Below are 56,080 nucleotides of genomic sequence, written 5' to 3' on the forward strand. Positions count from 1 at the left end.
CGCCGTGCGCGAGAACGGCGCCACGAGCGAGAACGGCGCCGAGGCCCGCGACAAGGGGGCCGACGCCGTCGACCTCGAGAAGAGCCGGACCGCCGCGGACGCGCCCGCCGGTCCCCGGCCCTGCGCCGACGACGATCCGCACGCCGAGCAGGTGGAGGGTGACGAACCGCTGCTCCCCGCGCGCGTGCACCGCCCCTCCGACCTCATGCGGCTCCTGGTGGGCGTCCTGGCCATCGTGGTGCTGCTCGCCATCGCCGCGTTCGCGCACGGCACCACCTCGGGCCTCGAGCAGGACATCAACAAGGGCACCGGACAGGCCCCGGACCTGCTCATCAAGATCGCGGGGCTGGCGTCCAGCATCGCGATCCTGCTGGTACCTGTCGCCTTCGCGATCGAACGGCTGATCAAACGGGACGGCCTGCGCATCGCCGACGGCGTCCTCGCGGCCGTCCTCGCCCACGGAGTGACGCTCGCCACCGACCTGTGGGTCGCCCGCGCCGCCCCGGACTCGATCCAGGAGGCCCTGACCCAGCCGTCACCCGGCGACATCCACGCGCTGACCGACCCGGTCCACGGGTACCTGGCGCCCGTCATCGCCTACATGACGGCCGTCGGCATGTCCCGCAGACCCAGATGGCGCGCCGTGCTGTGGATCGTCCTGCTGCTCGACGCCTTCTCGATGCTGGTCACCGGCTACACGACCCCCTTCTCGATCATCCTGACGGTCCTGATCGGCTGGACCATCGCCTACGGCACCCTGTACACGGTCGGCTCCCCCAACGTCCGGCCCACCGGGCGGACGCTGATGGCGGGCCTCAGGCACGTCGGCTTCCGTCCCGTCAGCACGGCCCGCGAGGAGGCCGTCGAGACGGAGAACGGCGACCGGGGCCGGCGCTACTTCGTCACCCTGGAGGACGGCCCGCCGCTGGACGTCACGGTCGTCGACCGGGAACAGCAGGCACAGGGCTTCTTCTACCGGGCGTGGCGAAATCTGACCCTGCGCGGCTTCGCCACCCGTTCCAGCCTCCAGTCGCTGCGCCAGGCCCTGGAGCAGGAGGCGCTGCTGGCCTACGCGGCGATCGCGGCGGGGGCCAACGCGCCCAAGCTGATCGCCACCGCCGAACTCGGCCCCGACGCGGTCATGCTCGTCTACGAGCACACCGGCGGCCGCACGCTGGACTCGCTGGCCGACGAGGAGATCACCGACGAACTGCTGCGCAACACCTGGCACCAGGTGCAGGCGCTTCAGTCGCGGCGCATCGCACACCGCAGGCTGGCCGGTGACGCCATTCTGGTGGATCGTTCCGGCAGGGTGATCCTGACCGAACTCCGCGGCGGCGAGATCGCGGCCGGCGAGCTGCTGCTGCGCATGGACATCGCCCAGCTGGTCACCACACTCGGGCTGCGGGTCGGCGCCGAACGTGCGGTGGCGTCGGCGGTCGGGGTGCTCGGTCCGGACGCGGTCGCCGACTGTCTGCCGATGCTCCAGCCGATCGCGCTGACGCGCTCCACGCGCGCGACGCTGCGCCGGCTGGCCCGGGAACGCGCACAGCGCGAGCGTGACGCGGTGCTCGAGGCCTCCCGGCAGGCCAAGCTGGCCCGCGCGGAGGACACGGCCGGGACGGCCCGGCCCGAGCCCGGCGAGAAGGCCGAGAAGAAAGCCGACAAGAAGGCTGACAAGAAGGCCGTCCGCGCCGAGCAGCGCGCGGAGAGACGGGCCATCGACGAAGCCCTCGAAGAGGCTCGCGAAGAGGACCTGCTCACCCAGATCCGGCACGAGGTACTGCGGATCAGGCCACAGGCACCCGTGGAGCCGGCCCGCCTGGAGCGGGTGCGGCCGCGGACGCTGATCAGCTTCATCGCCGGCGCTATCGGTGCGTACTACCTGCTGACGCAGCTCACCCACATCGAGTTCGGCACGCTGTTCGCGCAGGCCCAGTGGGGCTGGGTGGCGGCGGCAGTGCTGTTCTCGGCGCTCAGTTACGTGGCCGCCGCGATGGCGCTGCTGGGGTTCGTGCCGGAGCGGGTGCCCTTCCTGAGGACGGTGGCGGCGCAGGTCGCCGGATCCTTCGTGAAGATCGTGGCTCCGGCCGCGGTCGGCGGCGTGGCCCTCAACACGCGGTTCCTGCAGCGCACCGGCGTACGCCCGGGCCTCGCGGTGGCGAGCGTCGGCGCGTCGCAGCTGTTCGGGCTCGGCTGCCACATCCTGATGCTGCTGTCGTTCGGGTACCTGACCGGCACCGAGAAGACACCGTCGCTGTCGCCGTCCCGCACCGTCATCGCGGGCCTGCTGACCGTGGCGGTGCTGGTCCTCGTGGTGACGTCCGTGCCGTTCCTGCGGAAATTCGTCGCCACGCGTGTGAGGTCGCTGTTCGCCGGTGTCGTGCCGCGCATGCTGGACGTGCTCCAGCGGCCGCAGAAGCTCATCACCGGCATCGGCGGCATGCTCCTGCTGACCGCCTGCTTCGTGATGTGCCTGGACGCGTCCGTCCGGGCATTCGGCGACGGCACGGCCTCACTGAGCATCGCCAGCGTCGCCGTCGTCTTCCTCGCCGGCAACGCGCTCGGTTCCGCGGCACCCACCCCGGGCGGCGTCGGCGCCGTGGAGGCGAGTCTCACGCTCGGTCTGATCGCCTTCGGCCTGCCCAAGGAAGTGGCCGCCCCGGCCGTACTGCTCTTCCGGCTGCTGACGCTGTGGCTGCCGGTGCTGCCGGGCTGGCTGGCGTTCAACCACCTCACCCGCAAGGGAGCCCTGTAGGGGCCCTGTCCAGAGCCCCGTAGGGGCCTTGTCCAAGGGAGCCCTGCAGGGGCCATGCGCACGGGAACCCCGCAGGGGCCATGCGCAAGGGAGCCCTGCAGGGCCTCGTCCCAGTGAGCGGTACGGACTGCGGAATCCCGTCGCTCGAGAGGCCCGTGTGATTCCAGAGAATGCCGTGACTGGAGGGAACCCGGCGGGCAGTCCGTGCGGTACCTCGGACGGCCCGCGTCCCGCGCGCCCCGGCGTGCACGCCCGCACGATGGGTGTATGGCGAACTCCTCCCGGCTGCGCGCCGCCGCGCTGACCACCGCTGCGGTGCTGTTCTCCGCCGTACTGGCCGGATGCGGCGGCAGCACCGAGCACGGGGACCTCACGGCGCAGAAGCTGGACTGGAAGAGCTGCCCGGCGCCGTCGGAGGCGGAGGGCGGCGGCAGCGCTCCGTCACCGCTGCCGGGGGGCACCGAGTGGGAGTGCGCCACCATGCAGGCGCCCCTGGACTGGAGCAGACCCAAGGGCGACACGATCGGCATCGCCCTGATCCGTGCCAAGGCCAGCGGCCCGGCGGACAAGCGGATCGGCTCGCTCGTGTTCAACTTCGGCGGCCCCGGCGGCAGCGGCGTCACCACGCTGCCCGCGTTCGCCGAGGACTACGGCGCCCTGCGCACCCGCTACGACCTGGTCAGCTTCGACCCGCGCGGGGTCGGCCGCAGCCGGCCGGTGGAGTGCGAGAGCGACGCCCAACTGGACAACTACTTCCAACAGGACGCCACCCCGGACGACAGCGCCGAACGCGACCAGTTCCTGACGCGCACCAAACAGTTCAACGCGGCTTGCGAGAAGAACTCCAAGGAGGTCCTGCCGCACGTGCGCACCACGGACGCGGCCCGCGACATGGACCTGATGCGCCAGGTGCTCGGCGACGACAAGCTGTACTACTTCGGCATCTCCTACGGCACCGAACTCGGCGGCGTCTACGCCCACCTGTTCCCCAAGAACGTCGGCCGGGCCGTCTTCGACGCCGTCGTGGACCCCACGCAGACGTCCGAGCAGAGCGCACTCGGCCAGGCCAAGGGCTTCCAGCTCGCTCTCGACAACTTCGCGGAGGACTGCACGTCGAAGGAGACGGACTGTCCGATCGGTGACACCCCGCAGCAGGTGAAGGACCGCATCGCGAAGCTGCTCGCCGACCTGGAGAAGAAGCCGATCCCCGGCATCTTCCCCCGGCAGCTGACCCAGACCGCCGCCACCAACGGCATCGCGCAGTCGCTGTACTCCAAGGATTTCTGGGAGTACCTCACGGAGGGTCTGGAGCAGGCGTACGACGGCGACGGCAAGATCCTCATGCTGCTCTCCGACTCGATGAACGGCCGCAGCGAGAACGGCGAGTACAGCAACATCACCGCGGCCAACACCGCCATCAACTGCGCGGACGACAAACCCCGGTACACCACGGACTTCGTCCGGCAGAGGCTGCCCGAGTTCCACGCCGCCTCCCCGTTCTTCGGGGACTACATGGCCTGGGGCATGGTCGGCTGCACCGACTGGGCGGTGCCGGGCGCGGCCGACCATCCCGACGTCAGTGCACCGGGATCGGCGCCCATCCTCGTCGTCGGCAACACCGGCGACCCGGCCACCCCGTACGAGGGTGCCCGGAAGATGGTGGAGGCCCTCGGCAAGGGTGTCGGGGTCGAGTTGACGTACAAGGGCCAGGGGCACGGTGCGTACGACAGCAAGAACAAGTGCGTGCAGAGCGCGGTGAACGGCTACCTCCTGGACGGAAAAGTGCCGAAGGCCGACACCGTCTGCTCCTGAGCACGCCAGGAGACTTCGAGAATCCGCAGGCCAGAGGGTTATCCACAGGCTGTCACGGGCCGGGTGCGGGCCACCTACCATGGCCTGGACGCCCGGCGCGGCACGGCGCGGGGCCTGTGAGGGGGGTGCACACATGAGGCGATTGCTGCGATGGACGGCCGCGGTGGCCGCAACGCTGCTGATGGCCGGCTGCGGCGGTTCGTCCGACGGGAGCGGCAGCGGTGACGAGGGCAAGGGGCCCGGTTCGGCTCCCCCGTCGGCACCGCGGTCCTCCGGCTCCCCCGCCACGGACCTTCCCTCCTCGCTCACACAGCAGCACCTGGACTGGCGCCGCTGCAAGGCCACCGGGAGCGCCTCCGCACCGGGCGACGACTGGCGGTGCGCGACGCTGAAGGTGCCGCTGGACTGGTCCGAGCCGGACGGCAGGACGATCGGCCTCGCCCTCATCCGCGCGCAGGCGACCGGCGGCGACCGCATCGGCTCGCTGCTGTTCAACTTCGGCGGCCCCGGCGGCTCCGGCGTCTCGACGATCCCGTACTTCTCGGCCACCGTCTCCGCCCTCCGCGAGCGCTACGACCTGGTGAGCTGGGACCCGCGCGGGGTCGCCGGGAGCGAAGGCGTCCGGTGCCGCGGTGACCGGGAGATCCAGGCCGCCGAAACCGTCGACGCCACTCCGGACACCCCCGCCGAGGAGAAGGCGTACTTCCAGGACGCCGCCGACTTCGGCAAGGGCTGCCAGAAGGCCGCCGGCCGGCTGATGGCCCACGTGTCGACCACTGACACCGCCCGCGACATGGACCTGATGCGCCAAGTCCTCGGTGACGACGAACTGCACTACTTCGGCCTGTCCTACGGCACCGAACTCGGCGGTGTGTACGCCCATCTGTTCCCCCGGCGGGTGGGACGGCTGGTGCTGGACGGCGTGGTCGACCCGGCCGCGGACACGGCCGGCCACGCGCAGAACCAGGCCCGCGGCTTCCAGCGGGCCCTGGACGACTACCTCAAGTCCACCGGCCAGGACCCCGAGCAGGGCTCGCGGCACATAGCGGACCTGCTGAAGCGGCTCGACGCGAAGCCGCTGCCGACGTCCTCCGGGCGCAAGCTGACCCAGACGCTCGCGACCACCGGAATCATCCTGCCCCTCTACAGCGAAACCGGCTGGCCGAGGCTGACCAACGCCCTCAAGTCGGCTCAGCGGGGCGACGGTTCGGAGCTGCTGGCGCTTGCCGACGAGTACAACGACCGGGACTCCTCGGGCCATTACGGCACGATGTCCCACTCCCAGCGGGTCATATCGTGCCTGGACGAGAGGCAGCGGCCGACGCCGGCCGAGACGAAGCGGCGACTGGCGGAGTTCGAGCGGATTTCGCCCGTGTTCGGGGACTTCCTCGGCTGGGACACGGCCGGCTGGTGCCACGACTGGCCGGTGCCGGGCCAGTTCGACACCCCGGAGGTCAGCGCGCCCGGGGCGGCACCGATCCTGCTGGTCGGCAACACCGGCGACCCGGCGACCCCGTTCGAGGGCACTCGCAGGATGGTCGGGGAACTGGGCAAGGGCGTCGGCGTCCAGCTCACCTGGAAGGGCGAGGGACACACGGCGTACGGCAACGGCAGCGACTGCGTCGACTCGACGGTGAACGCCTACCTGCTGAACGGAACGCTGCCGAAGGACGGCAAGGTCTGCTCCTGAGCAGCCCGCGGTCAGCACTCCCCCGTATTCCAGAGCCGTGGGCAGTCGCCCGGGAAGCCGGGTGGGTGACACTGCCGCCGCCGGCAGTGCACCGGTGGGCGGGCGCGGGCACCCGGCCCAGCCGACGCCGACCGGCAACGCCAGAAGCCCACGGCATCCGACCAGGTCAGTGCCGTGGGCTTCGTCAGCCTCGCTCGACGGCGAGGGCAGTGATCAGTAGACCGGCTTGTTCGGTTCGATCTGGTTGACCCAGCCGATGACGCCGCCGCCGACGTGGACCGCGTCGGCGAAGCCCGCGGACTTCAGGACCGCGAGGACTTCCGCACTGCGGACACCCGTCTTGCAATGCAGGACGATCTTCTTGTCCTGCGGGAGGCCCTCGAGGGCGCTGCCCATGAGGAACTCGTTCTTCGGGATCAGCCTGGCACCCGGGATGGAGACGATCTCGTACTCGTTCGGCTCCCGGACGTCGATGATCTCGATGTTCTCGCCGTCGTCGATCCACTCCTTGAGCTGCTTCGGAGTGATCGTGGAGTCGGCCGCCGCCGCCTGGGCCTCCTCGGAGACGACGCCGCAGAAGGCCTCGTAGTCGATCAGCTCGGTGACGGTCGGGTTCTCGCCGCAGACCGCGCAGTTGGGGTCCTTGCGGACCTTGACCTGGCGGTACTGCATCTCCAGGGCGTCGTAGATCATCAGCCGGCCGACCAGCGGCTCGCCGATGCCCGCGAGGAGCTTGATCGCCTCGTTGACCTGGATGGAGCCGATGGACGCGCACAGCACGCCCAGGACGCCGCCCTCGGCGCAGGAGGGGACCATGCCGGGGGGCGGGGGCTCCGGGTACAGGCAGCGGTAGCAGGGGCCGTGCTCGGACCAGAAGACCGAGGCCTGGCCGTCGAAGCGGTAGATCGAACCCCACACGTACGGCTTGTTCAGCAGCACGCACGCGTCGTTGACCAGGTAGCGGGTCGCGAAGTTGTCGGTGCCGTCGACGATCAGGTCGTACTGGCTGAAGATGTCCATCACGTTTTCGGCCTCGAGCCGCTCCTCGTGAAGGATCACGTTCACGTACGGGTTGATGCCCTTGACGCTGTCACGGGCGGACTCGGCCTTGGAGCGGCCGATGTCGGCCTGGCTGTGGATGATCTGGCGCTGCAGGTTCGACTCGTCGACCTCGTCGAACTCCACGATGCCGAGGGTGCCCACGCCCGCGGCGGCCAGGTACATCAGCGCCGGCGAGCCCAGGCCGCCGGCGCCCACACAGAGCACCTTGGCGTTCTTCAGCCGCTTCTGCCCGTCCATGCCCACGTCGGGGATGATCAGGTGGCGGGAGTACCTGCGAACCTCGTCTACGGTGAGCTCGGAAGCCGGCTCGACCAGGGGTGGCAACGACACGGGGACTCCGTTGGTCGGTCGATCACTACAGTTGTTCTCCTGGTAACACTGCCACGGCCTTCTTCATTCCGAGACACCTGTTCCGACACGCGAGACGATTTCGTCCCAGTAGCCGGGCATCGTCTCCCAGGGATCGGCGCGCCCGCCCCCGTCGGTGCGGTCCGTGAAGTAGATCGTCGCCGCTCCCTGCCAGCGGGCGATGCGCAGCGCCTCGTCCAGATGGCCGCGGGGCACGCCGTGCACGACGTGGCAGAACCGCTCGGGCGGGTAGTCGGCGGTCCACTCGGCGACCTGCGACCAGCGGTAGTCGGACCAGGGACCGGAGAAGGTCACCAGCTGGTCGGCGTTCTCGGCGTAGCCGGGGTGCGGATGGCTGCCGTGGCCGAGGACGATGTGGGCGGAGTCGTGGATCGCCCGGAGCGTGGTGACCGCGCGGCGGACCTCGGGGAGAGCGGTGCGGTCGGTGGGGCACCGGTCGAGCAGGAAGCCGTCGACCCGGTACCAGTCGAGATGACGGTGCGCGTCCGAGAGCAGGTCACCGAAGGGCCGGCCACCGTAGGTGAGGTCGAGGTGGCCCAGGACGCGGACGCCCGCGTCGTGCAGCCGGGCCACCGCCGCCAGGCAGTGCGGGTCGGGGCGGGTGCCGGGGCCGGCGGCCACGTTCAGGGCCACCCAGTCCAGCGGGGTGCCCGGGCGGGCGAGTTCGGCCCACTGCGCAGGGGCGACGAGCGGGTGGGCGTAACCGGGGACGCCCAGGGCGGTGCGGACGCCGGTGCCGGTGCCGGTGCCGGTGGTGCTCGGGGTGGTGCTGGTCAGATGCGGCATGCCGCCTCCATCCAGATGTCGGCCAGGGATTCTTCGAGGTTGATGCGGGGCCGCCAGCCGAGCCGGTCCCGCGCGGTGCGCACATCGGCCTGCTGCCAGCTGCCGCAACCGTCCGGGTACGGGTACGCGACCGGGGCCGGGTGCTCGGAGTCCGCGCGTGGGTGCCCGATGGCGCTGCGCAGCGGCACGGGAGGGGCGTCGAGTTCGTGGAGCGCCCCGCCGTATCCGGCCACGCGCGCGAGGACGGCGGCGGCGTCCCGGAGGCGGACGGAGCGGCCGGAGCCGATGTTGATCACGCCCTGGGCGGCGGAGAGCGAGGCGGCGTGCACGGCCCGCGCGACGTCCCGTACGTCGACGAAGTCGCGCTGGACGCCGAGTCCGCCGAGCTTGAGTTCGCCGTCGCCGGACTGCATCGCCCGGCGCATGGCCTCCGCCAGCCGGCCCAGCGGGGAGCCGGCCGGGGTGCCGGGGCCGGCCGGGGAGAAGACGCGCAGCACGACGGCGTCCAGCCCGGAGCCGAGGACCAGCTCGGTCGCGGCGAGCTTGCTGACACCGTAGGGGCCGCCGGGACGCGGCACGGCGTCCTCGGCCGTGGAGGAGCCGGGCTGGCTCGGGCCGTACTCGGAGCCGCAGCCGATCTGGACCAGGCGGGCACCGCAGCCGCTGCGCCGCAGGGCCTCGCAGACGGTGGCCACGGCGACGGTGTTGTGCCGGGTGAGTTCGCGGGCGCCGCCGCGGGTCGCGCCCGCGCAGTTGACGACGACCCCGGGATGGACCGCGTCCAGGAAGCGGGTGAGCGCGCCCGGGCTGCCGGTGGCGAGGTCGAAGCGGACGTCGGCGTCGTCGCCGCGACCGAGCGCGGTGAGCTGGACGGCCGGGTCGGCGAGCAGGCGGTCGGCGACGAAGCGGCCGATGAATCCGTTGGCTCCGATCAGCAGGACCCTCATCGTGCGGCTCCCGGGGTGTGCGTGCCGGTGGCACCGGCCGTGTCGAAGGCTCCGGCGGCTGCTCCGGACGCTCCGGCGGTTCCGGTGGTACCGGTCGCTCCGGCGGTTCCGGCGGTGCCGGACGCTCCGGATCGGGAGGTGGTCATCTGGTCTTCTCCTTCACAGGCGTGGTGCGGGTGCCTCCGGCGGCGGGTCGGGCCGGGGGCGGAAGCTTCACTCGGATGCTCCGGTGGGAGCGTGGGCCGAGGCCCGGGTGAGGGTGCGGGCCGCGTGCAGCAGCAGGGACAGCGCCGCGGTGCCACAGGCGAGGGCCGGTACGGCTGCCTCACCGCCGGCGCTGACGAGGGCCTCCACGGGGGAGGCAAGGAAGGCGCAGCCGGGCAGCCGGCCGGCCAGGGGCAGCGCCAGGGCCACCGCTTCCGCGGCCGTCGCGGCGCCGAGCACCAGGGCCGGGGCGCGCCGGTGCCGGTGCGCGGTGAGCAGGCGGGCGAGCAGCAGCAGGGCGCCGAGGGTGAGGGCCTGCGGCCAGGCCGCGGGTTCGTGCAGGGCGGTGGAGCACAGGGCGAGGAGTGCGGCGAGCGCGCCGAGGAACAGGGCGAACGCGCCGAGCAGGAGCGGCTTCGCGGCGGCTGTGAAGTCCTCCAGGCCCCGGCTGCCGACCAGCCTGCGACGGGCGCCGGCGGTGAGGAGATGAGCGCACCAGGCCGCCGGGGCGCAGGCCAGCAGGAGAGCCAGGACGGGCGCGGTGGCCGTGGGCCAGGGGCCGTCGGGGGTGCCGGTGGGCGGACCGTCGGGGCCGCCCGCCACGACGGCGCGCAGGAGGCCGTCGCCGGCGAGGGCGTATCCGAGGAGCCAGAGGGTCCACACGTACGTACCGCCTGCCGTCGGCCACGCGCGCGCGGGTGCCGGGCCGGCGAGCGGACCGTGATGCAGGGCCGCGCGGGTGGCGAGCGCGGCGGCGAGCAGGCCGCCGAGGGCCACCAGCAGACGGGGGTTGCCGTGGGTGAGGCGCAGTCCGGCCACGGTGGCCGCGCCGAGTGCGCCCGGCAGGAGGGTGAGCAGGACCCAGCCGGCGCGGATGCGGGGCGCGGGCAGCGGCCGGCGCGTGGGGCGCGGGTCACCGTCGCGGGGCACGCGCGCGTACAGCTCCTCGGCGAGCGAGAAGACGTCGCGGTGCCGGAAGCGGGCGGCCGTCCGGTCGGTGACTCCGTGCGCCTCCAGCCCGGCGGCGATCTCCAGCGGGTCGACGGCACGCTCACACAGGGTGCGGTGCCGGTGCAGCAGCGCTTTCACCGGGTCCACGGAACCGCGCCGCGCCACCCCGGCGGCACGCGTCCGGTCCGCCGTCTCGTCCCCTACGACGCGGGGGCCGGCCGGGAGTGGGGTGTGCGCGGTGTGGGCGGCGCCCCCCGCACCACCCGAACCGGCACCATCCGATCCGAGGCCGCTCCATCCGACACCACCCGAACCGACACCGCCCGAACCGACGCCACCCGATCCGGGGCCACCTGAGGTGACCCCGCTCAAGCCGACACCGTCCGCACCGGCACCGTCCGCACCGGCACCACCCGCACCCGTCCTGCTGTCCAAGTCGGTCATCGCGCCCCCTCCGCGGCCGCGAGCGGCGTGGCCCGTGCCGGTGTGCTCGTGGCCCGTACCGGTGTGCTCGTGGCCCAGCCGGGGATGCCTCGGGGCAGGGCGCGGATCGTCGGGCCGGTCCAGCGGCCGGGGACGTGGGACTCGGCGGGCGTGGCGAACGGTAAGGGCTCGCCGGACTCGTCCAGGACCACCCGGCGGACCGGGCAGTGCGCGACGATCTCCAGGTAAATGCCGTGAAATGCCGCGATGTTCTGCTCGACGGTGAACAGTTCGAGCGCCCGGGCGCGCGCGGCCGCACCGAGCCGCTCACGGCGCTCGGGGTCGCGCAACAACGCCACGCACGCCTCGGCGAGCGCCCTGGGGTTGCGCGGCGGCACGACGAGCCCCGTACCGCCGATGACCTCCACGACCGCGCCGACGTCCGTGGACACCGTCGCGCGACCGCAGAACATGGCCTCGACGAGGCTGATCGGGAAGCCCTCCACGACGCTGGAGAGGACGACAACCGCGCCGGCGGCGTACGCGTCGGGCAGCGTCGGGGCCTCCGGACCGCCGATCCCCTCGAAGGAGACGGGATTGTCGCCGACGGCGTGCACGCCCTCCGCCTCGTCCGGGAAGAGCTGCGCGGCGAGCGCCCGGCAGTGGCCGAGGTAGGCCACACCCTCGGCGCCGGAGGGCGCGCCGACGATGCGCAGGCGGGCTCGCGGCTGCTCCCTGCGGATCTCGGCGAAGGCGTGCAGCAGCGCGACCAGGTCCTTGGCGGGTTCGACCCGGCCGACCCAGACCAGGGTGTGCGGGTCGGCGTGGTCGGGAGACTCGCCGACCTCCGTGAAGCGTGCGGCCTCCATGCCCGGGTACACCGTGCGGATCCGGGCCCGGTCGGCGCCGCACCGTTCCTGCCAGCGGCGCGCGTGGGCGTTGCCCGGGGTGAGGATCTCGGCCCTGCGGTACACCTCGGCGGCGAGCCGGCCCTGGAAGGCGCCGAGCAGAGCGCGCACGGCGGGGGCGGCGGTGTCGGGGCCGAGGGTCAGGTAGTGCGAGCGGAGCTGGACGCCGTACTCGGTGACGAGCAGGGGTACGTCGCAGAAGTGCCGGGTGAGCAGTCCGGCGAGGGCGGCGGGGCCGCCGGCGGTGGCGTGGCAGAGGTCGGCCGCGCCGAGCCCGTGGTCGTCGTACCAGTCGAGCGAGAGGGGGCGCAGGGCGCGTTCGAGGTGCGCGGCGACGGCGAGCAGGTCGGGCACGCGCGCCTCGCGCGCCGTGCGCAGCGCGCGGGATGCGCGGCAGGCGCGTTCCAGGGTGCGTACGGCGGCGTCGGAGCGCAGTGCGCCGACGAGTCCGCCCTCCGGTCCGCCCTCCGCGCGGGCGAGTTCTGCGAGTCCGTAGAGCGCGCTGCTGAAACGGTCCGCCTGATCATCGGACGCTCCGTAAGCCGCGGAGCCCCCGGTTCCGGCAGCGCCGGCCCGGGCGGCCACGACCCCGGCGAGCGCGCGCCCTCCGGCCTCGGTCCCGGCACCTTCCGTCCCGGTGGCCGCGCCCTCTCCTGCCTCGGTCCCGGCGACCTCGCCGCCTCTGGCCTCGCTGCCTCTGGCCTCGATCCCACGGGCCTCGCTTCCGGCGCACACGGCGGCCACCAGTTCCCCGTAGTACTCGGTGAAGCGCCGGCGCGCGCGCCGTCCGAGGGCGGCCCCTTCGCTCCCGGCGGTCCACAGCGGTGCCGTACGCACCCGGGTGACCTGCGGCGGGAGTGGGACCCAGCCCTCGTCCTCCTGGCGCCGGCTGCGACTGAGCGCGTAGATGTCGAACTCGTGCTGCCCGAGCCCGCGCACGAGCCGTTCGCACCAGAGCCCGGCGTCACCGCTCACATATGGATAGCCACCCTCGGTCAGCAGGCCTATGCGCACGTGTGCACCCCCGATCTCCCATCTGGGGAGCCGCCGTGGTGCCGGCGGCTCGCAGCGGGATGAACGTAAGCGGACAAGGCGGTGGTACGACGGACGGTTGTCCGTCGCACCACCAAAAGGGGTGAACGGTCGTAACTTTCGCGTGCGGGTCGCGTTCCGTCGCGCTAAGGGATCAGAGAGTCATCGTCCGAGCGCGAAACGTTACGCCACGCGAGACGGGGCCCGGCCGGCGCGGCGAGGCCGACAGGGCAAGGCGGTGCGGCACGGCGGTGCGGCACGGCGGTGCGGTCAAAGCCGGTGCGGGGGGATCAGGGGGCGTCAACGCGTGGGGTACGGCCACGGGTTGGGGCGGCAGTGGATTCCGTCGTGGTCGAGGAACTTGGTCTGCTGTTGCATGACGGGCGCCAGCTCCCCGTCCTTCTGACAGCTGACGTGCCCGTTGCCGAGCCGGTGGCCGACCTCATGGTTGATCAGCATCTGCCGGTAGGCGTGAATGATCTTGTCGCCGTACGTCTTGCTGCCCTGCGCCCACCGGTACGCGTTGATCATGACCCGCTCGGTGGCGGCCGAATCGCAGGAGACGTTGTCCTCCGTGGTGTCCAGGCCCGACTTGGCGCACCACGTGGCGGTGGTGCCGGGACTGGCCAGCGTGATCACGAAGTCGGGCTTGCCGGAGGAGATGCGCTCGAAGGTACGGGCGCCTCCGTGGGCCCAACTCCGCTTGTCGTTCAGGGTCTTCTGCACGGCCTCGGCGAACAGCCCGCCGTCCAGCCCCATCCCCTGCTCGATGTCCACGCGGTACCGGTACTTCTGGCCCGTGCCGGGCGCCTTGTCGGACCCGGGCACGGCGTCGAACTTGCCCGGCCCCTTGAGCGTGGCGCTGAGCGGATAGGTCGCGCCCATCTTCTGGTCGTACGTCAGCGGTGTCGCGCTCGGCTCGACGGAGGGCGCCGGCCCGGCGGGGGCCTGCGCGTCGGGTGCGTGGCCGGTGGCGGACTGCGACTGTGCGGCGCCGTCGTCGTCCCCCTCGGTCACCTGCCCGGCGACGATGACCGCGAGCACGGTGGTGACGGCGGCCGCCGCGATGCCGGTGAAGGCACGCCCCTTGTTCCCCTGACGCTGGCCGGATACGGCGTCGCCGTCGCCGCGCTGCGCTGGCACGGTGGCGCCGTCGGCCGCGGAGGCGAGTGGCTGCTCCTGCGGGGCAGGCCGCTGCCGGCCACCGCGTACCCGGCCCGTGCGGGAGGCGAAGACGTCGAGGTCCTCGACGGCCCCGCTGCCTTCGTCGGCCCCCTCGAACGCGTCGAGGTACTCCTGCCGCGGACCTTTACCGCGCCTCGGACCGTCCGGCCCCGCCTGTCGCTGCCGCGGCAGCACCACACCGGGACGACCGGCACCGGCCCGGCCGGCCGAGTCACCCCAGCCGCCCCCGGCTTCCCGCTGCTCGGGGTGCCCACCGCGCACGGGTGCGCCCTCACGGAGACGGGGCACACCTCGCGCGGGCGTGCCATCGGGAAACACCGGCACGCCGTGCGCGGGCGTACCGTCCGGAAGCCGTGGCACGCCGTGCGCGGGCGTACCGTCCGGCAGCCTCGGCATGCCCTGCGCACTCGGCGTGCCGTGCGCGGGCGTGCCGTCGGGGAACCCCGGTGCGTTCTGTCCCGGCGTGCCTCCGGCCACCCCCGGCCCGCTCCCCTGCGCACGCGCCTCCCGGCGGGCGTCCTCGGAGCGCGTGCCGCGCTGGTCCCTGCGCCTTGCGTCTATATCCGCGGGGTCACCCTTCGGGGCCGGTCCGCGGCGGCTGTGGCGTCCCACTGCGGCCCTCAGCTCCCTGCGCCGGTGACGGTGACGCCGTCCGCCGGCGAGGTGGCCTCGCCGGAGCCGTCCGCCTCGGCCAGGATCTCCCGGAAGGCGCCGGCGACCACGTCCGGGTACTCCATCATCGCCACGTGCCCGGCCTCCGGCAGGGTCAGCAGCCGGGAGTCGCGGAAGGCACGGGCCGCCCTGCGGGCCATGCGGAAGCCGACCAGCTGGTCCCGGCCGCCGTAGATCAGCAGGGTGGGAGCGAGTACACGCTCGGCCTGGCGCCACAGTCCGTGCTGGCCGCCGAGCGTGTACGCGTTCACGATCCCGCGCGCGGAGCGGGTCATCGCGTCCCAGAAGTACGGCAGCTGCAGCCGCCGCTCCAGCTCCTCGACGGCGTGCTGGAACGCCTCCGGCGAGACCCGGCCGGGGTCGCCGTAGCAGAGCGCCATCACCCCGCGGACCCGCTGCTCCGCCGTCCACTGCCTGGTGATCCGGGTGAAGAGGCCGGCGACGCCGGGCACACCGAGCAGTCCCGTCGGCAGGGCGGTGCGCTGCACGCGCAGCTCGGGCAGGGCCGGCGAGACGAGGGTGAGCGTGCGGACCAGGTCGGGACGGACTGCGGCCACGCGCGTGGCGACCGCGCCGCCGAGCGAGTTGCCGAAGAGGTGGACCGGACCGCGTTCGGCCGCGTCGAGATAGCGGATCACCGCGCGCGCGTGCCCGGTGACGGAGTAGTCGCCGTCGTCCGGGGGCGGGGAGTCACCGAAGCCGGGCAGGTCGACCGCCTCGCCGGCGACGTCGCCCTCCAGCTCGGCCATGAGCGACGACCAGTTCTGCGAGGAGCCACCGAGTCCGTGGACGTACAGCGCGGACGGCAGCCCCTCACGCGCGGGGGGCCGGGAGCGGATCGACAGGGTGACGCCGGGCAGACTCACGGACCGCAGCCGCTCGCCCTCGCCGACCCTGACGGGCGCCACCCTCGGAAGCACACTGGCGGCCGGCACGGACGGCGACTCGGTCGAAGACATGCGGCAATGTTACGAGGTGATCACGCCCAGGTTTGTGTGTCGGCCGTCACAGCATGGAGCGGGCGGCACCGGAGAACCGGTCGGCGAACGGACCCGGACGGCATGGCGTCCGGATCAGCTGTCTCCTAGGCTCGTACACAGGGCACCCGCATGTGGCCCCTGCTGTTTCCAGGGACGTTCGTAGGAAGGGAGCCCACCATGGCCTATGACCCCACCGAGCCCGACGCGATCGAGGACCTCGAGGACCTTGAGGACCTGGAGGCCGGCCCGGACGCGGAGATCGACGTAGAGGCGCCCGAGGTGGACGCCGCCGAGCAGCACGCCGACATGAAGCCGGAGCGGGACGACCCACTGACGGGCGTGGACCCGGACCGGGGGAACGAGGCCGATCTCATCGAACAGGCGCGGGTGGTCTCGATCGACGAGGACGACTACCGCTGACCTCTGACCTCGCCGTATCCCGCAGCGCTCGGGGGTCGCGGAAGGCCGCGAACGCGGGCTGCACCGCTTCCGCCGGCGTCCGGTACGTGAAATTCTGCGCTCGCAGCGCGCACACCACTGTTACCGAAAAGTACGATGGCCGCGCGGCCGACACCGCATGTGGACGACTTAGGGAGGCGGCGTGACAGCCATCGAGCAAACTGAGGCGGCACGCCCGCGTGGCACCCGCCTGCCGCGCCGAGCCCGACGGAACCAGCTGCTGGGCGCCGCCCAGGAGGTTTTCGTCGCGCAGGGGTACCACGCTGCGGCGATGGACGACATCGCCGAGCGGGCCGGCGTGAGCAAGCCGGTGCTCTACCAGCACTTCCCGGGCAAGCTCGACCTCTACCTCGCCCTGCTGGACCAGCACTGCGAGTCGCTGATCCAGGCGGTGCGCGGCGCACTGGCGTCGACGACGGACAACAAGCAGCGCGTGCGGGCGACGATGGACGCCTACTTCGCGTACGTGGAGGACGACGGCGGCGCGTTCCGGCTGGTCTTCGAGTCGGACCTGACGAACGAGCCCGCGGTGCGCGAGCGGGTCGACAAGGTGACCGTCGAGTGCGCCGAGGCCATCTGCGACGTCATCGCCGAGGACACGGGCCTGTCGCGCGCGGAGTCGATGCTGCTGGCCTCCGGTCTGGGCGGACTGGCCCAGGTGGTGGCCCGTTCCTGGCTGCACAGCGACCGCAGCGTCCCGCGCGAGGAGGCGGTGCAGCTGCTGACCTCGCTGGCCTGGCGGGGCATCGCCGGTTTCCCGCTGCACGGCACCGATCACAACTGACGGCCGTTTGTTCCCGCCGGGTGTTCGCTCCTGGCGTTCCGGCCCGCAGCGTGTACGTCCCCTCACCGGGCTAATGTGTGCTGGGTACGGCGCGGATGATCGCGCACATCACTGACCGTCGGAGGGACATAGCCGTGGAGGTCAAGATCGGCGTGCAGTACGCGCCCCGCGAGATCGTTCTGGAGAGCGGTCTGAGCGTCGAGGAGGTGGAGCGTCTCGTGAGCGACGCCCTGTCCGGGAAGACGCAGCTGCTGAGCCTCCAGGACGAGAAGGGCCGCAAGGTCCTCGTGCCGACGGACCGTCTGGCGTACGTGGAGATCGGCGAGCCCACCGTGCGCAAGGTCGGATTCGGCGCGCTGTAGGCCGAAGTCGTGAAAGGGGCCCGGCGGCCGTGTGCCGCCGGGCCCCTGCGCATGCGGGGCGCACACGGACGGAGCACAAGTCCTCCACGGCGCAGGATTGCAATCCGCAGGTCACGGGTATGACGGGCTACGACCGTCGAGCCAGACCGGCCGTGGGAGGGACCCCCGACATGATCCTGGAAGCACTCGGCGCCGCCGTGCTCGGTCTGATCCTCGCCTGGGCGGCGGCACACCGCCTCGGACACCGTCTGCCGGCCCGCCCCCTGGTGTACTCCACGGGCATCGCCGGCGCCCTCTTCGGTGACTTCGTCACCCACACCGCGCTGGGCCCCGGCCTGGCCCTGCTGAGCCTCCTGGGCTCCGCGGCCATGGCGGTGGCGTCCCTGTCCCTGCTCCTCCGTCCGACGGGCCGCCTGCGCCGACGATCGGCGACGGCGTAGCCCGTCGGTTGCGCGAGGTCCCCGCAGAGCGCTACGCGGCCAGTCCCAGCGCGGCCATCCGCTTGGTGTGCGCCTCCGTGATCCGCGAGAACATCTTTCCGACCTCGGCGAGATCGAACCCGTCGGCGACACCTCCCACGAGCATCGTGGACAGTGCGTCCCGGTCGGCGACGACCCGCTGGGACTGCGACAGCGCCTCGCCCATCAGCCGCCGCGCCCAGAGCGCGAGCCGGCCGCCCACGCGCGGGTCGGCGTCGATGGCGGCACGCACCTTCTCCACCGCGAACCCGGCGTGGCCCGTGTCGTCGAGCACGGCGAGCACCAGCTCGCGCGTGTCGGAGTCGAGGCGGGCGGCGACCTCCCGGTAGAAGTCGCTCGCGATCGAGTCGCCGACGTATGCCTTGACCAGGCCTTCCAGCCAGTCCGACGGCGCGGTCTGCTTGTGGAAGCCGTCGAGGGCGGCGACGAACGGGTCCATGGCGGCCGTCGGCTCCTCGCCGATCTCGGTCAGCCGGTCCCGCAGCCGCTCGAAGTGGTGGAACTCGGCCGAGGCCATCTTCGCCAGCTCGGCCTTGTCCGCGAGGGTCGGCGCCAGCTTGGCGTCCTCCGCGAGTCGCTCGAACGCCGCAAGCTCTCCGTACGCGAGGGCGCCGAGCAGGTCCACGACCGCGGCGCGGTACTGCGGGTCGGCGGACGCCTGCGTCCAGTCCTGGGCGGCGACACCGGTGGCTTCGGCGGGTTCGGCGGACGCGTTCTCAGGCTTGTCAGAGCTAGTCATGAGCCGCACAATAGCCCGCTCGGAACACCTTCAGAGTCCCTGGTCAACCTCTGTGACCACGACTACGTGACCAATTCGGCCATCACATGTGCGCGATTCCGGGGTATGGTGGTAATGCGCCTGCTGAGTGCGTCGACGGTGTTCGACGTGTCCCGACGGGCTGCATGCATGAGGATGCCCGGTCGGTGGCCCGATCGGCTCCGACCCGACAGCCCTCCCCGGCCGTACGGCTCATTGCGTACGACGACCGGAGGGACACCCTCAGCGGTACGAGCGCTAGAGCGTCGGCAGAGGTCCCGTGCTTTACGGCTGGCCCGAGTGGTTCGCCCGTATGGCAGCCGACGTCCCCGGCACGGTCCGTCAAAGACCCCCGCGCTCGCCTCGCACCGCGCCACACAGAAGAGGCATAACCCTGACTACGACGTTTCGAGACCTCGGAATTCTGCCCGAGACCGCCGAGGCCCTGGAGGCCGTCGGCATCATCAACCCCTTCCCCATCCAGGAGATGACGCTCCCCGTCGCCCTTTCCGGCACGGACGTCATCGGCCAGGCGAAGACCGGCACCGGCAAGACGCTGGGCTTCGGTCTGCCGCTCCTGGAGCGCGTCACCGTTCCCGCCGACGTCGAGGCCGGACGCGCCGCCCCCGAAGCCCTCACCGACGCCCCGCAGGCGCTCGTCGTCGTACCCACGCGCGAGCTGTGCACCCAGGTCACCAACGACCTGCTCACGGCCGGCAAGGTGCGTAACGTGCGCGTGCTGGCGATCTACGGCGGCCGGGCCTACGAGCCCCAGGTCGAGGCCCTGAAGAAGGGCGTCGACGTGGTCGTCGGCACCCCGGGCCGGCTGCTGGACCTCGCGGGCCAGAAGAAGCTGAACCTCAACCACATCAAGAGCCTGGTCCTGGACGAGGCCGACGAGATGCTCGACCTGGGCTTCCTGCCCGACGTCGAGAAGATCATCAACCTGCTGCCGGCCAGGCGCCAGACCATGCTGTTCTCGGCCACCATGCCGGGCGCGGTCATCGGCCTCGCGCGCCGGTACATGTCGCAGCCCACGCACATCCGCGCCACCGCGCCGGACGACGAGGGCGTGACGGTCGCGAACATCAAGCAGTTCGTCTACCGCGCCCACTCCATGGACAAGCCGGAGATGGTCGCCCGCATCCTGCAGGCCGAGGGCCGCGGGCTGGCGATGATCTTCTGCCGCACCAAGCGCACCGCGGCCGACATCGCCGAGCAGCTCCAGCGCCGCGGCTTCGCCTCCGGCGCCGTCCACGGCGACCTCGGCCAGGGCGCCCGCGAGCAGGCGCTGCGCGCCTTCCGCAACGGCAAGGTCGACGTCCTCGTCTGCACCGACGTCGCCGCGCGCGGCATCGACGTCGAGGGCGTGACCCACGTCATCAACTACCAGTCCCCCGAGGACGAGAAGACGTACCTGCACCGCGTCGGCCGCACCGGCCGGGCGGGCGCCAAGGGTACGGCGATCACGTTCGTCGACTGGGACGACATCCCGCGCTGGCAGCTGATCAACAAGGCGCTGGAGCTGGACTTCAACGACCCGGCCGAGACGTACTCGAGTTCTCCGCACCTGTTCTCCGACCTCGGCATCCCCGAGGGCACGAAGGGCATACTGCCTCGTTCCGAGCGGACCCGTGCCGGTCTGGGCGCGGAGGAGCTGGAGGACCTGGGCGAGACCGGCGGGCGTGGCGCGCGCGGCCGTGGTGGCCGTGGTGGCCGGGCCGAGTCGGCCCCGGCCGAGCGTGAGCGTCCGGCCCGTACGCCGCGTCGTCGCCGCCGCACCCGCGGTGGTGCCGCGCTGGACGCCTCCCCCGCCGCGTCGGCGCCTGCCGCCGAGACCGCCGGTACGGAGGAGGCTCCCGCCGGGACCCGCACGCCGCGCCGCCGTCGCCGTACGCGCGGCGGAGCGACGTCGGAGCCGGTGACGGCCGCCGCGGCGCCCGTGACGACCGACGAGGCCGCCGTCGAGACGGTGACCACGGCGGAAGGTCCCGCCGTGGTGGACTCCCCGGACAAGCCGCGTCGCCGCCGGACCCGCAAGGCCGCCGCGGCGGAGACCGCGGTCACGTCCGCGCCGGTGACGGAGCCGACGGTGACCCCGGCCCCTGCGGCCGAGCCCGTGATCGCGGACGGCCCGGTGGCGGAGCCCACGCCCGAGGCCGCTCCGGCGGCGGAGGCCAAGCCGCGTCGCCGCACCCGCAAGACGGCCGAGCCGGCCGCCCAGGCGGAAGCGGCGCTGGACACGGCGGAGGCCGCCGAGACGAAGCCGCGCCGCACCCGCAAGACCGCGGCCGCCGCCGAAGCCGCCGTGGACACCGCGGAAGCCACCGAGGCCAAGCCGCGCCGCACCCGCAAGGCAACGGCAACGGTCACCGAGGCCCCCGAGGCCGAGGCCAAGCCCCGCCGCACCCGCAAGACCGCCGCCACCGCACCGGAGGCCCCCGAGGCCGAGGCCGAGGCCAAGCCCCGCCGCACCCGCAAGACCGCCGCTGCCGCCGAAGCCGCCGTGGACACCGCGGAAGCCACCGAGGCCAAGCCGCGCCGCACCCGCAAGGCAACGGCAACGGTCACCGAGGCCCCCGAGGCCAAGCCCCGCCGCACCCGCAAGACCGCCGCTGCCGCCGAAGCCGCCGTGGACACCGCGGAAGCCACTGAGGCCAAGCCGCGCCGCACCCGCAAGGCAACGGCAACGGTCACCGAGGCCCCCGAGGCCGAGGCCAAGCCCCGCCGCACCCGCAAGACCGCGGCCGCCGCCGAAGCCGCCGTGGACACCGCCGAGGCGACCGAGGCCAAGCCGCGCCGCACGCGGAAGACCGCCGCCACCGCACCGGAGGCCCCCGAGGCCGAGGCCGAGGCCAAGCCCCGCCGCACCCGCAAGACCGCGGCCGCCGCCGAAGCCACGGTCGACGGGGAAGCGGTCGCCGCTCCGAAGGCGCGGCGCACCCGTAAGGCCGTTGCCGAGGCCGCCGCTCCGGGGATTCCGGCGCAGGCGACCGAGGAGCCCGAGGTCAAGCCGCGGCGCCGGACCCGCAAGACCGCGGCGTCCGCTGCCGAGGCGGCCGGTGAGGGCACCGAGTCGGCGCCCAAGCCGCGCCGCGCTCGTAAGGCGACGGCTGCCGTGGAGGCCCCGGACGCCTGATCCGGCGCCGCGCGCACCGCGGCAGAGCAGGCCGGTCCGATGGCCGGTCCCACACCAGTGGGCCCGGCCATCGGCGTCTCCACCCACACCAAGGCACCCCGGTGCCAGTCAGCCCTAAGGCCGGGCCCACCCAGCGGACAGTGCCGGTCAGCCCCCAGCTCGGGCCCAGCCCCAGCGGGCCCGCCATCCGCGTCTCCACCCACGCCAAGGCGCTCCGGTGCCGGTCAGCCTCGAGCCCAGGCCCACCCTCACCGGACCCGTCATCCGCGTCTCTCCCCCCACGTCAGGGCACCCCGGTGATGGTCCTCGTCGCATGGTCGGGTGCCCCAGGTCCGGGCGCTTGGTTCCCGCTCGTCTCCGTCCGCCCCGGCATTCCGTCGTCCCCCACCCGGAACCCACCCCCCGTCCCCGCCAGATAGCCTCTCTCCATGAGCAGGCCTCCCACCTTCGTTCCGCCGCCCGGTGCCCGTGTGTACTCCCTTGCCACGGCTCGGGGTGACTTCGCCGTGGTCGACGCTCCCGTGGCCGTCGGTGTCGAGCCGAAGGGTGTCGCGCTGCTGCTGCCGGGCTTCACCGGGAGCAAGGAGGACTTCAACCCGCTGCACGTGCCGCTCGCCGAGCGCGGGTACCGGACCGTGGCGGTGGACGGGCGTGGCCAGTTCGAGTCGGACGGGCCCGTGACCGACGAAGCCGCCTACGCCCAGGAGGAGCTGGCGCTGGACGTGCTGGCCCAAGCCGAGGCGATCGGCGGTCCGGTGCATCTGCTGGGGCACTCGCTCGGCGGCCAGATCTCGCGGGCGGCCGTTCTGGTGGACCACTCGCCGTTCCGGTCGCTCACCCTGATGGCGTCGGGACCGGCGCAGATCTCGCCGCCCCAGCAGGAGCGGGTGAAGCTGCTGCAGGACGCGCTCGCGGTGCTGAGCATGGCGGAGGTCTGGGAGACGATCCAGGCGATGGAGCCGCCGGAGGAGACCGAGACGCCCTCGCTCGACGGCGGTCTCGACGACCGGGACGACCTGCGGCGCCGCTGGCTGGGCACCAAGCCTGCCCAACTCCTGTCCACCGGTCACCAGTTGTGCACCGAACCGGACCGGGTCGCCGAACTGGCGGCCCTGCCGCTGCCGTTCCACGTCCTGTCGGGCTCGCGGGACGACACCTGGCCGGTGCCGTTGCTCGACGACATGGCGGTGCGGCTGAAGGCGTGGCGTACGGTCGTCCAGGGTGCCGAGCACTCCCCCAACACCGACCGCCCGCTGGAGACGGCTCGCGCGATCGCCGACTTCTGGGACACCACCCCGAACGGCACCCGCTAGCCCGGGCCGCCACCGAACGGCACCCACCAGCCCAGGCCGACACCGAACGGCACCCGCAGCCGGCGCGCTAGTACTGCGCCTGGAGGTGCTCCCAGAAGCCGTCCCGGAGGGCGCGGCGGAGGTCGGCCTGGCCGCGCATGGAGTACTGGAGCAGGTCCTCGGCCTCGACCAGCAGGTCCTGGTCGACAGAGCCGGGCAGGTAGGGATGGCCGGGCAGCAGTTCGACGAGTGCTTCGCGGCCCCGGGAGGCGAGCCACTTCGCGGCGATCTGGGCGCCGACGAAGCGGACGTCCTCGCGACTGGGCCGGGCGCCGGCGGTGGCCTCGTACGCGGCGGCCGTACGCCGGGAGACATACGGCTTGAAGAACTCCAGGTCGAACGTGCGCTGGCTGTCGACCTCCCAGAGCAGCGGCTCGGCCTGGTTGCGGCCCTCGGGGGCCTCGATGCCCCAGAGGTGCACGCGGGCGCCGTACCCCTGGGCCGCCTCGACCGCCGAGACGAGGTCCTCGTCGCCGCCGAGGAGGGCCGCGTCACTGATCGCGCGGTGCCGGGCGAGGGACTCCAGGTCCGAGCGGATCAGCGAGTCGACGCCCTTCTGCTGGTTGTTGGCGTTGAGGTTGCCGAGGCGGACCTTCACGTCGGGCAGTTCGGCGATGGACTGCTGCTCGGCGGTGTGGATGCGGCGGCGGGCTCCGTCGTACCAGTACACGCGCAGCAGCCGGCTGTCCGCGAAGATGGTGCGGGCCCTGTCGATCAGCGCGTCGATGAGCCCTTCGGCGTCGAGGTCGAAGGCCCGGCGGTCCTCGGTTCCGGCGACCAGCCGCCCGGCGGCTGCGTACAGATAACCCGCGTCGACGAAGATCGCGTGGGTCGAGGGCGTCTTCGCCACCTCGGCGAGCATGCGTTCCAGCAGCTCGTTCGTGTGGTCGATGCGGGCGCCCAGGGCGGCCAGGTCGTCGTTCATCTCCTCCATTGTCCCGGGGGTCACGCTGCGAACACAACCGGTCCCCGTCGGTCCGGAACCCACTGCTTACCGGTCAGTAGTTAGACGTTCGAAAAATTTCTTTAGCGTAGGGAATGTTTGTAACAAGCAGCACGTTGACTACCTACGTCACCGGATACCCATCCGGTGCACTCGAGTAGTTCTCCGCAGGAGGATGACCAGACGAAGGGAGAAGCCCATGCGCTTCGAAATCATGCGACTCGACGAGGTCGACGGCACCCCCGTGGACAGCACCGTCGTGGACGCCGCCTCCGTCAACCGGATCGTTCAGCAGGCCGCCGCCATCGGACAGCGCCTGTGGATCCGCCCGGCCGAGACCACGGTCTCGTAACCCGCACGCACGGGCGTTCGCCACTCAAGCTTTCCGGGGGAGCCGAGCCCACGAGGGCTCAGCTCCCCCGGATCACCTGAGTGACCCCGTTGATGATCTGCTGCACGGCGATCGCGGAGAGCATCATGCCCGCGAGCCGCGTCACCAGGACGACACCGCCGTCCTTGATGACCCGGATGATGAGCAGCGAATAGCGCATCACCAGCCACAGGACGACGTGGATCGCGAGGATCGCCGACCACACCGAGACCTGCATGGCGACACTGTCGGCCTTCTGCACGGCGAGGATCACGGACACGATGGCGCCGGGACCCGCCAGCAGCGGCATGCCCAGCGGTACGAGGGCGACGTTCACGTCCTTGGTCTGCTTCGGCTCGTCGGTCTTGCCGGTGAGCAGGTCGAGCGCGATCAGCAGGAGCAGCAGCCCGCCCGCGATCATCAGCGCGGGCACGGACACGTGCAGGTAGTCGAGGATCTGGTGGCCCAGGACGCCGAAGACGGCGATGACCCCGCCCGCCACACAGACGGCCTGGAAGGCCATCCGCTTCTGCACCTTGGCCGGCCGGCCGGCGGTCAGGGCGAGGAAGATCGGGGTGATCCCCGGGGGATCCATGATGACGAAAAGGGTCAGGAACAGAGAGCCGAAGATGGCGACGTCGAACATGGTGTTGCTACAGGCCTTGCTGGGAGAGACGAACTGATACGGACGGGAGGGCGGCGCGAGCCGACGCGGAACGTGAGCCGGCGCGGACAGTGAGCTGAGCCGGAACCGGACGACCAGGCAGAGCGTGAGCCGACGCGGAACGGGATGCCGACGCAGAGCGAGCCGACGCGTCGCGGGGACCGACGTGGACCGGGAGGCGACGTGGAGCGGCCCCTGGGGGCTCAGGCTCCGCCGGTGCCGGGGACCGGGAACGCCCCGGTGGCCCGCCGCGTGATCTCCCCGTACACCTCGGGGTCGGTCGTGTACGCGCCCAGGGCCACCGTCTTGCGGCTGCCGTGGTAGTCGGAGGAGCCCGTGACCAGCAGCCCCAGTTCCTTCGCGAGGCCGCGCAGCCGGGCCCGGGCGTCGGGGTCGTGGTCCATGTGGTCGACCTCGAGGCCGTCGAGACCGGCCTCGGCCAGCTCAGCGATGCGGAACTCCGGCACGGTCCGGCCGCGCTTGGCGGCGGCCGGGTGCGCGAACACGCAGACCCCGCCCGCGGCCTTGACCAGCCGGAGCGCCTCGAAGGGGTCGGTCTCGTGCTTCTCCACGAAGGCCCGTCCGCCGTCGGCCAGCCAGTCCTCGGTGAACGCGTCGCTCACGGTGGGTACGACGCCCAGCTCGACCAGCGCGGTCGCCACATGGGGCCGCCCGACGGAGCCGCCGGCGGCGATCCGCTCGACCTGCTCCCAGGTGACCGGGACATCCAGCGCGTTCAGCTTGGCGACCATGCCCTTGGCCCGCGGCACCCGGTCGTCCCGGACCAGCTCCCGCTCGGCGAGCAGGGCGGGCTCCTCGGGATCGAAGAGGTAGGCCAGCATGTGCATCGAGACGCCGTCGATCCGGCACGACAGCTCGGCACCGGTGACCAGCGTGACCCCTTCGGGCAGCGCGGCGATCGCCTCGGCGTACCCACGGGTGGTGTCGTGGTCGGTCAGCGCCATGACGTCCAGGCCCGCCGCGGCGGCGTTGCGCACCAGCTCGGCGGGGGTGTCCGTACCGTCGGAGGCCGTGGAGTGGCAGTGCAGGTCGATGCGCACGACGACTCCAGACGGTGACGGAAGGAACGGGGACACCTAAGGATAGCGGTGTTTTCCACCCCGGCTGTCACAGCCGAAACCGCCTGGCGCCCTTTACACCCGGCACCGCGACGGATGTCACGGCTGCAGCAGGCGCGGGGACAGCGCGCCGCACGGCACCAGGTCTATCTCCGCCCCCGCGTCCCGCAGGTCGGTCAGCACCAGCTCGTCGTACATCAGCAGCCCGGACTGCTCGGGCCACATCACCGCCCACAGCCACATACCGAGCGCCTCGCCGGCGAAGACGGCCCGGTCGTCGGGGGTGCGGGAGACGTGCCAGAGCGGGGTCGGCCGGCCGGCGGCCAGCACCTTGGCCTGCGGCGGCTTCTCCACGTTCATGTAGGGGCCCGGGTCCGGGCCGTCGATGCCGGCGTACTGCGCCCCGAGGCCGACACCCAGTTCCTCGGCGATCAGGATCAGCTCACCGGGGCCGCCGAGCGGGCCGGGACCCGAGCAGGCCACCGCGGTCGCACGGCCGCCGCTGCGGTCGTCGCCGGCGTACGCCACACCGGTGAACAGCCATCCGACCGGCAGCGGCCACGGCATCCACACCGGCACCTGCGTGCGGTGCACCACCACGGTGAGCGCCTCGACGCTGGGCGGGATCACGGGCTGCAGCGGATAGACCGTGCCGTGCACGTCGCACTGCCACGAATCGGCGAAGAGACCGGGAGCCCTGACCCGGCCACCGCACCTCGGGCAACTGGGTTCGCCCCTCATAGGGCTCCACGGTCCTACCCCTGCCCGCCCACGTCAAGGACGATCACCCGTCCGGACGGAACGCCCCGCCGGACCCGACTGGATGCCCTGTGCATTGAACAGCTCGGCTCACGATGTCCATGCATGGGCCAACTACCTACGTGAGGCGGGAGAAAGCGCAAGGCCCCCTCGGTGAGGGAGCCGGCGGCATGCTGCGGCAGCCCGGGGCCGAGGTCCTCGCGCTCGGCCACGGCCACCACGCTGCCGTACGGCGCCGGGCCCCACGCACGACGCGGGTGGGACCGGAGCAGGAGCACGCCGCCGGGGGCGGCGTCAGCTCCTTCGCCAACTGGCCGGATCTCGCCTTGCGTTGGTGAGATCGGTCACCCAGGTGTCAGTCCAGCGGGACGGACCTGCGGGCGGGGTCGCGCAGGTCCGTCCCGTTCGCCAGCCAGCGCTCCTGGAGGGCCTGGGCGCCGTGCACCCGCTTCCAGGCAGCCTCGTTCGGGGTCATCGGCAGCAGCGGCAGGAACCGTACGGGGTCCATCGGGGCGTCCAGCTCCAGGTCCTCGACGAGACCGCCGGGCTCACCCACCAGGACGGAGGTGAAGGGGGCGTCGGGCCACAGCGGGCCGCCCACGTCCAAGGAGGCGCCAGGGGCCACCACCAGACCCTCCACCTGCGGGGAAGCGGCCAGGACGGCGAGCGGGCGGAGCACCTTGTCGGTGTCGGCGAGGCCCGCCCGGACCGACAGGACCAGCTCCGCGCGGGGACCCTCGACGGGGTCGGCGACCATCGCGGTGGGGTCCGTCATGGGGTGCGCGGACATGCCGAGGGTGGCGTACCGGACGACGTCCCCCTCACCGAAGCGGAGCACCTCGATGCGGTCCGCACCGAGGAACGTGACCGCGGCGCGCGCGTCCGGTTCACCCAGCGCGGTGTTCAACCGAGCCTCGACCAGAGGAAGAACATCAACCATGCGGTGAGCATAGAACTCGTCAGTAGCGGGCAAAGCGGCGCCTTGACACAACGGGCGGCTGCTACGCTGAGCCGGTGGTTCGGGACAGCACGCAGAGCGCGCCGTCAAGTCCCGACGCCGATGAGACTCCCTTACGAGGGACCGGCCGGAGGAGGTGGGGCTGTCATGGATCGAAGTCGACCGTGCAGTACCACTCGCTCTTCCTGCCGCTGATGTAGTTACTGGCTGGCTGCCGCCTTCCCCGTGCGCGTCACCGTTCGGAAGAGCACTTCGTCTCGCTTTGCCTGATCCGTCTGATCATCCGATCCGCCCGATCGAATCAGTCCTGCATCAGTAGCGAAGTCGCCACCGCGACGGTGCGGTGCTCCCCGCTTTGTGGACGTGCCAAACATGCACAGGCACACGTCCCCATTCCGGGTAGTTCCACCCGACGCCGGCGCACTTTCGCTGCCCGCCCGCGAAGGAGCCTGCCCATGTCGATGATCCGCGACCTGCGCGCCGTGGTCCGTCCGTCGTCCCGTGTGTCACTGCGCAAGGTCACCGGCGCCCCGTACGACAGCGGTGCCTCGTACGACACCACCCGCGACCCGGCCACGCCCTCGGCCGTCGTGGACTGTGCCGTCTACCGCGACGGCGCACGCGTGGCGAGCGACAAGCCGCTGAGCCCGCACGAGGCGATGCGCCTGGTACGCCGTGACGGCGGCTTCGTCTGGATCGGGCTGCACGAGCCCACCGAGGCCGAATTCGCCGGTATCGCGCGCGAGTTCGGGCTGCACCCGCTGGCCGTCGAGGACGCGGTGCAGGCCCATCAGCGCCCGAAGCTGGAGCGCTACGACGACTCCCTCTTCACGGTCTTCAAGACCATCCACTACGTCGAGCACGACCGGCTCACCGCCAACAGCGAGGTCGTGGAGACCGGCGAGGTCATGTGCTTCACCGGCCGGGACTTCTTCATCACCGTCCGGCACGGCGGGCAGGGCTCGCTGCGAGCGCTGCGGCACCGGCTCCAGGACGACCCCGAACTGCTCGCCAAGGGCCCCTCGGCCGTGCTGCACGCCATCGCCGACCACGTCGTCGACGGCTACATCGCGGTCGCCGACGCCGTGCAGGACGACATCGACGAGGTGGAGACCGAGGTCTTCTCACCCGGCCGCAAGGGCGGGGTCTCGCGCGGTGTGGACTCGGCCCGCATCTACCAACTCAAGCGTGAGGTACTGGAGTTCAAGCGCGCGGTCGCACCCCTGCTGCGGCCCATGCAGCTGCTGAGCGAGCGGCCGATGCGACTGATCGACCCGGACATCCAGAAGTACTTCCGGGACGTCGCCGACCACCTGGCCCGGGTCCAGGAGCAGGTGCTGGGCTTCGACGAACTCCTCAACTCCATCCTCCAGGCCAACCTCGCGCAGGCGTCCGTCGCGCAGAACGAGGACATGCGCAAGATCACGTCCTGGGCGGCGATCATCGCCGTGCCGACAATGGTGTGCGGGGTGTACGGCATGAACTTCGACTACATGCCGGAGACGCACTGGCGGTTCGGCTACCCGGTGATCATGGCCATCACCGGGGTCATCTGCCTCGGCATCCACCGCACCCTGAAGCGCAACGGCTGGCTGTGAGCGGGGCCGGACCGCCTGGATAGGCTGGGGCCCATGACAAGCGAGCTGCTCGACCGGGCCCTCATCGAGGAGGCCTCGAAGAAGTCCGGCCTGATCTGGGTCAGGGGTGCGGGTGCCCCGGCCGCGCGTGCGCTGTGGCACGTGTGGCACGAGGGCGCCGTGTGCGTGGTCGGCGACGGCCCCGGTGAGCAGCCGCTGGAAGGGCTCACCGCCGGAGGCTCGGCCGAGGTGAGCGTGCGCAGCAAGGACAAGGGCGGCCGGCTGGTGACGTTCCCGGCGACCGTGGCCGAGCTGGCGGCCGGCTCCGAGGAGTGGGACGCGGTCGTCGCCGAGCTGAAGGGCAAGCGGCTGAACGCGCCCGACGGCGAGGAGATGCCGGCCCGCTGGGCCCGCGAGTGCCGGGTGCTCCGCCTGGTGCCGACGGGATCCGTGACACCGGTACCGCCCGACAGCCTCGCCGAGCGCCCCGTGCCCACACCGGCCACGACCCGCCGCCCGGTCCCGGCGGCCCTGCCAAAGCTGCTGCTCAAGCGCCGCAAGGCCAAGTGAACGGCGCCGGCTGAGCGCGCCGGCGCTGTACCCCGCGGTGTCGGGAGTCACCGGCGGGCGCCGACGGCACCGCCGGAGCGCGCCCCTTGCCGGCACTACGACGTCGGCAGTTGCCTGCCGTAGTCCACCGTCTCCGTCCTGGCCGGCTGGGTGACGGTGAAGTCCTTGCCCCAGTCCGAGAAGCGGAGCGTCCCGGCGCCGCCGGCGCGGACCAGGCGGAGGGGGTACGGCTTGCCCTCCAGGGAGACGTCCAGCGTGCCGCCGGAACCCTTGTCACCGGTGATGCGGATCGTACGGGTACCCGACTGATCGGCATGGTGGCCGTCGGCCGCCAGCGAGCCGTGCAGCGTGAGCAGGCCCTCGAGGAGGACGGCCTTGTCCGTGAAGCCGCTGAACTTCTTGTACGCGGGATCCCCCTGGGGCACCTTCACGTACTTGCCGTCCAGCTTGCCCGTCGCGCCGTCGTTGCCGTCGGCGTGGTTCCAGAAGTCCGCGTCGGCCTTGAGATACAGCTGCTCCCCGATCCGCAGCAGTTTGAAGGTGGCCCCCTGCGAGGTCACGGACCCGGTCCCACCGTCGGCCTTCAACTGCATGTCCAGCCGGTAGGTACGGCCACTGGTGACGACGGTCCCGGACAGCCGTACGGCGGACGCCGCGTCCGCCGCGGACCGCGTCTTCGCCTGGATCTGGGCGGCGGGCAGCTTGCCCACACCGTTCGTCCCGGCGTCCGGATCGTCGTCGCCACCGCACCCCGACAGCACCATCGCTCCCGTCAAGGCCAGTGCGCAGCTCGCGGTCACCAGCACGGACCGGCGGGTACGGCCCTGGGGAATCGCAGTCACAGGTGGGGTCGCCTTTCTGACGGTTCCTGAGCGGCGTACCGCAGCGTACCGGTGCCCCGGCCACCCGGCGGAGCCGGTCCGTCCGGACTGCCCACCAGGGCGTATCCGACCGGTACGGGCTAGCCTGAAGCGCACGCGAGCGGGCACATGCGAGCAGACCCCACGCAACAGCAGTCCCCGCGATTCCCAGGCAAAGGAAGCAGAGCCATGGCAGCCGGCGCCCCCCGGATCTTCGTCTCGCACATCGCCGGGGTTCCCGTCTTCGATCCGACCGGTGACCAGGTCGGCCGCGTACGCGACCTGGTCGTGATGCTGCGCGTGGGCCGCAGACCTCCGCGCGTCCTCGGCCTGGTCGTGGAGCTGTCCAACCGGCGCCGCATCTTCCTGCCCATGACCCGGGTCACCGGCATCGAGTCCGGCCAGGTCATCACCACCGGCGTGGTGAACGTGCGGCGCTTCGAACAGCGGCCCACCGAGCGGCTGGTCTTCGGCGAGCTGCTGGACCGGCGCGTGACGCTGGTGGAGACCGGCGAGGAGGTCACCGTCCTCGACGTGTCCGTGCAGCAGTTGCCCGCCCGCCGGGACTGGGAGGTCGACCGGGTCTTCCTGCGCAAGGGGAAGAAGGGCGGCGCCTTCCGCCGGGCCAAGGGCGAGACCCTGACCGCCGAGTGGTCCGCCGTCACCGGCTTCTCGCTGGAGGAGCACGGGCAGGGCGCCGAGAGCCTGCTCGCCACCTTCGAGCAGTTGCGCCCCGCCGACCTCGCCAACGTCCTGCACCACCTCTCCCCGAAGCGGCGCGCCGAGGTCGCGGCGGCCCTGGACGACGACCGGCTCGCCGACGTGCTGGAGGAACTGCCGGAGGACGACCAGATCGAGATCCTCGGCAAGCTGAAGGAGGAACGCGCGGCGGACGTGCTGGAGGCGATGGACCCGGACGACGCGGCCGACCTGCTGTCCGAACTGCCCGAGGAGGACAAGGAGCGGCTGCTGAGCCTGATGCAGCCGGCCGACGCGGCCGACATGCGGCGCCTGATGTCGTACGAGGAGCACACGGCCGGCGGCCTGATGACGACGGAGCCGATCGTGCTGCGGCCCGACGCCACCGTCGCCGACGCGCTCGCCCGGGTCCGCAACCAGGACCTGTCCCCCGCCCTCGCGGCCCAGGTGTACGTCTGCCGGCCGCCGGACGAGACCCCGACCGGCAAGTACCTGGGCACGGTCCACTTCCAGCGGCTGCTGCGCGACCCGCCGTACACCTTGGTCAGCTCGCTGGTCGACGACGATCTGCAGCCCCTGGACCCGGACGCCACCCTGCCGCTCATCGCCGGTTTCTTCGCCACCTACGACATGGTGGCCGCGCCGGTGGTGGACGAGTCCGGCTCCCTGCTCGGCGCGGTGACCGTGGACGACGTACTGGACCACATGCTGCCCGACGACTGGCGGGAGACCGAGTTCCACCTCGACGAATCGGGAGAGGAGGCGCCCGCTCATGACTCCTGAGCGCGAGACCGCGACCCGCGACCGTCATCCGTCGGGCGCCACGGCCGCCACCCGGCCCCGGGTGCTGCGGCTGGACCAGCCGCGCCCGCCCCGCCGGCGGTTCCTGCCCGAGTGGGACCCGGAGGCCTTCGGCCGGCTCTCGGAGCGGATCGCCCGCTTCCTGGGCACCGGGCGCTTCATCGTCTGGATGACGGTCGTCATCATCCTGTGGGTGCTGTGGAACGTCGCCGCGCCGGTGGCGCTGCGCTTCGACCAGTACCCGTTCATCTTCCTGACCCTGATGCTCTCCCTCCAGGCCTCCTACGCGGCCCCGCTGATCCTGCTCGCGCAGAACAGGCAGGACGACCGCGACCGGGTCAACCTGGAGCAGGACCGCAAGCAGAACGAGCGGTCCATCGCCGACACCGAGTACCTCACCCGCGAGGTCGCCGCGCTGCGCACGGGCCTGGGCGAGGTGGCCACCCGCGACTGGATCCGCTCCGAGTTGCAGGACCTGCTCAAGGAGCTGGAGGAGCGCCGCCGCCACGACGGGCACGCGGGTCACGTCGTATTCCCGGCGGAACGGGCAGAACGTCCGCCAGGACGTGACACAGACGACCGTTGAGGGGCATCCCGGACGCCCGGCGGAGCGCCGTACCATCGTCCTTATGGCTACGGAAGACGCGGTGCGCGAGGCACTGGCGACGGTGAACGACCCCGAGATCAACCGACCCATCACCGAACTGGGGATGGTCAAATCGGTGGAGATCGGCGCGGACGGAGCGGTCGCGGTCACCGTGTACCTGACCGTGTCCGGCTGTCCGATGCGCGACACGATCACACAGCGCGTCACCGAGGCGGTCTCCCGGGTCGAGGGCGTCACCCGCGTCGACGTCACCCTCGACGTGATGAGCGACGAGCAGCGCAAGGAGCTGGCGGCGGCCCTGCGCGGCGGCCAGGCCGAGCGCGAGGTGCCCTTCGCCAAGCCGGGCAACCTCACCCGGGTCTACGCGGTCGCCTCCGGCAAGGGCGGCGTCGGCAAGTCCTCGGTGACGGTCAACCTCGCCGCGGCGATGGCGGCCGACGGTCTGAAGGTCGGTGTCGTGGACGCCGACATCTACGGCCACAGCGTGCCGCGCATGCTCGGCGCCGACGGCCGTCCCACCCAGGTCGAGAACATGATCATGCCGCCTTCCGCGAACGGCGTGAAGGTCATCTCCATCGGCATGTTCACCCCGGGCAACGCCCCGGTCGTCTGGCGTGGCCCGATGCTGCACCGCGCCCTCCAGCAGTTCCTCGCGGACGTGTACTGGGGCGACCTCGACGTCCTCCTGCTGGACCTCCCGCCCGGCACCGGTGACATCGCGATCTCCGTGGCCCAGCTGATCCCGAACGCCGAGATCCTGGTCGTGACCACCCCGCAGCAGGCGGCTGCCGAGGTGGCCGAGCGCGCCGGCTCCATCGCCGTACAGACCCACCAGAAGATCGTCGGCGTGGTCGAGAACATGTCGGGCCTGCCCTGCCCGCACTGCGGCGAGATGGTCGACGTCTTCGGCACGGGCGGCGGCCAGCTGGTCGCCGACGGCCTCACCCGCACCACGGGCACGACCGTCCCGGTCCTCGGCAACATCCCCATCGACGTCCGCCTGCGCGAGGGCGGCGACGAGGGCAAGCCGGTCGTCCTGACCGACCCGGACTCCCCCGCGGGCTCGGCCCTGCGCGCCATCGCCGGCAAACTCGGTGGCCGCCAGCGTGGTCTGTCGGGCCTGTCCCTGGGCATCACCCCGAAGAACAAGTTCTGACATCGCGCGCCCGCGCTCTGCGGCTCCGCCCTCGGTCGCTCCTCTGACCAGCGGCGGAGCCGTCGACGTTTCCCGGCGTCGGTCGACGTCGAGCGCTCCCGCCCTGCACGGCACGCCGCTCGTCGTGTCGCCCCGCATCGGTCCAACGGCCGTCCGTTAGGCTCGCGTCGCCCACGAACGCCCCGATCCTCAGGGAAGGCAGGACGACGGAGATCAACCGAGAGCGCCTCGTCAGAGCGCTGACGTTCTGGCTCCGGCCCGCGTTCGCGCTGCGGGTCATCAACCGGTTCCAGAAGATCGCGGGTTTCGACCGCTCGATGGCCCTGGCGTCCAGCGCCTTGACAACCTTGGTCCCGTTGTCCATCCTCCTCGGCACTGTCTTCGCGCACTACGACGCCGCAGAGCGGATCATCAAACGCTACGACCTCACCGGAGCAGGCGCCACGGCGGTCCGCTCGCTGTTCTCCTCCACCGAAGGGACCAGCGCGACCTTCGGCATCGTCGGCGTCGTGTTCCTGATGATTTCGGTGCTGAGCTTCACGCGCGCCGCGCAACGGCTCTTCGAACAGGCCTGGGAACTCAAACCGCTCAGTGTGCGCAACACGCGCAACGGCTCGTGGTGGATCCTCGCCTTCGGTGGCTACGCCGTGGTCATCGCACTGCTCTCCGCGCTCCCGGGCGGGTACGCGCTGGACCTGGTGGCCCTGGTGAGCAAAGCGGTGGTGACCGCGGCGTTCCTCGTCCTCAGCGGCTGGATCCTGTCGGCGAAGCGGATCGGATGGCCGGCCCTTCTTCCTTTCGGCGTCACCGGCGCCGCCCTGACGGCGGCCTATTCAGTGGGCGCGACCCTTTACCTGCCGCATCTGTTCAACTCCTCCGCCACACGCTACGGGGTGGTCGGTGCGGTCTTCGCAATGATCTCCGCCCTCTTCGCGGTCATGCTCGCCCTGGTTGCATCGGCGGCCCTGGGACGAGAGGTGCGGGACGAACTCAGCCGGATCCGTGACGGCCGCCGCCCCGGCGACCGTGAGGTCCGCCGGCAGTGGGCCAACGTGGTCGAGCAGACTCGGTCACGGTGGCGCACTGCACGGGAAGAGATCTCCCATCATCAGATCAAGGGGTCGGACCGGTGACCCCCCGCCCTCACGCGTAGGCGGAGACGTCCTTCACCACGGCGAACCCGAGCCCGTACGCGCTCATGCCCCGCCCGTACGCCCCCAGGTGGACCCCCGCCTCGGTCGTGCCGGCCAGGACCCAGCCGAACTCCGACTCCCGGTAGTGGAACGACGCCGACACCCCGTCCACCGGAAGAGAGAGCCGGGACCACTCCGGCCCCTCCAGATCGTCGGCCAGGGCCCACGCCGTCTCCGTCTGCTGCTCCAGCCAGTCGTCCCGGAGACTGTGATCCATCTGCCCGGGCCAGGTGAACGACAGCAGCCCCACCCCGGCGAGCCACGCGGCGGAGGAGACCGAGGTGGCCTCCAGCAGCCCCGTACCGTCGGCGCTCCTCCGGGACGGCTGCGCGGCGACGGTGACGACGACCGCGAACTTCTCCCGCGGCTCACCGGCGGAGCCCGCTTCTCCCCGTACGGAGGGCTCGTCCCCGTGCCCGATCGAACCGTGCTCTACGGCGCCGTCGGCCGCCGTGCCGACCTGCATCAGCCAGCGCGGCCCCGTGAAGGCCTCGTCGAGGCCGTACCACGGGAAGGGCGCCTGCAGGTAACCGTCGACCGTACGCCGGGCGGAGGGCAGCTGCTGCCCGCCCTCCGCGACCGGCGCCTGCGCGCCCACCCGACTCGTCGTCTCCATCTGCCTGGACGCCTCCTCGTTCTCGTCGGACCGGGGCGGCCCGCCCCCCTTCGGGCGTACTCGTCCGGTCCGCACAACAACTCGGCAGCATATCCACACCGGTGAGACCCGCAGGGCAGGCGCTGGATGCGTGGGTCGCGCGAACGGCCTGTTCAGGCCGTGCGCGACGGGTGTGCGTTATGAAACGCGTCACGTGCGCGGCGTGCGCCCGCCTGCGCGTGTCGGCGGGGAGGACCGGGAACGAGCCGGCGGAACGTGGGCCCGCCGGTGGTGGAGGTCCCGCGTGCCGGCACCCGGGGGGCAGTCCCGCTAGGTGGCGTCCGCGTCGAAGGGCGGCCGCGCGCCGTCGGGCGTCTCGGGCTTCTTCGTCATGTCGATGCGCCCGCCGGAGGACGGGGAAGCAGAGGCGGGGGTTCCGTTGTCGCGGCTGTTGACCGCGTCCGTGACCTCTGCCATCTCCTTCTTCAGGTCGAAGCCGTTGCGGATCTCCTTCAGCCCCAGGTCGTCGTTGTCCAGCTGCTTGCGGAGGAACGTCTTGGGGTTGAGGTCCTCGAACTCGAAGTCCTTGAACTCCGGACCCAGTTCGGTGCGGATGTCCTGCTTGGCGCTCTCCGAGAACTCGCGGATCTTCCGGACCGTGCGCATCACGTCCTGGATCACCTTCGGGAGCTTGTCCGGACCGAAGACGAGCACGGCGAGCACGACGATCGTCACCAGCTCCAGTGGTCCTATGTCATTGAACACCTGACGCTCCTTGCGATGTCCTCGGTCGCTCAACGGTACCCGGCGTTCCCGTCCGACCGGTACCGTCCCATGGTGAGACTTCTGTCAGTTCTGCTCCGAGGCGCCCAGCACGAGTGAGATCTCCCGCTCGGTCCCCCCGCGCTCGACCGTGAGGCGGAGCCGGTCGCCGGGACGGTGGGCGCGGATCTTGACGATCAGCTCCTCGCCGGAGTGGACGCGCTCGCCGTCGACCTCGGTGATGACGTCCCCCTCGGCCATGCCGGCCCGGTCCGCGGGGCCGTCCTCGGCGAGCACGGGGTGCCCGTCCCGGCCCTTGGTGTCGATACGGGCACCGTCGCCGGTGTAGCCCATGTCGAGCCGGACGCCGATCACGGGGTGGCTCGCCCGGCCCTTGTCGATCAGTTCCTCGGCGACCCGCTTGGCCTGGTTGACCGGTATGGCGAAGCCGAGGCCGATGGAGCCGGCCTGTCCGCTCCCGGAGGCGGAGCCGCTGTCGGCCGAGCGGATGGCGGAGTTGATCCCGATGACCCGGGCCCGGGAGTCGAGCAGGGGACCGCCGGAGTTGCCCGGGTTGATGGGGGCGTCGGTCTGGAGCGCGTCGACGTACGACATGTCGCTCCCGTCGCTCTTCTCGCCGCCCGCCGTGATGGGCCGCTCCTTGGCGCTGATGATGCCCGAGGTGACGGTGTTGGCCAGGTCGAAGGGGGCACCGATGGCGACCACGGGGTCGCCGACCCGGACGTCGTCGGAGTTGCCCAGGGGCAGCGGGGTGAGGCCGTGGACGCCGTGCACCTCGACGACGGCGAGGTCGTAACCGCTGTCCCGGCCGACGACCTTGGCCCGCACCGTGTCGCCGCTGCTGAACGTCACGGTTATCTCGCCGCTCGACCCGGCGGGCTGGATGACGTGGTTGTTGGTGAGGATGTGCCCCTGGCCGTCGAGGACGAAGCCGGTGCCGGTGCCCGCCTCGTCGGTTCCCCGTACGTGCAGGGTGACGACGCTGGGCAGGGCGCGGGCCGCGATGCCGGCGACGCTGTCCGGCGCCCGGTCGGCGGGCACGCCCCCGGCTTGCGGCAGCTGTATCCCGTCGTCGGCGCCCTCGCGTTCGACGTAGGCGCCGACGGCTCCGCCGATGCCCGCGGAGACGAGGGCGACGACGACGGTCCACGCGAGCAGGAAGCGCATCCCGCGGCGTCTGCGCTGCTCACGCGTCAGCACTCCGGCGCCGGTCTGCTGCAAGGGCCCCCGGGCCAGCGCCTGCTCCTTGGCGGACCCGGCGGCCCACGGGTCGTAACGCCCCCAGGGGTCGGCGGACGGCGCAGCGGAGTCCCCGGCCGGGCCGCCGGGGGCGGGAGCGGGAGAGGGCACGGGAACGGGCGCCGGAGCGGGAGCGGGAGCCTGCGCGGTCGCCGCCGCCGGCGCCGGCGGCGTGACCGCCGGGGGCATGGGTGTTGTGTGCATGGGGGCGGTGGGCATGGACGCCGCGGGCATGGGGGCTGGGGGCATGGGCGCCGCGGGCATGGGGGCTGTGGGCGTGGGGGCTGTGGGCGTGGGGGCCGGAGGGGCCGCCTGTGCGGGTACGTCCGTGCCGTGTGCCGGGGTGGCCGCCGGGTGCAGGACCGGCGGGGCGGGTGCCCAGGGGCCGGGCTCGCCGTACGGCGGTGTGCTGTACGGGTCGGGGTCGTGCAGCGGCTTCGGCCGCTCGGCGGGGGCCGCCCAGGAGGCACCCTCCGCCTGCCCAGGCTCCGCCCGTACGACCTCGGCGTCCCCGGCATCCGTCACTCCGGCGCCCGGCACCTCGGTATCCACCGCTTCGGCGTCCGCCGGCCCCGCATCAGGAACCGGGGCCGGCCTGGCCAGTTCGAAGTCGCCGTCGGTGCCTTCCGCGGGCGCCGGTGCGGCCACCGGTGCCCTCTGCGCGGGGACGGACGGCGACTGCTCGGTTCCGGTGAGGTCCGGTGCGGCACTCCCGATGCGACCGGCGCGGCCGGCACTCCCGACACGGTCCGAACTCTCGACGCGGTCGGCGCGCTCGACACGGTCCGCACTCCCGACGCGGTCGGCACGCTCGACACGCTCCGCACTGTCGACGCGGTCGGCGCCATCCGCGCGGTCGGGCGGTGTCTCCCCCGCCGCTCCCGCCGGTTCGTCCACCGGCGGGACACGGTTCGCCTCGTTCATGCTCTCCCCACGGCCGGCCGCGACAGCGCGCTGCCGCGGCCACGGAACATCGTCTGCGCGCCCGGGTCGTCGCCGCGGGCACGGCTCTCACGGGATTCAACCAGGTTCGCGAGCCGGGGCGCAGTGGCCGGTCAGGGCGACTGGGGCGACTGCTGAGAGGCGGCGGAGGCGGAGGGAGCGGGAGTGGTGTCGGGGACGGGGGCGGACAGCAGTCCGGAGCCAGTGACTCCGGGCGTGGTGGAGCCGTCGGCGAGCGGCAGGGCCATCGTCTCGTCCAGCGGACGTATCAGCGGGGACACGGCTGCCGCACCGGCCAGCACCGGCGTGGTGACGCCCCGCACCGCATCGGTCCGGCCCTGTCCGCCGAGCGGGGCGGGTATCCCGGGCACCAGCGGCGCCGAGAGGGAGGTCGGCGTGTCGGGTGTCTGGCCGAGCAGCGCGCCACCCTGGGCGAGCAGCGGGCCCACCGGCCGGCGGCGCTGGCCGTCCGGGGTGGCCGAGCCCGCACCGGTGCCCGTCGGGGTGACGTTGCTGCCGGTGCCGGAGCCGCCGCGGGCCTCCGCGGTCAGGTCGCCGGGGACGGCACCGGTCACGCCGCCGAGGGCGACCGCGGCCAGCGACACCGCACCGGCGGCGGCGAACGCGAAGCGCAGCCCTCGCGATGCGGAACGGCCGTCGTCCGGGCGGCCGACGGGATGGATACGGAAGCCGCGGTCCTCGGGAGCGGCACTCTGCGGGCGGGCGGCGGCATAGCCGTGCACACCGGCCGGTACGTACCCGAACGGGAGGCGCTCGTCGCGCCCGACGCCGAAGGCTCCGGCGCCGGGGTCGCGGCCGAACAGCCCGCTGCCGGGTGAAGGGGTGCCGCCGTCCGGGTCGCCTCCCCCGGGGAGGCCCTGCAGGCGGGCCAGGAAGCTCGCCGAGGGCGGCGGCGGGGCCGCCTCCGCGAACACGTTCTTCAGGGCGCGCTGGGCGTCCGCCTCGGCTTTGCACCGGGCGCAGGTGGCCAGGTGCGCGAGGACCCGCTCCCGCGTCTCATGACCCAGCTCCCCGTCCACCAGGGCGGAGAGCCGGTCTCCCAGGTGCTGCTCCGCGAGGTGCGCCTCCCGGACAGGTTTCGGTCGTGATCCGGTCACGCGGTCGCGCCCCCTCCCCCCAGAGCGGGGACACGGGTCAGGAAGGAGCGCCGCTCGGCGGCACGGGCTTCCGGGGAGCGGTGTGCGAGCGCCTTGCGGAGCTGGGACCGGCCGCGGTGGATACGGGAGCGGACCGTGCCGAGCTTCACGCCGAGGGTCGCGGCGATCTCCTCGTACGACAGTCCTTCGATGTCGCACAGGACGACGGCGGCGCGGAACTCGGGCGCGAGGGTGTCCAGCGCCTGCTGTACGTCGGCGTCGAAGTGGGCGTCGTTGAACAGCTGCTGCGGGGTGGGCTCGCGGCTGGCCAGGCGGTCGGCCGCGTCCTCGCCGAGGGCGTCGAAGCGGATGCGCTGCTTGCGCCGGACCATGTCCAGGAAGAGGTTCGTCGTGATGCGGTGCAGCCAGCCCTCGAAGGTGCCCGGCGAGTACGTCGACAAGGAGCGGAAGACACGGACGAAGACCTCCTGGGTGAGGTCCTCGGCGTCGTGCTGGTTGCCCGTCAGGCGGTACGCGAGGCGGTAGACGCGGCCACTGTGCATGCTGACGATCTCGTCCCACGTGGGCGGAGTCCACGCCTGCCCGTCCGCGTCGGTGGCGAAGGTCGCGGTCTGGGTCTCGCCTGCGGCGGAACCGGTGGCGTGGTGGTCAGCTGCGGTGTCGGTCACGGATTTCGGCCTGCCCGCCGACCCGAGGAAGCGCCGCAGCACTCCGCCCCGGTCTCCGGGCGCAGCCGCACCTCCCCTGTCGGCTCTGGTGGTGTCCAGTGGAGCCCCTACCATAGCCACCTCGCCCGTTAGCTCCGGATAAGCGGTTTTACGAGAATTTGATACGCGCTGACACGGCTCATGCGGCTGCGTCAGCAGTTGCTCGGCGTCCTGGTCCACCTCTCGCCCCCCGTCGCGTCGCCGGCTACCGCTACATCCCTATAAACGCCCGGGCTCATCTGCGGGTTCCCGTCACCAACGGATACAGTCACGCCCAGGCAACCAGGGGACAGGAGAGGGTCATTACCGGCAACCGGCAGACGAGCTGGGCGTTCGCCGACGCCTTTGTCGCCGAGGACGAAGCGCTGCGCTGGGCCCGCGACCGGGCCCGCGAGGCAGGGCTGCGCTCGGTGTCGCCCGGCACGGGCGCCGCGCTGCGACTGCTCGCCGCCTCCGTGGACGCGAAGGCGGTCGCGGAGATCGGTACGGGCTGTGGGGTGTCCGGGATCCATCTGCTGCACGGGATGCGGCCGGACGGCGTGCTCACCACGGTGGACCTGGAGCCGGAGCACCAGCAGTTCGCCCGGCAGGCCTTCCGGGTCTGCGGCTTCGCCAGCAACCGGGCCCGCTTCATCCCCGGCCGCGCCCTGGACGTCCTGCCACGTCTCGCGGACGCCGGCTACGACCTCGTCTTCTGCGACGGGGACCGGCTGGAGTACCTGGACTACCTCGCTGAATCGTTGCGCCTGCTGCGACCGGGCGGTCTGGTGGTGTTCGAGGGCGTCTTCGCCAACGGCCGCACCGTCGACTCGGGACCGCAGCCGACCGAGGTGCTCCGGCTGCGCGAGCTGCTGCGCACGGTGCGCGAGAGCCAGGACCTGGTCCCCTCGCTGCTGCCGGTCGGCGACGGGCTGCTGTGCGCCGTCAAGCGCTGAACCCACGGGTGCCGAACCGACGGGCGCTGACCTACGGGCGCTGAGCCCTGGGGCGCCGAACCCTGGGGCGCTGAGCCCTGGGGCGCCGAACCCTGGGGCGCTGAGCCCTGGGGCGCCGAACCCTGGGGCGCCGAACCCGCAGGCACCGGGGGGCGAGCCCGCGGGCGGGAACCACCGCCCGGGTCCCTGGACGCGGCTGCCCCGGCACCGCGTACGATGCCGGGGCAGCCGGTAGGACTGATCGCTGGGACGTCAGACGACGACCTTCTTCAGGGCGTCGCCGAGCGCCTCGGCCTCGTCAGGGGTCAGCTCGACGACGAGTCGACCGCCGCCTTCGAGCGGAACGCGCATGACGATGCCCCGCCCCTCCTTGGTCACCTCGAGCGGGCCATCACCCGTCCGCGGCTTCATGGCCGCCATGCTCGTTCCCCTTCCTGAAACCAGCTCATCGTCTGCCGACAGCCCCGGGAGGGCACCCGCCGTCCCTATCGGACAGGCGACACCGGCATCGAACACATTGCTTCCCAGCCATTATCCCGCATCGACGGACCCGATGACCAACATCGGTAGGCATCGCTTGGGCAACGCGCGCGAGCAAAACCACCCAATTCGGCGATGTGGCTGCGATACTGCGCCACCGCACCGACTCCGGCCGGCCTGCTGCACCGTGATTTTCTTTGACGCAGGTCACACGTCCGGTCCGGCCCTTGGACCGCGATCTCCGCCATGCTGTCCTCAGACATGGACGTACTGAGCGGTACGTCACCAGCCGCGAACCGGAGGGGATGCGCCATGGCCGACACCGTGCTCTACGAGGTGAGCGACGGACTCGCGACGATCACGCTGAACCGTCCCGAGGCGATGAACGCGCTGAACGTCGCCACGAAGGCGGCTCTCCGCGAGGCGGCGGAATCCGCGGCCGCGGACACGGCCGTACGGGCGATCCTGCTCACCGCGGCCGGGGACCGGGCGTTCTGCGTGGGCCAGGACCTCAAGGAACACATCGGGCTGCTGGCCGCGGACCGGGAGACCGGCTCCGGGCAGACGATGAGCACGGTCAAGGAGCACTACAACCCGATCGTGCGGGCCCTCGCCGGGGCGCCGAAGCCGGTGGTGGCGGCCGTGAACGGCGTCGCGGCCGGGGCCGGGTTCGGTTTCGCGCTCGCCGCGGACTACCGCGTGGTGGCCGACACCGCCGGCTTCAACACCTCGTTCGCCGGCGTGGCGCTGACCGCCGACTCCGGCATCTCCTGGACCCTGCCCCGGGTGATCGGTCCGAGCCGCGCCGCCGACCTGCTGCTCTTCCCGCGCAGCATCAGCGCCCAGGACGCGCTGGAGCTGGGCATCGCCAACCGGGTGGTCCCGTCCGCGGAGCTGCGCGGCGAGGCCGAGAAGGTGGCGCGGGCGCTGGCCGAGGGGCCGACGGTGGCGTACGCGGCGATCAAGGAAGCGGTGGCGTACGGGCTCACGCACTCCCTCTCCGAGACGCTGGAGAAGGAGGACGAGCTGCAGACCCGGGCCGGGCAGTCCGAGGACCACGCGATCGCGGTGCAGGCGTTCGTGAACAAGGAGAAGCCGAAGTACCTGGGCCGCTGACCCGTACGTCCCCGGGGCGCCGGCCCGTACGTTCCGGTAAGCGGGCCGCCGACCCCGTGCGCCCGCGGGCCGGTGGGTGTCGCCCCCAGGGGCCGCACGTACTGGTATGCGGGCCGCCGCCCCTGTGCGTCCGCGGGCCGGTGGTTGTCGTCCCCGGGGGCCGGGTTCCCGGCCCCCGTCGGTCTCGCGGCCCCGTCCTCACCCGCCGGACGGGTCGGTGGAGCGCGCCACGCATGCCTCCAGATGGTCGTTCACCAGGCCGCACGCCTGCATGAGCGCGTACGCCGTCGTCGGGCCGACGAATCTCAGTCCCCGCTTCTTCAGGGCCTTCGACAGGGCCGTGGACTGCGGGGTCACGGCAGGGACGTCGGCGAGGGTCCTCGGGGCCGGACGGGTCGCCGGGTCCGGGGCGTGGGACCAGATCAGGTCGTCCAGGTCGCCCTCGGCCCAGTCGGCGAGCACGCGCGCGTTGGTGAGCGTCGCGTCGATCTTGGCCCGGTTGCGGATGATGCCCGCGTCGGCCAGCAGGCGCTCGCGGTCCGTGTCGGTGAAGGCCGCGACCTTCTCGATGTGGAAGCCGGCGAAGGCCGCCCGGAAGCCCGGGCGGCGGCGCAGGATCGTGATCCAGGACAGGCCCGACTGGAAGGCCTCCAGGCTGAGCCGCTCGAACAGGGCGTCGTCGCCGTGGACCGGGCGGCCCCACTCCTCGTCGTGGTACGACACGTAGTCGTCGGTCGACAGCGCCCACGGGCAGCGCAGTGCGCCGTCGGGCCCCGCGACGGCGGTTCCGGCGGTCATCGCCGGTCCTCGTGGCCCGGCTTGTCCAGGCGGGCGTGCGCGGCGGCGGTTCTCGCTCCGGCCAGCGCGGACTCCAGGTCCGCGATACGGGCGTCCCGCTCCGCCAGTTCCGCGGCGAGCCGGCCGAGGGCGTCGTCGACGTCGGCCATGCGGTAACCGCGCGGGGCGACCGGGAAGCGCAGGCTCTCCACGTCCGCACGGCCCACCGGGCGGTCCGCGGGCAGCGGGTCCTGCAGCCGCTCGGGCGCCGCCTCGGGCAGCGGGCCGCTCTCGCCGCCGCCCACCACGGCCAGTGTCACCGCGGCGACCACGACGGCCAGCGCGACGACCAGGAACAAGAACATCACCATCGCCGTAAGGTCCCCACGCTCGTAACCGGACGCTGTGCCGGATGCTGAATGTGTCAGGGTCCGATCGTGCCATGCGAGTCTGACAGTTAGGGTCACAGGCGGCGCTGCCGCGGGACGTACTAAGAGAGGTCACAGGGGATGCTCAGGCTGGGCAAGCGGGAATTCGGGCCGCGGGAACCGGTGATCATGGCGATCGTCAACCGGACTCCGGACTCCTTCTACGACCGGGGAGCCACGTTCCTCGACGAGCCGGCCCTCGCCCGGGTCGAGCAGGCCGTGGCCGAGGGCGCCGCGATCATCGACGTCGGCGGGGTGAAGGCCGGCCCCGGCGAGGAGGTCTCCGCGGAGGAGGAGGCCCGGCGGACGGTCGGCTTCGTGGCCGAGGTACGGCGGCGCTTCCCGGACGTGATCATCAGCGTGGACACCTGGCGGGCCGAGGTCGGAGAGGCCGTGTGCGAGGCCGGCGCGGATCTGCTGAACGACGCGTGGGGCGGGGTCGACCCGGGACTCGCGGAGGTCGCGGCGCGGTACCGGGTGGGGCTGGTGTGCACGCACGCCGGGGGTTCGCAGCCGCGGACCCGGCCGCACCGGGTGACCTACGACGACGTCATGGACGACATCCTGGACGTCACCGTGGGGCTGGCCGAGCGGGCGGTGGCGCTGGGGGTGCCGCGGGAGTCCGTGCTGATCGATCCCGGGCACGACTTCGGGAAGAACACGCGGCACAGTCTGGAGGCGACGCGGCGGCTGGACGAGATGGTGGCGACGGGGTGGCCGGTGCTGGTGTCGCTGTCCAACAAGGACTTCGTCGGCGAGACGCTGGACCGGCCGGTGAAGGAGCGGCTGATCGGTACGCTGGCCACGACCGCCGTTTCCGCGTGGCTCGGGGCGCAGGTGTACCGGGTGCACGAGGTGGCGGAGACCCGGCAGGTGCTGGAGATGGTGGCGTCGATCGCCGGGCACCGGGATCCTGCGGTGGCCCGCCGCGGCCTGGCCTGAGGTAGCAGGGGGGCTCCCCCCGGACCCCCGCCCTGCCCTGCCCTCCCGACTCGGTCGGCAGGAGAGCGAGCAACGACCCCGCCCCGGAGCCCGGCGAACCGGGCCCCGGAGCCCCCTACCGGCCCAACGAGCCAGGCCCCGGCGCCCGCCCACGGCACGGTGAGCGGGGCCACGGAGGCCGCCCTCGGTGAGGTGGGCCGGCGCTCGGGGGCGGTGCCGGGGTGGGCTAGCGGCCCGCTTCCTTGGAGACCAGGGCCACCGCTTCCTCGACCTCGTCCGTGACGTGGAAGAGCATCAGGTCCTTGTCCGCCGCCTTGCCCTGGGCGACCAGGGTGTTCTGCAGCCAGGACACCAGGCCGCCCCAGTACTCGCTGCCGAAGAGGACGATCGGGAAGCGGGTCACCTTCTGGGTCTGGACGAGGGTGAGGGCCTCGAAGAGTTCGTCCAGGGTGCCGAGGCCGCCGGGCAGGACGACGAAGCCCTGTGCGTACTTCACGAACATCATCTTGCGGACGAAGAAGTAGCGGAAGTTCAGGCCGATGTCGACGTACGGGTTCAGCCCCTGCTCGAAGGGCAGCTCGATGCCGAGGCCGACCGAGACACCGCCCGCCTCCAGCGCCCCCTTGTTGGCCGCCTCCATCGCGCCCGGGCCACCGCCGGTGATCACCGCCCAGCCCGCCTCCACCAGACCGCGCCCGAGGCGGACGCCCGCCTCGTACTCCGGGGAGTCGGCCTTCGTCCGCGCCGACCCGAACACGCTGATCGCGGGCGGGAGTTCGGCGAGCGTGCCGAAGCCCTCGATGAATTCCGACTGGATGCGGAGCACCCGCCAGGGGTCCGTGTGGACCCAGTCCGAGGGGGCGCGCTCGTCCAGCAGCCGCTGGTCGGTCGTACTGGGCGTCACCTGTGACCGCCGTCGGAGGACCGGTCCGAGTCGCTGCTCGTCCGGCGGCTGCTTCTTCCCCTCGGGGTTGCCGGTAGCCATGTGCGCTCCCTCCGCTTGCCGGTAGTTCGATCTCAGAGTAGATCTACGCGGGTTACGGAGGGGGGACGTGAGCATGTCCGGCGTGCAGCCGTGCCGCGCCCCGCGGTCTACGCGGTGAGCCAGGCCCGCAGGCGCTCCTCGCCGGCGAGGATCTTCGCCGTCTCCACGCGCTCGTCCCGCTTGTGCGCCAAGTGCGGGTTGCCGGGGCCGTAGTTGACGGCCGGCACGCCGAGCGCGGAGAAGCGGGAGACGTCCGTCCAGCCGAACTTGGGCTGCGGAGTGCCGCCCACCGCCTCGATGAACGCCGCGGCGGCCGGGTGGGAGAGGCCGGGCAGCGCGCCGGGGCTGTGGTCGTCGACCACGAACTCCTGGACACCGCAGTCCGCGAACACCTCGCGGACGTGCGCGATCGCGTCCTCCTCGGTGCGGTCGGGGGCGTAGCGGAAGTTGACCGTGACCACGCACTCGTCCGGGATGACGTTTCCGGCGACTCCCCCGCCGATGCGCACCGCGTTCAGGCCCTCGCGGTACTCCAGGCCGTCGATGACCGGTCGGCGCGGCTCGTACGACGCCAGGCGGGCCAGGACGGGGGCGGCGGTGTGGATGGCGTTGGAGCCCATCCAGCCGCGTGCCGAGTGGGCCCGCTCGCCCTTGGTCTTCAGCAGCACCCGCAGGGTGCCCTGGCAGCCGCCCTCGACCTGGCCGTCGGAGGGCTCCAGCAGCACCGCGAAGTCACCGGCCAGCCACTCGGGACGGGCCTCGGCGATGTGCTTGAGCCCGTTCAGCTCGGCGGCGACCTCCTCGTTGTCGTAGAAGACGAAGGTCAGGTCGCGGTTGGGGGCGGGGACCGTGGCCGCGATGCGCAGCTGGACCGCCACGCCCGACTTCATGTCGCAGGTGCCGCAGCCCCAGAGCACGCCGTCCTCGTCCAGCCGCGAGGGCACGTTGTCCGCGATCGGGACGGTGTCGATGTGGCCGGCCAGGATCACGCGCTCGGCGCGGCCCAGGTGCGTGCGGGCGACCACGTTGTTGCCGTAGCGGTCCACCGTCAGGTGCGGCAGGGCGCGCAGGGCGGCCTCGACGGCGTCCGCGAGCGGCTTCTCGGTGCCGCTCTCGGAGGGGAAGTCCACGAGCTGCGCGGTGAGCGCGGCGGCGTCGAGCGTGAGGTCAAGCGAGGTGTCGGCCATGGCTCCGACCCTAGCGCGCCGGTTCCGGGGGCCGTTTCGGCCGCGCGGCGTGGAACCCCCCGTAAGGGTCGGGCGGGGCTCCAGTACCTTGTACGCGTGTCAGAGCCGTCCCCCACCCGTCCCAAGCGCCGCGGCCGTCTCTTCCGTTTCGGTGCGGCCCTGTTGGTCCTGTGCGGCGTCGCCGCCTACCTCGTGGTGCAGTACGTCACCGGAGGCGGCGGAGCGCGCGGCTGCAAGGTGGTCTCGGCCTCGGGCGACGGGGCGTCGTACGAGTTCACGCCGGAGCAGGCGGTGAACGCGGCGACGATCGCCGCCGTCGGTACCGGCCGCGGGATGCCCGAGCGGGCCGTGACGATCGCGCTGGCGACCGCCCTGCAGGAGTCGGGGCTGCGCAACATCGAGCACGGTGACCGGGACTCCCTGGGCCTGTTCCAGCAGCGGCCCTCGCAGGGCTGGGGCACCGAGCGGCAGATCATGGACCCGGCGTACGCGTCGGGCATGTTCTACGCGCACCTGGCCAGGGTGCCGGACTACACCGGCCTGCCGCTGACGGTGGCGGCGCAGCGGGTGCAGCGCAGCGGCTACCCGGAGGCCTACGCCAAGCACGAGCCGGACGCCACGCTGCTGGCGGCGGCCCTGACCGGGCGTGCGGCGGCCACGCTGACCTGCGACGGGCGGCCGGAGCGGACGGCGTCGGCGACGGGTCCGGGCGCGGTACGGACCGCGCTGGTGCGGGACTTCGGGCGGGACGCGCTGCAGGAGACGGGTGCGGAGGTGGGCGGCACGCCCGTGCCGACGCCGTCTCCCGCACCGAGCGTGACCGCGACCGCGCACGGGCGGACGGTGACCGTTCCGGTGGCCGGTGGCACGCATGCGGCCTCGGCCGGGCGGGACGAGCGCGAGCGGGGCTGGCAGGTGGCGCAGTGGGCGGTCGCCAACTCCGCGGCGCTGCACATCCAGCGGGTGTCGTACGCCGGGCGGGAGTGGGCCGCGGGGAGCGGCGGCGGCGAGTGGCGGACGGCGGGCGGGACCGCCGGGGCGGAGAGGTCCGCGGGCACGGTCCGGATCGTGACCGGACAGTAGTACGGCGGATCACTCCGGCGGGTTGTGCGGCGGGAGGTCGCCAGGCCGCGCGGGCGGATGGTGTGCCGGGTCCGGAAGTCCTTGGAAATCAAGGGCCGGAAGGATTCTGCGGACTTTCCGGCAGACGCCGTTTGCCCGTTTTTATCCACACCTGATAATGCGATGCGTTATCCATTCTTTACCCGGTGCGTCCGCAACCTTCGCGGGCTTCGAGCGGTAGTCACGGCGTCCGAGCCCGGACACGAACCGTCCGGACGACGACACGTCCGGTCCGGACGGCACCGTTTTCCTCCCGTCGAATGGAGCATCATGTCCCTCCCTCTGACCCGCCGGATCGCCCGTGCCGCGCTGCTCGTCGCAGCGGGAGCGGCTGCCGGGGTCGGTGCGGCCGGCTCCGCCGGTGCGGCCACGAATCTGCCGGCGACCAACCCGAACCTGGGCGGCGTGACCGCACTGGACGGGGCACACGTCAGCAACACCGTCGACGGTGCCGCGAAGAACGTCACCTCGCTCGCGGGTGACACCGGCAGCAAGGCGGTCCAGCAGGCGGTGCCGGCCGCCGGCAAGGCCGGCGGCGGTGCCTTGAGGACGGCGGCGCCCGCCGCGCAGAAGACCGCGGGTGGCGCGGCCGGGACCGCGGGGGGTGTCCTCGGGGACGCCGCGGCCGGTGCGACGAAGGGCGGGCTGCCGACGGACTCGCTCACCAAGGGCGGGCTGCCGACGTCGTCGCTGCCGGCCAAGGGCCTGCCGCTCGGCTGAGCGCCCCGGCTCCGACCGGCCGACGGGGCCCAGGGATTTTCCCTGGGCCCCGTTCGCCGTGTGCCGGTGAGCACGCGTGCCGGTGAGCACGTGTGCCGGTGCGTGGGCGTGCCGTGCGTGGGGTGCCGGTGCGTGGGCGTGCCGTGCGTGGGGTGCCGGTGCGTGGGGTGCCGGTGCGTGGGCGTGCCGGCGGGTTACTTCGTCAGGCGGGCCACGGCGGCCCGTACGCGTTCGTCCGTCGCCGTGAAGGCCACGCGTACGAACTTCTCTCCCGCCGCGCCGTAGAAGTCGCCGGGGGCCACCAGGACGCCCAGGCCGGCCAGGTGGGCCACGGTGGTCCAGCAGGACTCGTCGCGGGTGGCCCAGAGGTACAGGCTGGCCTCGCTGTGCTCGATGCGGAAGCCGTGGGACAGCAGGGCCGCCCGGAGGGCCTCGCGGCGGGCCGCGTAGCGCTCGCGCTGCTCGTGGACGTGGGCGTCGTCGCCGAGCGCGGCCACGACCGCCGCCTGCGTCGGCGCGGAGGTCATCATGCCGCCGTGTTTGCGGATCTCCAGCAGCGGGCCCAGGACGGCCGGGTCGCCGGCGATGAAGGCCGCGCGGTAGCCCGCCAGGTTGGAGCGCTTGGAGAGGGAGTGGACGGCGACGATGCCGTCGTAGGAGCCGCCGTTGACGTCGGGGTGCAGGACCGACACCGGGTCGGCCTCCCAGCCCAGCTCCAGGTAGCACTCGTCGGAGAAGACCAGGACGTCGTGGGCGCGGGCCCAGGCGACGATGTCCGTCAGCTCCTGCTTGGACAGGACCTTGCCCGTCGGGTTGGACGGGGAGTTCAGCCAGAGGAGCTTCAGGTTCGACGGGTCCAGCTCACGCGGGTCGTCGTAGACCTCGTAGTCGGCGCGGGCGAGGCGGGCGCCGACCTCGTAGGTGGGGTAGGCCAGCCGCGGGTAGGCGACCTTGTCACCGGGGCCGAGGCCGAGCTGGGTCGGCAGCCAGGCGACCAGTTCCTTGGAGCCGACGACCGGCAGCACGTGGCGGTCGGTGACGTCCCGGGCCCCGAGGCGGCGCTCCAGCCAGCCGGTGATCGCCTCGCGCAGGGCGGGGGTGCCCCAGACCGTCGGGTAGCCCGGGGAGTCGGCCGCGTCGATGAGGGCCTTCTGGACCAGCTCGGGGACCGGGTCGACAGGAGTGCCGACGGAGAGGTCGACGATCCCGTCCGGGTGGGCCGCGGCGGTCTTCTTGTACGGGGCCAGCTTGTCCCACGGGAAGACGGGCAGGCGGTCGCCGAACGACTCACCGGAGGAGCGGTGACGGGCGACGGGCGGGGGGCCGGAGACTGCGGACACGATCAGTGGCTCACTTTCGTACGGGTGCGGCAAACGCCTCGGTCCCGTACGGCGCCGATCAGGGTGATCCGGCCGTACGGGACCGAGGCGGCGCTGGTGGTCCCCCCGGTCCGGCGCGGCCGGGAACCGGGGGGCAGGCCGCTGGCGCCTAGAGGGTCACTCGCCCTGCGGCGGCAGCGCGGCGACGAAGGGGTGGTCCCGCTCGATCAGCCCCAGCTTGCTGGCGCCGCCGGGCGAGCCCAGCTCGTCGAAGAACTCGACGTTCGCCTTGTAGTAGTCCTTCCACTCCTCCGGAGTGTCGTCCTCGTAGAAGATCGCCTCGACCGGGCAGACCGGCTCACAGGCACCACAGTCGACGCATTCGTCCGGGTGGATGTACAAGGACCGCTGGCCCTCGTAGATGCAGTCGACCGGGCACTCCTCGATGCACGCCTTGTCCTTCACGTCGACACAAGGCTGCGCGATGACGTAGGTCACGCTGTCGTTCCTCCTCGATAGGGCGCTGGCGGGCCTCCTCAGGCTCCGCCGCCTGGCGCGCGGGAGCGCGGCGTCGTCGATGCCCGCCCCTAGTATCTCCGTTCCGGAGCATGATCCGAACAGGAGGGGTGAACTGACCAGTGGAAATCTCGGCGACAGGACGCCTGGAAGTCCGAATCACCCCCGCTGACGTGGGGAAACGGGTCTCTGTACGGCGCTTGGGCGAAACTGGTGCCGGACTGGAGAAGTTCACTGACACGGTGGGTGTTCTCACATCATGGGACGGCGGCGTGCTCATGATCACACGTCGCGACGGCGAACGGGTCAGTATCCCGGAGTCCTCGCTGGTGGCGGGCAAGGTCGTGCCGGCCGCCCCGGCGCGGCGCAGGGGCCCCGCCGCCACGTACCCGGAACTCGCGCACGCCGCCGCGCGCGCGTGGCAGCCGGTGGAGAGCGAGCGGCTCGGCGAGTGGGAGCTGCGGGCGGCGGTCGGGGCGGGGCCGCGCGAAGCGCCTCGGGCCGGAGTGGCGGCCGGGCCCCGGGAGGGCTTCACCCGGCGTGCCAACAGCGTGCTGCCGCTCGGCGATCCGGGTCTTCCGCTCGACGCGGCCCTGGCGGCCGTACGACGCTGGTACGGCGAGCGTGGCCTGCCCGCCAGGGTGCAGACCGCGACCGGCGCCGAGGGCACACAGGAGCTGCTGTGCTCGGAGCTGGAGCGGCGCGGCTGGGTGCGGGAGGTGACGGCCGAGGTGTGGACCGGCGCGCTGGCGCCGGTCGCGGACCGGGCCGAGGGCGCGGGTGTGGTCCTGTCCCGGTCGGCGGACGAGGCGTGGCTCGCGCGGTACCAGCGCAAGGGGGTGAGCGAGGTGGCCCTGCGGGTGCTCTCCGGCGGCCCGTCGGTGTGGTTCGCGTCCGTGCCCGGCGCCGGGGGCGGTGAGCCGCCGGCGGCGATCGGGCGGTGTGTGGTGGACGGCCGGTGGGCCGGGTTCGCCGCGGTCGAGGTGGATCCCGGCCGGCGGCGGCAGGGGCTGGCCACGGAGGTGATGGCCGCGCTGGCCCGGCGTGCGCTGGACGAGGGCGCGTCGGCGGCCTGGCTCCAGGTCGAGACGGAGAACGAGGCGGGCCGGGCGCTCTACGCGGCGCTCGGCTTCACCCCGCACCACGCGTACCACCATTACCGGGCCCCGGAGGAGCCGGAGGCGCCCTCCGGTGCCGAGCGGCTCTAGAACCGCCGTGGAAGGGCATGAGCCTGCCATGAGTCACCCGTACCTGCCGCCCCCGTACCCGCCCCCGCCGGAGCGCTCCGCCGAGCTGCGGCGGCGGTTCGCCGCGGAGGCACGGTCCGAGCGGCCCGACCTGTCCGCGCTGTGTCTGCTGATCGGCGCGGAGGCGGACGGGGCGCTGGACGAGGCCGGCATCGATGCCGCACAGCTGGAACTGGACCGGCTGGCGGGCGAGCTGCCGTACCGGCCGGGCGGTCCGCGGGCGTGGGCGGAGGCCGTACGGCGACTGCTCGGCGCCCGCCTCGAGTTCCACGGGACGCCGGGCGACTACCAGCGGCTGGAGTCCTCGCTGCTGCACGAGGTGCTGCGGCGGCGGCGCGGGCTGCCGATCCTGCTGTCGGTGGTGTGGCTGGAGGTGGCGCGCCGGGCGGGTGCTCCGGTGTACGGGGTCGCGCTGCCGGGGCACTTCGTGGTCGGTTTCGGGGCCGCGGAGGAGCAGGTGCTGGCCGATCCGTTCGACGGGGGCCGGGTGCTGGCCGGGGCGGACGCCGAGCTGCTGGTGGCGGGGGCCACGGGTGCGCCGCTGCAGCCGTCCATGCTGGAGCCGGCGGCGCCCCTGGAGGTCGTGCAGCGCATCCTGAACAACATCCGGGCCTGGGCGGCTGCCCGGCCGGAGCGGTCGGACGTCGCTCTGCGGGCGGTGGAACTGGCGCTGCTCATCCCCTCGCACCCGGCGCGGCTGCGCTACGAGCGCGGGCAACTGCTGGTGCAGCGGGGTCAGTTCGTCGCCGGCGCCGAGGAAATGGACACGTACGCCGACCTGGTCGAAGTGGTCGACGAGTCGGTGGCCCGGAAGGTACGGCAGGAGGCGCGGACGGCACGGGCGAAGCTCAACTGAGCCGGCCGCCGGGGAGACGGTCCGGGCGCCGGGGCGGTGCGCTCGAGGATGGTTCGAGCGGCCGGGCCGGTGCACTGGGAGGCCGGTCCGGGCGGGAGGACCAGTGCGCTCAGGAGTGTGCACGGTGCCTGGGCCGGTGCGCTCGCCCTGTCCGTGTGCACGGTGCCTGGGCCGGTGCGTTCGCCCTGTCCGTGTGCGCGGTGGCTGGGCCCGTGCGCTCGCCCTGTCCGTGTGCGCGGTGCCTGGGCCCGTGCGCTCGCCCTGTCCGTGTGCGCGGGCGTACGGGCGGCACCGGCGCATGCCGCGGCGCGGGGCCCGTTCCCCCGGAAGGCGCGCCTGGTCACAGGCTCACAGCCAGCCCTTCTCGCGCGCGATCCGCACCGCCTCCGCCCTGTTGCGCACCGCCAGCTTCTGGATGGCGGTGGACAGGTAGTTGCGGACGGTGCCCTGGGAGAGGTGCAGGGTGCGGGCCAGTTCGGCGTTGGTGGAGCCGTCGGCCGCCGCGCGGAGCACCTCGCGTTCCCGCTCGGTGAGCGGGTTGGCGCCGTCGGCGAGCGCGGCGGCGGCCAGGGTGGGGTCGATGACCCGCTCACCGGCCAGTACCTTGCGGATCGCCTCGGCGAGCTGGGCGGCCGGGGCGTCCTTGACGAGGAAGGCGTCGGCGCCCGCCTCCATGGCGCTGCGCAGATAGCCGGGCCGCCCGAAGGTGGTGAGGACGACCAGCTTGACCTGCGGGAACTCCCGGTGCACCTGGGCGGCCGCCGCGATGCCGGTGCAGCCGGGCATCTCGATGTCGAGCAGGGCGACGTCCACGCCGTGCGCGCCGACGGCCGCGAGCACCTCGTCGCCGCGCGCGACCTGCGCGACGACCTCGATGTCGTCCTCCAGTCCGAGCAGGGCGGCCAGCGCCTCGCGGACCATCGACTGGTCCTCGGCCAGCAGGACTTTGATCATGCTCGTCATGCCCGGGATCCTACGTCCGCCGGTGGGCCCGCGGGGACGCGGGCGACGAGCCGGAACCCGTGCTTGAGCCGGCCCGCCTCCAGGGTGCCGCCGGCCTTCTCGAGCCGCTCGGTCAGACCGGTCAGGCCGTTGCCGGGGCCCGCGCCCGAACCGCCGGAGCCGTTGTCCTCGACGGCGAGTTCGAGCACCGCGCCGTTCAGGGTCTGGCGGCGCAGCAGCCGGACGGTACAGCGGTCCGCGCCGCTGTGCCGGACCACGTTGGTGACCGCCTCGCGCAGCGCCCAGGCGAGGGCGGACTCGGACTCCTCGGGCACATCGGCCAGGTCGGGCTCGGCGGGCAGCTCCGCGGCGACCCCGGCGGCGGTCAGGGCGACCTGGGTGCCGGCGAGTTCGGCGGCGAGCCGGGGCCGCCGGTAGCCGGTGACGGCCTCCCGGACGTCGACCAGGGCCTGGCGGCTTACCTGTTCGATGTCGGCGACCTGCTGGGCCGCCTTGTCGGGGTGGCCGGGCAGCATCCGGCCGGCCAGCTCGCTCTTCAGCGTGATCAGCGACAGCGAGTGGCCGAGCAGGTCGTGCAGGTCGCGGGCGAGGCGGAGGCGCTCCTCGTTGGCGGCGAGCTGGGCGACGGTGGCCCGGGCCTTGCGCAACTCGATGGTGGTGCGCACGAGCTGGCCGACGCCGGTCATCGCGAAGCCGATGAGGAGGACCAGCAGGAACAGGCCCCGCGCCTGCGTCTCGTCGGAGTGCATCCCGATCAGGTACATCACCACGGCGGCCGCGGGGATGGCCCAGTAGGCCGCCCGCAGCGGCAGGGTCGCCCCGAAGGCGACCGACAGGTAGACGAACAGGCCCAGCCAGGCGCTGCCGAGCGTGTAGGCCAGTACGGGGGCGAGGACAGCGAGGGTGCCGCCCAGGCCGAGCACCGCGCGCGGCGAGAACGGCCGGCCCATGTTGCGGAAGACCAGCGTCAGGTAGACCCCGACGAAGACGGCGAGGCCGAGCGAGCCGGCCACGGTCGCGGCGGTGCTGTGACCGCCGTCGGCCAGGTCCTCGACCGGCGAGCTGAGGAAGACCAGCCAGACACCGATCCACAGCGTCTTGACCAGCAGCTCGCGTCGGCTCCGGGGCGGCCAGCCCACCGGCGTGTGCGTCGGCATTCCGTACCGGTCCTCCGTCATCGCGCTCACGCCTTCAGCGTGTCCTTCCGGTACAGCCAGGCCGCGCCGCCCGCGAACACGACGAACGAGACGACGAGGACGGCGATGTCCTGGGTGTGGGGGGTCTGGCTCTGTTCGATCGCGCGCCCCAGGGAAGCGTACGCGTGGGTGGGCAGCCACTTGGCGACGTCCTGCAGCCACTGCGGGAAGGTGGTCGTCGGCATCCACAGGCCGCCCAGCATGGACAGGCCGAAGTAGATGATCATGGTGATCGGGCGCACCGCGTCCCCGCTGGCGAGGTAGCCGAGGGCGACGCCCAGCGCGGCGAAGACCAGGCTGCCGGCCCAGATCGCACCGCTCAGGGCGCACCACTGCCAGGCGTCGAGGCGTACGTCCTTCACCGCGGCGGCGACCAGGAACACGACCACGATGGACGGCAGGCTGACCACGGCCGCGCTGGCGGTCTTGGCCAGGACGTACCCGCGCCCGGGCAGGGTGGTCAGCCGCAGCTGCCGTACCCACCCGCTCTCGCGCTCCTTGGCGATGCGCTCGCTGTTGCCCATGAGGACGGCGGTCAGGGCGCCGAAGGAGGCCATGGA

54 protein-coding genes (2 of these 54 only partly in view) are annotated in these 56,080 nt (G+C 72.5%); 24 read left to right on the top strand and 30 right to left on the bottom strand.

Annotation, left to right across the window (positions count from 1 at the left end):
• The 3 genes from JK359_RS26655 to JK359_RS26665 all read left to right on the top strand — a co-directional run.
• On the top strand, positions 1-2,758 hold the 3' portion of the coding sequence (locus JK359_RS26655) for a lysylphosphatidylglycerol synthase domain-containing protein (protein ID WP_201840660.1). The gene continues 281 nt to the left of window position 1, outside the view; 2,758 of the gene's 3,039 nt are visible here — the last part of the coding sequence; the start codon falls outside the window, past its left edge; it ends in the stop codon at positions 2,756-2,758.
• Positions 2,759-3,025: 267 nt separating this feature from the next.
• Positions 3,026-4,570, top strand: a complete 1,545-nt coding sequence (locus tag JK359_RS26660; RefSeq protein ID WP_201840663.1) for an alpha/beta hydrolase — start codon at positions 3,026-3,028, stop codon at positions 4,568-4,570.
• A gap of 133 nt (positions 4,571-4,703) precedes the next feature.
• Entirely contained in the window at positions 4,704-6,260 is a 1,557-nt protein-coding gene (locus JK359_RS26665; RefSeq protein WP_201840664.1) for an alpha/beta hydrolase, read from the top strand.
• Positions 6,261-6,473: 213 nt separating this feature from the next.
• Here JK359_RS26665 and moeZ read toward each other — a convergent pair whose 3' ends face one another.
• The 8 genes from moeZ to JK359_RS26705 form a co-directional block, all read right to left on the bottom strand.
• On the bottom strand, positions 6,474-7,652 hold the full coding sequence (gene moeZ, locus JK359_RS26670; RefSeq protein WP_201840665.1) for an adenylyltransferase/sulfurtransferase MoeZ: 1,179 nt from the start codon (positions 7,650-7,652) through the stop codon (positions 6,474-6,476).
• Between the two features lie 63 nt (positions 7,653-7,715).
• Complete coding sequence (locus JK359_RS26675) at positions 7,716-8,477, bottom strand: spherulation-specific family 4 protein (protein ID WP_201840666.1); 762 nt, start codon at positions 8,475-8,477, stop codon at positions 7,716-7,718.
• On the bottom strand, positions 8,465-9,424 hold the full coding sequence (locus JK359_RS26680; RefSeq protein ID WP_201840667.1) for an NAD-dependent epimerase/dehydratase family protein: 960 nt from the start codon (positions 9,422-9,424) through the stop codon (positions 8,465-8,467). The genes JK359_RS26675 and JK359_RS26680 overlap by 13 nt, the downstream gene beginning before the upstream one ends.
• Positions 9,421-9,570, bottom strand: coding sequence for a hypothetical protein (locus JK359_RS26685; protein WP_201840668.1), 150 nt, complete (start codon positions 9,568-9,570; stop codon positions 9,421-9,423). Before JK359_RS26685 ends, JK359_RS26680 begins: the two co-directional genes overlap by 4 nt.
• 67 nt (positions 9,571-9,637) lie before the next feature.
• Positions 9,638-10,717, bottom strand: coding sequence for a hypothetical protein (locus tag JK359_RS26690; protein WP_201840671.1), 1,080 nt, complete (start codon positions 10,715-10,717; stop codon positions 9,638-9,640).
• 302 nt (positions 10,718-11,019) lie between these two features.
• On the bottom strand, positions 11,020-12,924 hold the full coding sequence (locus JK359_RS26695; protein ID WP_201840674.1) for a DUF3492 domain-containing protein: 1,905 nt from the start codon (positions 12,922-12,924) through the stop codon (positions 11,020-11,022).
• Positions 12,925-13,242: 318 nt separating this feature from the next.
• Positions 13,243-14,739, bottom strand: a complete 1,497-nt coding sequence (locus JK359_RS26700) for a DUF3152 domain-containing protein (protein WP_201840677.1) — start codon at positions 14,737-14,739, stop codon at positions 13,243-13,245.
• Positions 14,740-14,747: 8 nt separating this feature from the next.
• Positions 14,748-15,758 carry an alpha/beta fold hydrolase gene (locus JK359_RS26705; protein ID WP_201840680.1) on the bottom strand — a complete coding sequence of 337 codons (1,011 nt, stop codon included), beginning with the start codon at positions 15,756-15,758 and terminating at the stop codon, positions 14,748-14,750.
• A 198-nt stretch (positions 15,759-15,956) separates the two neighbouring features.
• Here JK359_RS26705 and JK359_RS26710 point away from each other — a divergent pair, with 198 nt between their 5' ends.
• The 4 genes from JK359_RS26710 (at position 15,957) to JK359_RS26725 (ending at position 17,824) form a co-directional block, all read left to right on the top strand.
• Entirely contained in the window at positions 15,957-16,199 is a 243-nt protein-coding gene (locus tag JK359_RS26710) for an Rv3202a family protein (RefSeq protein ID WP_201840683.1), read from the top strand.
• A 181-nt stretch (positions 16,200-16,380) separates the two neighbouring features.
• Entirely contained in the window at positions 16,381-17,022 is a 642-nt protein-coding gene (locus JK359_RS26715; RefSeq protein ID WP_201840685.1) for a TetR/AcrR family transcriptional regulator, read from the top strand.
• A gap of 134 nt (positions 17,023-17,156) precedes the next feature.
• Positions 17,157-17,384, top strand: a complete 228-nt coding sequence (locus JK359_RS26720; protein ID WP_201840688.1) for a DUF3107 domain-containing protein — start codon at positions 17,157-17,159, stop codon at positions 17,382-17,384.
• Positions 17,385-17,554: 170 nt separating this feature from the next.
• Positions 17,555-17,824: a hypothetical protein gene (locus tag JK359_RS26725; protein WP_201840690.1), complete on the top strand. Its 270-nt coding sequence runs from the start codon at positions 17,555-17,557 to the stop codon at positions 17,822-17,824.
• 31 nt (positions 17,825-17,855) lie between these two features.
• Here the strand turns inward: JK359_RS26725 and JK359_RS26730 are convergent, their stop codons facing one another.
• Positions 17,856-18,602, bottom strand: coding sequence for a ferritin-like fold-containing protein (locus JK359_RS26730; RefSeq protein WP_236678486.1), 747 nt, complete (start codon positions 18,600-18,602; stop codon positions 17,856-17,858).
• 505 nt (positions 18,603-19,107) lie between these two features.
• Between JK359_RS26730 and JK359_RS26735 the strand changes: the two genes are divergently transcribed.
• Positions 19,108-21,759: a DEAD/DEAH box helicase gene (locus JK359_RS26735; protein WP_201840695.1), complete on the top strand. Its 2,652-nt coding sequence runs from the start codon at positions 19,108-19,110 to the stop codon at positions 21,757-21,759.
• Between the two features lie 428 nt (positions 21,760-22,187).
• The gene (locus JK359_RS26740) at positions 22,188-23,072 is read left to right on the top strand and encodes an alpha/beta fold hydrolase (RefSeq protein WP_201840698.1); all 885 of its coding nucleotides are present in this window, start codon (positions 22,188-22,190) and stop codon (positions 23,070-23,072) included.
• Positions 23,073-23,139: 67 nt separating this feature from the next.
• On the opposite strand, the gene JK359_RS26745 is transcribed toward JK359_RS26740, so the two are convergent.
• Positions 23,140-24,045 (bottom strand): NYN domain-containing protein, encoded by a 906-nt coding sequence (locus JK359_RS26745; protein WP_201840836.1) that lies wholly within the window; start codon positions 24,043-24,045, stop codon positions 23,140-23,142.
• 208 nt (positions 24,046-24,253) lie between these two features.
• Between JK359_RS26745 and JK359_RS26750 the strand changes: the two genes are divergently transcribed.
• Positions 24,254-24,406, top strand: coding sequence for a DUF8834 family protein (locus JK359_RS26750; protein WP_201840701.1), 153 nt, complete (start codon positions 24,254-24,256; stop codon positions 24,404-24,406).
• Between the two features lie 58 nt (positions 24,407-24,464).
• Here JK359_RS26750 and JK359_RS26755 read toward each other — a convergent pair whose 3' ends face one another.
• From JK359_RS26755 to JK359_RS26765, 3 genes are all read right to left on the bottom strand, one after another.
• Positions 24,465-25,070, bottom strand: coding sequence for a MarC family protein (locus JK359_RS26755; protein ID WP_201840704.1), 606 nt, complete (start codon positions 25,068-25,070; stop codon positions 24,465-24,467).
• A 221-nt stretch (positions 25,071-25,291) separates the two neighbouring features.
• Positions 25,292-26,149 carry a PHP domain-containing protein gene (locus JK359_RS26760; RefSeq protein ID WP_201840707.1) on the bottom strand — a complete coding sequence of 286 codons (858 nt, stop codon included), beginning with the start codon at positions 26,147-26,149 and terminating at the stop codon, positions 25,292-25,294.
• Between the two features lie 117 nt (positions 26,150-26,266).
• Positions 26,267-26,908 (bottom strand): DUF6758 family protein, encoded by a 642-nt coding sequence (locus JK359_RS26765; RefSeq protein ID WP_201840710.1) that lies wholly within the window; start codon positions 26,906-26,908, stop codon positions 26,267-26,269.
• A gap of 188 nt (positions 26,909-27,096) precedes the next feature.
• Between JK359_RS26765 and JK359_RS26770 the strand changes: the two genes are divergently transcribed.
• Positions 27,097-27,264: a hypothetical protein gene (locus tag JK359_RS26770; RefSeq protein WP_201840713.1), complete on the top strand. Its 168-nt coding sequence runs from the start codon at positions 27,097-27,099 to the stop codon at positions 27,262-27,264.
• 17 nt (positions 27,265-27,281) lie between these two features.
• Here JK359_RS26770 and JK359_RS26775 read toward each other — a convergent pair whose 3' ends face one another.
• Positions 27,282-27,866 carry a suppressor of fused domain protein gene (locus JK359_RS26775; protein ID WP_201840716.1) on the bottom strand — a complete coding sequence of 195 codons (585 nt, stop codon included), beginning with the start codon at positions 27,864-27,866 and terminating at the stop codon, positions 27,282-27,284.
• Positions 27,867-28,339: 473 nt separating this feature from the next.
• Between JK359_RS26775 and JK359_RS26780 the strand changes: the two genes are divergently transcribed.
• Positions 28,340-29,482: a magnesium and cobalt transport protein CorA gene (locus JK359_RS26780; protein WP_201840719.1), complete on the top strand. Its 1,143-nt coding sequence runs from the start codon at positions 28,340-28,342 to the stop codon at positions 29,480-29,482.
• Between the two features lie 33 nt (positions 29,483-29,515).
• Positions 29,516-30,031 carry a hypothetical protein gene (locus JK359_RS26785; RefSeq protein ID WP_201840722.1) on the top strand — a complete coding sequence of 172 codons (516 nt, stop codon included), beginning with the start codon at positions 29,516-29,518 and terminating at the stop codon, positions 30,029-30,031.
• 95 nt (positions 30,032-30,126) lie between these two features.
• Here the strand turns inward: JK359_RS26785 and JK359_RS26790 are convergent, their stop codons facing one another.
• Positions 30,127-30,873, bottom strand: a complete 747-nt coding sequence (locus tag JK359_RS26790; RefSeq protein ID WP_201840725.1) for a hypothetical protein — start codon at positions 30,871-30,873, stop codon at positions 30,127-30,129.
• 207 nt (positions 30,874-31,080) lie between these two features.
• Here JK359_RS26790 and JK359_RS26795 point away from each other — a divergent pair, with 207 nt between their 5' ends.
• The 4 genes from JK359_RS26795 (at position 31,081) to JK359_RS26810 (ending at position 35,287) form a co-directional block, all read left to right on the top strand.
• Positions 31,081-32,373, top strand: a complete 1,293-nt coding sequence (locus JK359_RS26795) for a magnesium transporter MgtE N-terminal domain-containing protein (RefSeq protein ID WP_201840728.1) — start codon at positions 31,081-31,083, stop codon at positions 32,371-32,373.
• On the top strand, positions 32,363-32,977 hold the full coding sequence (locus JK359_RS26800) for a DUF1003 domain-containing protein (RefSeq protein WP_201840731.1): 615 nt from the start codon (positions 32,363-32,365) through the stop codon (positions 32,975-32,977). The genes JK359_RS26795 and JK359_RS26800 overlap by 11 nt, the downstream gene beginning before the upstream one ends.
• A 43-nt stretch (positions 32,978-33,020) precedes the next feature.
• Positions 33,021-34,154, top strand: a complete 1,134-nt coding sequence (locus JK359_RS26805) for an Mrp/NBP35 family ATP-binding protein (RefSeq protein WP_059252450.1) — start codon at positions 33,021-33,023, stop codon at positions 34,152-34,154.
• Positions 34,155-34,510: 356 nt separating this feature from the next.
• Entirely contained in the window at positions 34,511-35,287 is a 777-nt protein-coding gene (locus JK359_RS26810) for a hypothetical protein (protein ID WP_236678487.1), read from the top strand.
• Positions 35,288-35,297: 10 nt separating this feature from the next.
• Here JK359_RS26810 and JK359_RS26815 read toward each other — a convergent pair whose 3' ends face one another.
• From JK359_RS26815 to sigE, 5 genes are all read right to left on the bottom strand, one after another.
• Positions 35,298-35,963: a hypothetical protein gene (locus JK359_RS26815; RefSeq protein WP_201840736.1), complete on the bottom strand. Its 666-nt coding sequence runs from the start codon at positions 35,961-35,963 to the stop codon at positions 35,298-35,300.
• A gap of 309 nt (positions 35,964-36,272) precedes the next feature.
• A complete protein-coding gene (locus JK359_RS26820; protein WP_201840738.1) occupies positions 36,273-36,707 on the bottom strand; it encodes a sec-independent translocase in 435 nt (144 codons plus the stop codon).
• An 84-nt stretch (positions 36,708-36,791) separates the two neighbouring features.
• Positions 36,792-38,888, bottom strand: a complete 2,097-nt coding sequence (locus JK359_RS26825; RefSeq protein ID WP_201840740.1) for a S1C family serine protease — start codon at positions 38,886-38,888, stop codon at positions 36,792-36,794.
• Positions 38,889-39,019: 131 nt separating this feature from the next.
• Positions 39,020-40,024 carry a zf-HC2 domain-containing protein gene (locus JK359_RS26830; RefSeq protein ID WP_201840742.1) on the bottom strand — a complete coding sequence of 335 codons (1,005 nt, stop codon included), beginning with the start codon at positions 40,022-40,024 and terminating at the stop codon, positions 39,020-39,022.
• Entirely contained in the window at positions 40,021-40,734 is a 714-nt protein-coding gene (gene sigE / locus JK359_RS26835; protein ID WP_201840744.1) for an RNA polymerase sigma factor SigE, read from the bottom strand. The genes JK359_RS26830 and sigE overlap by 4 nt, the downstream gene beginning before the upstream one ends.
• Positions 40,735-40,970: 236 nt before the next feature.
• On the opposite strand from sigE, the gene JK359_RS26840 reads away from it, so the two are divergent.
• Positions 40,971-41,666 carry an O-methyltransferase gene (locus JK359_RS26840; RefSeq protein ID WP_236678519.1) on the top strand — a complete coding sequence of 232 codons (696 nt, stop codon included), beginning with the start codon at positions 40,971-40,973 and terminating at the stop codon, positions 41,664-41,666.
• A gap of 252 nt (positions 41,667-41,918) precedes the next feature.
• On the opposite strand, the gene JK359_RS26845 is transcribed toward JK359_RS26840, so the two are convergent.
• Positions 41,919-42,086, bottom strand: a complete 168-nt coding sequence (locus tag JK359_RS26845) for a DUF3117 domain-containing protein (protein ID WP_018544333.1) — start codon at positions 42,084-42,086, stop codon at positions 41,919-41,921.
• A gap of 372 nt (positions 42,087-42,458) precedes the next feature.
• Here JK359_RS26845 and chcB point away from each other — a divergent pair, with 372 nt between their 5' ends.
• A complete protein-coding gene (gene chcB / locus JK359_RS26850; protein WP_201840746.1) occupies positions 42,459-43,262 on the top strand; it encodes a 2-cyclohexenylcarbonyl CoA isomerase in 804 nt (267 codons plus the stop codon).
• A gap of 198 nt (positions 43,263-43,460) precedes the next feature.
• Here chcB and JK359_RS26855 read toward each other — a convergent pair whose 3' ends face one another.
• Together JK359_RS26855 and JK359_RS26860 are read right to left on the bottom strand one after the other, a co-directional pair.
• Positions 43,461-44,060 carry a DNA-3-methyladenine glycosylase I gene (locus tag JK359_RS26855; RefSeq protein ID WP_201840749.1) on the bottom strand — a complete coding sequence of 200 codons (600 nt, stop codon included), beginning with the start codon at positions 44,058-44,060 and terminating at the stop codon, positions 43,461-43,463.
• Positions 44,057-44,410 (bottom strand): DivIVA domain-containing protein, encoded by a 354-nt coding sequence (locus tag JK359_RS26860; protein ID WP_201840752.1) that lies wholly within the window; start codon positions 44,408-44,410, stop codon positions 44,057-44,059. The genes JK359_RS26855 and JK359_RS26860 overlap by 4 nt, the downstream gene beginning before the upstream one ends.
• Before the next feature lie 138 nt (positions 44,411-44,548).
• Between JK359_RS26860 and folP the strand changes: the two genes are divergently transcribed.
• Positions 44,549-45,409, top strand: a complete 861-nt coding sequence (gene folP, locus JK359_RS26865) for a dihydropteroate synthase (protein WP_201840755.1) — start codon at positions 44,549-44,551, stop codon at positions 45,407-45,409.
• Between the two features lie 226 nt (positions 45,410-45,635).
• Here folP and JK359_RS26870 read toward each other — a convergent pair whose 3' ends face one another.
• Together JK359_RS26870 and dapE are read right to left on the bottom strand one after the other, a co-directional pair.
• Positions 45,636-46,394 carry an LOG family protein gene (locus JK359_RS26870; protein ID WP_201840758.1) on the bottom strand — a complete coding sequence of 253 codons (759 nt, stop codon included), beginning with the start codon at positions 46,392-46,394 and terminating at the stop codon, positions 45,636-45,638.
• Positions 46,395-46,501: 107 nt separating this feature from the next.
• The gene (gene dapE, locus JK359_RS26875; RefSeq protein WP_201840761.1) at positions 46,502-47,581 is read right to left on the bottom strand and encodes a succinyl-diaminopimelate desuccinylase; all 1,080 of its coding nucleotides are present in this window, start codon (positions 47,579-47,581) and stop codon (positions 46,502-46,504) included.
• 96 nt (positions 47,582-47,677) lie between these two features.
• On the opposite strand from dapE, the gene JK359_RS26880 reads away from it, so the two are divergent.
• Both JK359_RS26880 and JK359_RS26885 read left to right on the top strand, forming a co-directional pair.
• Positions 47,678-48,664 carry a VldE C-terminal domain-containing protein gene (locus tag JK359_RS26880; protein ID WP_201840764.1) on the top strand — a complete coding sequence of 329 codons (987 nt, stop codon included), beginning with the start codon at positions 47,678-47,680 and terminating at the stop codon, positions 48,662-48,664.
• A gap of 309 nt (positions 48,665-48,973) precedes the next feature.
• Complete coding sequence (locus JK359_RS26885; protein ID WP_201840767.1) at positions 48,974-49,423, top strand: ATP-binding protein; 450 nt, start codon at positions 48,974-48,976, stop codon at positions 49,421-49,423.
• Between the two features lie 194 nt (positions 49,424-49,617).
• Here the strand turns inward: JK359_RS26885 and JK359_RS26890 are convergent, their stop codons facing one another.
• Both JK359_RS26890 and fdxA read right to left on the bottom strand, forming a co-directional pair.
• A complete protein-coding gene (locus tag JK359_RS26890; protein ID WP_201840841.1) occupies positions 49,618-50,694 on the bottom strand; it encodes a bifunctional succinyldiaminopimelate transaminase/glutamate-prephenate aminotransferase in 1,077 nt (358 codons plus the stop codon).
• Between the two features lie 225 nt (positions 50,695-50,919).
• Positions 50,920-51,240, bottom strand: coding sequence for a ferredoxin (fdxA, locus tag JK359_RS26895; RefSeq protein ID WP_030746389.1), 321 nt, complete (start codon positions 51,238-51,240; stop codon positions 50,920-50,922).
• A 140-nt stretch (positions 51,241-51,380) separates the two neighbouring features.
• Here fdxA and JK359_RS26900 point away from each other — a divergent pair, with 140 nt between their 5' ends.
• Together JK359_RS26900 and JK359_RS26905 are read left to right on the top strand one after the other, a co-directional pair.
• Positions 51,381-52,466: a GNAT family N-acetyltransferase gene (locus JK359_RS26900; protein ID WP_201840770.1), complete on the top strand. Its 1,086-nt coding sequence runs from the start codon at positions 51,381-51,383 to the stop codon at positions 52,464-52,466.
• A gap of 28 nt (positions 52,467-52,494) precedes the next feature.
• Positions 52,495-53,361, top strand: coding sequence for a transglutaminase family protein (locus JK359_RS26905; protein WP_201840772.1), 867 nt, complete (start codon positions 52,495-52,497; stop codon positions 53,359-53,361).
• Between the two features lie 348 nt (positions 53,362-53,709).
• On the opposite strand, the gene JK359_RS26910 is transcribed toward JK359_RS26905, so the two are convergent.
• The 3 genes in view from JK359_RS26910 to JK359_RS26920 are tightly spaced (each overlapping or abutting the next) and all read right to left on the bottom strand, a layout consistent with a single transcriptional unit that may run on beyond the window.
• Positions 53,710-54,324: a response regulator transcription factor gene (locus tag JK359_RS26910; RefSeq protein WP_201840774.1), complete on the bottom strand. Its 615-nt coding sequence runs from the start codon at positions 54,322-54,324 to the stop codon at positions 53,710-53,712.
• Entirely contained in the window at positions 54,321-55,511 is a 1,191-nt protein-coding gene (locus tag JK359_RS26915) for a sensor histidine kinase (RefSeq protein ID WP_372445489.1), read from the bottom strand. Before JK359_RS26915 ends, JK359_RS26910 begins: the two co-directional genes overlap by 4 nt.
• A protein-coding gene (locus JK359_RS26920) for an ABC transporter permease (RefSeq protein ID WP_201840776.1) crosses the window boundary here: on the bottom strand, positions 55,508-56,080 show its 3' portion. 168 nt of this gene lie beyond the right edge of the window; 573 of the gene's 741 nt are visible here — the last part of the coding sequence; the start codon falls outside the window, past its right edge; it ends in the stop codon at positions 55,508-55,510. The genes JK359_RS26915 and JK359_RS26920 overlap by 4 nt, the downstream gene beginning before the upstream one ends.

The sequence above is a fragment of the Streptomyces actinomycinicus genome, assembly GCF_016741775.1.
Taxonomy (GTDB): domain Bacteria; phylum Actinomycetota; class Actinomycetes; order Streptomycetales; family Streptomycetaceae; genus Streptomyces; species Streptomyces actinomycinicus.

Coding starts and splice junctions, on each gene's coding strand:
- JK359_RS26660 (WP_201840663.1), top strand. CDS start 3,026: ATGGCGAACTCCTCCCGGCTGCGCGCCGCCGCGCTGACCACCGCTGCG.
- JK359_RS26665 (WP_201840664.1), top strand. CDS start 4,704: ATGAGGCGATTGCTGCGATGGACGGCCGCGGTGGCCGCAACGCTGCTG.
- JK359_RS26675 (WP_201840666.1), bottom strand. CDS start 8,477: ATGCCGCATCTGACCAGCACCACCCCGAGCACCACCGGCACCGGCACC.
- JK359_RS26680 (WP_201840667.1), bottom strand. CDS start 9,424: ATGAGGGTCCTGCTGATCGGAGCCAACGGATTCATCGGCCGCTTCGTC.
- JK359_RS26685 (WP_201840668.1), bottom strand. CDS start 9,570: ATGACCACCTCCCGATCCGGAGCGTCCGGCACCGCCGGAACCGCCGGA.
- JK359_RS26705 (WP_201840680.1), bottom strand. CDS start 15,758: ATGTCTTCGACCGAGTCGCCGTCCGTGCCGGCCGCCAGTGTGCTTCCG.
- JK359_RS26710 (WP_201840683.1), top strand. CDS start 15,957: ATGGCCTATGACCCCACCGAGCCCGACGCGATCGAGGACCTCGAGGAC.
- JK359_RS26725 (WP_201840690.1), top strand. CDS start 17,555: ATGATCCTGGAAGCACTCGGCGCCGCCGTGCTCGGTCTGATCCTCGCC.
- JK359_RS26730 (WP_236678486.1), bottom strand. CDS start 18,602: ATGACTAGCTCTGACAAGCCTGAGAACGCGTCCGCCGAACCCGCCGAA.
- JK359_RS26735 (WP_201840695.1), top strand. CDS start 19,108: ATGACGCTCCCCGTCGCCCTTTCCGGCACGGACGTCATCGGCCAGGCG.
- JK359_RS26740 (WP_201840698.1), top strand. CDS start 22,188: ATGAGCAGGCCTCCCACCTTCGTTCCGCCGCCCGGTGCCCGTGTGTAC.
- JK359_RS26745 (WP_201840836.1), bottom strand. CDS start 24,045: ATGGAGGAGATGAACGACGACCTGGCCGCCCTGGGCGCCCGCATCGAC.
- JK359_RS26750 (WP_201840701.1), top strand. CDS start 24,254: ATGCGCTTCGAAATCATGCGACTCGACGAGGTCGACGGCACCCCCGTG.
- JK359_RS26755 (WP_201840704.1), bottom strand. CDS start 25,070: ATGTTCGACGTCGCCATCTTCGGCTCTCTGTTCCTGACCCTTTTCGTC.
- JK359_RS26765 (WP_201840710.1), bottom strand. CDS start 26,908: ATGAGGGGCGAACCCAGTTGCCCGAGGTGCGGTGGCCGGGTCAGGGCT.
- JK359_RS26770 (WP_201840713.1), top strand. CDS start 27,097: ATGCTGCGGCAGCCCGGGGCCGAGGTCCTCGCGCTCGGCCACGGCCAC.
- JK359_RS26775 (WP_201840716.1), bottom strand. CDS start 27,866: ATGGTTGATGTTCTTCCTCTGGTCGAGGCTCGGTTGAACACCGCGCTG.
- JK359_RS26780 (WP_201840719.1), top strand. CDS start 28,340: ATGTCGATGATCCGCGACCTGCGCGCCGTGGTCCGTCCGTCGTCCCGT.
- JK359_RS26785 (WP_201840722.1), top strand. CDS start 29,516: ATGACAAGCGAGCTGCTCGACCGGGCCCTCATCGAGGAGGCCTCGAAG.
- JK359_RS26795 (WP_201840728.1), top strand. CDS start 31,081: ATGGCAGCCGGCGCCCCCCGGATCTTCGTCTCGCACATCGCCGGGGTT.
- JK359_RS26800 (WP_201840731.1), top strand. CDS start 32,363: ATGACTCCTGAGCGCGAGACCGCGACCCGCGACCGTCATCCGTCGGGC.
- JK359_RS26805 (WP_059252450.1), top strand. CDS start 33,021: ATGGCTACGGAAGACGCGGTGCGCGAGGCACTGGCGACGGTGAACGAC.
- JK359_RS26815 (WP_201840736.1), bottom strand. CDS start 35,963: ATGGAGACGACGAGTCGGGTGGGCGCGCAGGCGCCGGTCGCGGAGGGC.
- JK359_RS26825 (WP_201840740.1), bottom strand. CDS start 38,888: ATGAACGAGGCGAACCGTGTCCCGCCGGTGGACGAACCGGCGGGAGCG.
- JK359_RS26845 (WP_018544333.1), bottom strand. CDS start 42,086: ATGGCGGCCATGAAGCCGCGGACGGGTGATGGCCCGCTCGAGGTGACC.
- chcB (WP_201840746.1), top strand. CDS start 42,459: ATGGCCGACACCGTGCTCTACGAGGTGAGCGACGGACTCGCGACGATC.
- JK359_RS26855 (WP_201840749.1), bottom strand. CDS start 44,060: ATGACCGCCGGAACCGCCGTCGCGGGGCCCGACGGCGCACTGCGCTGC.
- JK359_RS26860 (WP_201840752.1), bottom strand. CDS start 44,410: ATGGTGATGTTCTTGTTCCTGGTCGTCGCGCTGGCCGTCGTGGTCGCC.
- folP (WP_201840755.1), top strand. CDS start 44,549: ATGCTCAGGCTGGGCAAGCGGGAATTCGGGCCGCGGGAACCGGTGATC.
- JK359_RS26870 (WP_201840758.1), bottom strand. CDS start 46,394: ATGGCTACCGGCAACCCCGAGGGGAAGAAGCAGCCGCCGGACGAGCAG.
- dapE (WP_201840761.1), bottom strand. CDS start 47,581: ATGGCCGACACCTCGCTTGACCTCACGCTCGACGCCGCCGCGCTCACC.
- JK359_RS26885 (WP_201840767.1), top strand. CDS start 48,974: ATGTCCCTCCCTCTGACCCGCCGGATCGCCCGTGCCGCGCTGCTCGTC.
- JK359_RS26905 (WP_201840772.1), top strand. CDS start 52,495: ATGAGTCACCCGTACCTGCCGCCCCCGTACCCGCCCCCGCCGGAGCGC.
- JK359_RS26910 (WP_201840774.1), bottom strand. CDS start 54,324: ATGACGAGCATGATCAAAGTCCTGCTGGCCGAGGACCAGTCGATGGTC.